A 57,168-nucleotide genomic window follows, 5' to 3' on the forward strand; every position below is an offset into this window, starting at 1 on the left:
GCCGCTTCGGGGTCGAGGTCGATCCCGAGACCGAGGTCGTCGTCACCATGGGCTCGAAGGAGGGGCTCGCCAGCCTCGCCACCGCGATCACCGCGCCCGGCGACGTGATCCTCGCGCCCAATCCGAGCTACCCGATCCACACCTTCGGCTTCATCCTCGCGGGCGCCACGATCCGCGCGGTGCCGACCACCCCCGACGACCGCTATTTCGAGAGCCTCGAGCGCGCGATCGCCTTCACCGTGCCCAGGCCGAGCGTGCTCGTCGTCAACTATCCGTCGAACCCCACCGCTGAGACCGTCGACCTCGCCTTCTACGAACGCCTCGTCGCCTGGGCGAAGGAGAACCAGGTCTGGATCATCTCCGATCTCGCCTATTCCGAGCTCTATTATGACGGCAATCCGACCCCCTCGATCCTCCAGGTCAAGGGCGCCAAGGATGTCGCGGTCGAGTTCACCTCGCTGTCGAAGACCTATTCGATGGCGGGCTGGCGGATCGGCTTCGCGGTCGGCAACAAGAAGCTGATCGCAGCGATGACGCGGGTGAAATCGTACCTCGATTACGGCGCCTTCACCCCGATCCAGGCCGCCGCCTGCGCCGCGCTCAACGGCCCGCAGGACATCGTCGAGAAGAACCGCCAGCTCTACCACAAGCGCCGCGATGTGCTAGTCGAGAGCTTTGGCCGCGCCGGCTGGGAAATCCCCGCCCCCGCCGCATCGATGTTCGCCTGGGCCCCGCTCCCGCCCGCGCTCGCGCATCTGGGCAGCCTCGAATTCTCGAAGCAGCTGCTCACCCACGCCAAGGTCGCGGTCGCACCCGGCGTCGGCTACGGCGAGAATGGCGAGGGGTTCGTCCGCATCGCGATGGTCGAGAACGAGCAACGGCTTCGCCAGGCGGCACGCAACGTGCGGAAATACCTTCAGTCGATGGGGGTCAACACGCCGAGCGTCAAAGCAGGATAAGTCCTAACCCGCGGGGAAGCCGGTATTAACCAGGCTTCGCCTATTGGGTCGGCGTGAGTCGTTTGCGTGCCCGCCTGCTCGCGCCGCTGGCGTTGATGCTATGCTATTTCGCGCTGGCCGGCGCGGCGATCGCGCTGACGCGGCTTAGCGGCGGGGTCGCATTGCTCTGGGTAGCGACCGCGCCCTTGCTCGCCATGCTGGTCGGGCGCAAGCCGCGCCGCTGGGCGCCGCTGATCGCCGCGGCGGCGATCGGCAGCCTGCTCGCTTCCTTCTGTTTCTCGGCGATCTGGCAGATCGCTCCGATCCTCGGCGTCGCCAACATGGCCGAGGCGGTGATCGGCGCGCTGCTGATCCGCCGCTGGCACGGCACGGCGGCACCGCTCGCCAGCCCGCAGTCGATCATCGTTTTCATCGCTGCCGCCGGGCTGCTCGCCCCCGCGGTCAGCGGCCTTCCCGCCGCGGCGGCCGTCTCGCTCTGGCTCGATCTTCCCTTCGGCAAGGTCTGGTTCGACTGGCTGATCGGGCATGGCCTGGGCAGCCTGATCGTGACGCCGATCGTCCTGCTCGCGCTTCACCGCGAGCCGGAGCGGTCGATCCCCCGACACCGTCTGGTCGAGGGCGCCGGCCTGGCGCTGCTCGTCGGGATCGTCACCGCCGCGGTGTTCGCGCAGCACACTTTTCCCCTGCTCTTCGTCACCGCGCTGCCGGTGATGATCGCGACGATGCATCTCGGCCGCGCGGGCGCGTCACTGGGAATCGTGATCGTCGCGCTGGTTGGCGGTGCCTTCACGCTGATGGGCTCGGGCCCGATGATGCTGATCGCCCAAAGCGCGGCGGTGCGGCTGCAATTCTTCCAGCTCTTCCTCGGGGTCGAGTTCCTGCTCGCGCTTCCGGTCGCCGCCGTGCTGTCGCAGCGTTCCGCGCTGATGCGCGCTCTCAGCGAGAGCGAGGCGCGCTATCGCCTGTTCGCCGACACCGCCACCGACGCCATGTTCACGCTCGATCCCGACGGCACGATCCGCTTCGCTTCCCCCGCGGTGCGCGAATTGGCCATGTACGAGCCCGAGGCGCTGGTCGGCACCAACGCGCTGACCCTCGTCATCGCGGACGACCGCGCCCGCGTGCAGGAGGCCCATCGCCAGGCGCTCGCCCATCCCGACCGCAGCTTCCGGGTCGAGTATCGCTCCCGCCGCGCCGACGGCGAGGAGGCCTGGTTCGAGACCAACACCCGCGCCGTCGCCGATCCCGACGGCGTCATCGTCTCGGTGGTCAGCGTCGTGCGCGACCTGAGCGACCGCAAGCAGCGCGAGCACGAGCTGGAGCGCGCTGCGACCACCGACCCGCTCACCGGCCTGCTCAACCGCCGCGCCTTTCAGCGTGCCGGCGCGGACATGATGGCGCTCGCAAGGCGGGGCACGCCCTCGACGCTCGCCATCCTCGATCTCGATCATTTCAAGCGCGTCAATGACGAGCATGGCCATGCCGCGGGCGATGCCGCCTTGCTGATGCTCGCCGACCTGCTCCGCGACAGCTTGCGCCCCTATGACGCGATCGGGCGGCTCGGCGGGGAGGAGTTCGCGATCCTGCTCCACGGCCTCGATCTCGCCGCCGCTCGCCCGGTGTGCGAGCGGTTGTGCCGCGCGCTGGCCGCGCGCAGCTTCGCGGTGCCCGGCGGCGAACGATCGGTGACGATGAGCATCGGGCTGGCCGAACTCTGCTCGGGCGTCACGCTCGACGTCGTGTTCGACGGCGCCGACCAGGCGCTCTACCGCGCCAAGCGCGCCGGCCGGAACCGCGTCGAGGAAACCGCCGACTTCATCTCCTGACGGGGTTGCGCCGCCCCGCGCCATCGGCCAGTCCGCGCGCCATGACCGGCTTCCCCTTCTCTACCCGCTTCCGCGTCCGCTATTCCGAGATCGACGGACAGAAGATCGTCTTCAACTCGCGCTATCTCGAATATGCCGATGTCGCGATCACCGAATTCTGGCGCTGGGCGGATCTGAGCGAGATCGGCCCGGACTGGCTCGACGCCGAGTTCAACGTCGTCCGCTCGACCATCGAGTACAAGAAACCGCTCCGGCTCGACGACATGATCGAGGCGTTCGTACGCATCGACCGGGTCGGCACTTCGAGCATGACCCACCGCATCCATCTCTGCCACGCCGATACGGGCGAGCTTCACGCGAGCGTCGAGATCGTCAGCGTCCATGTCGATCTGGCGGCGCGAAAGTCGGTGCCGATTCCGGCGAGCGTCAAGGCGAGGCTCGAAGCGCTCGGCGGCTAGAGGCGCTTCAGGATCGCGAACGGCGCCCTGCGTCCCGCCTTGATCTTCGCAGCGTAGGCATCCAGCCCGGGACGGAGTGCATCCAGCGAGATCGCCGAGCAGGGCGGCCCAAAGGTCCCGCCATAGGGATGATAGGGCCGCGTACCCTTGGGGAAATCGTCGCAACCCAGCGCGTAGATCTCGATCCCGATGCCGCTCATGCGTGCGATCCAAAGGTGAAAACGGCTGCCCTCGTAGAACTGCGCCAGATACATGCCTTCCCCGAGCCCCAGAAAGCGAAGCTCCTTGTCGTCGCCGGCAAGGCTCGCACGATCGGGGTCACGGATCGCAAATGCCTTTCCGTTCGGCGCAATGTCCAGGAAACGCGGGGTGCCGCCACGGTCTTCCTCCGCCGGGAACGCACAGTAACGAACCCCCTCCGCAGGAACGGGCACATTGGCCGGATCGAGGCAGACCATCTTGGTCTCCCACGCCGCAGGCACCTCCACCGGCCCTTCGGTATAGAGTTCGTAATGCCCGGCCATCTGTGCCGGCATATCCGACACGACGATCAGTGAGTCATCCGAGCCCAGCGTGCACCCGCTCAGCAGCAGCAGCGCCGCGAGAAGCCAGCCCGGCCGCACCTACTCCGCCGCCTTGACCTCGGGCTCGTCCTCGCGGGCGACGTCCTCGGGCAGCGCCCAGTGGAGGTCGCCCTTGGTCAGCACCCGCCCGTCATGGCTGAGCACCTCGACCGGGCGGATCGGCCGGCCGTCGCGGACATCGACCAGGATCGGGGTGGCGGGCACGCCGGTCTCCCAGCGCTCGCCCCATTGGCGCAGCGCGATCATCGTCGGCAGCAGCGCATAGCCCTTGTCGGTCAGCCGGTATTCGATCTTGCGGCGATCGTCGGGGCATGGCGCCCGCACGAGGATGCCATGGCCCACCAGCCGCGCGAGCCGGTTCGCGAGGATATTCCGCGCGATCCCCAGCTCGGACTGGAACTCCTCGAAATGATGCAGCCCGTTGAACGAACCGCGCAGGATCAGGAACGACCAGCGCTCGCCCATCGCCTCCAGCGCGGCCGGCAGGCTGCACAAGGCCTGGAGATCTTCACGGAGCATACCACCCATAACCACACACCTTATCGCATTTCACGTTGCAACGGAACGAGATAGATTTTTGCAGCGCAGCACCAGTTTCTGCTTGCAACCTATCTCTATGTCAATTAGGTAGTGATTCGCAACCTAGTTGCAATCGAGACTACCCCAGGAGGAAGACATGAACCGTATGATTGCCGTCGCGGCAGCTGCCGCGGCAACGCTGGCGCTCGTCCCCGCAACTGGCTTTGCCCAGACGACGCGCGGCTATTATTCCGCGACCCCGGTGACGGCTCCGGCCAAGACGAGCGTCGTCACGCGCAGCACCGTGTGGCATTGCGGCGAGGGCACCTGCACCGCGTCCAAGTCCACCTCGCGCGATGCGATCATGTGCGAGCTGGTCGTCCGCGAAGTCGGCACGCTCCAGTCGTTCAGCGCCAACGGCACCGCGTTCGACGCCGATGCGCTTGCGAAGTGCAACGCCCGCGCGCGCTGAGCCCGTCGCTCAACATCAAAAAGGGGCGCTTCGGGCAACCGGAGCGCCCCTTTTTGCTGGAATTTGTTGCAAGGCAGCACCCGACATGCCCATCTAGGCCCCATGCTGCGCCAATATCAGCTGGTCGATCGGGTGCTGAGCTACGATCCCGAGGCCGACGAGGCCTTGCTGAACCGCGCCTATGTCTTCTCGGTCAACGCCCATGGCAGCCAGAAGCGCGCCTCGGGCGACCCCTATTTCAGCCACCCGATCGAGGTGGCGGGCATCCTCACCGATCTCCATCTCGACGACGAGACGATCGCGACGGCGATCCTCCACGATACGATCGAGGATACCGTCGCCACCCCCGAGGAGATCGAACGTCTCTTCGGCCCCAACGTCGCCCGCATGGTCGATGGCGTCACCAAGCTCAGCCGGATCGAGGCGCAGAGCGAGAATGAGCGCGCCGCGGAAAATCTGCGCAAATTCCTGCTGGCGATGTCCGACGATATCCGCGTGCTGCTCGTCAAGCTGGCGGACCGGCTGCACAATATGCGCACGCTCCACTTCATCCCGAGCCCGGAGAAGCGCCGCCGCATCGCCCGCGAGACGATGGACATCTATGCCCCGCTCGCCGAGCGGATCGGCATGTACGAATTCATGAAGGAGATGCAGAGCCTCGCCTTCAAGGAGCTCGAGCCCGAGGCCTATGAGTCGATCACCAAACGGCTCGACGCGCTCAAGGTCGAGGGCGAGGACCGCATCCTCAAGATCGCCTCGGGCCTCAAGCTGCTGCTCGGCCGCAACGGGATCGAGGCCGAGGTCACTGGCCGCGAGAAACATCCCTATTCGATCTGGAAGAAGATGTCCGAGCGCCACGTCTCGCTCGAGCAGCTCAGCGACATCATGGCCTTCCGCGCCACCGTCGCGACCGAGGAGGAATGCTATCGCGCGCTCGGGGTCATCCACCGCCGCTGGCCGATGGTCCCCGGGCGCTTCAAGGATTATATCTCCACCCCCAAGCGCAACGGCTATCGCTCGCTCCACACCAGCATCATCCATGCGGAGAATATGCGGGTCGAGATCCAGATCCGCACCGCGGACATGCACGCCCAGGCCGAATATGGCCTCGCCGCGCACTGGGCGTACAAGCAGGATAGCGTCCGCCCCGATACCCAGGTCAGCTGGATCCGCGACCTGATCGAGATCCTCGATCATGCCGAGAGCCCCGAGGAACTGCTCGAACATACCCGCATGGCGATGTATCAGGACCGGATCTTCGCCTTCTCCCCCAAGGGCGAGCTCATCCAGCTCCCCAAGGGCGCGACCCCGATCGACTTCGCCTATGCGGTCCATTCGAACATCGGCGATCAGGCGGTGGGCGCCAAGATCAACGGCCGCGTCGTGCCACTCAGAACCGAGATCGAGCAGGGCGATCAGGTCGCGATCCTGCGCTCCAAGGCGCAGGAGCCCCAGGCCAATTGGCTCAACTTCGCGATCACCGGCAAGGCGCGCGCCGCGATCCGCCGCCATATCCGCCACAAGGAGCGGCTCGAAATGGTCGCGCTCGGGCGCAAGATGTACGACGAGATCGTCCACCGCCTGCCCACCCCTGCGGGCGACTCCGCGCTCAAGGACGCGATCAAGCGCCTCAAGCTCGCCGACGAAGGCGCGCTGATGGATGCGATCGCGCGCCGCAAGCTCACCGACGCGCAGGTGATGGAGGCGGTGATGCCCGGCTCCGCGACCGGCGCCGAAGCCGCCCCGCCCCCGCAAGCCCATGCGATCGACATCAAGGGCCTCACGCCGGGGGTGGCCTTCACCCTCTCCGAGGACTGCCGCCCCGTCCCCGGCGACCGCATCGTCGGCGTCCGCCATCCGGGCAAGCCGATCGAGGTCCACGCGATCACCTGCGCCCACCTCTCCGACGACGACGAGGACTGGGTCGATCTCACCTGGGGCGACAAGGCCGAAGGCGGCGTCGCCCGCATCGCGGTGACGCTCAAGAACGAACCCGGCGCGCTGGGCGCGGTCGCCACGCTGATGGGCCAGCACAAGGCCAACATCCTGGGGCTGCGGCTGGATAACCGCGATACGACCTTTCACCTCAACACGATCGACGTCGAGGTGCGGAACGCGGCGCATCTGATGAAGCTGCTCGCCGCGCTCAGGGCGGCGGACGCGGTGAGTTCGGCGGAGCGGGTTTAGGGGCGCACCAATTCGGAGCTTCGTACTCCAGGCAGCTTTGCGCCCCTCAGAGGCTATTCCGACCAGACAAAGCGCGCGCCGTCGCTGTTGTCCGGCATGGGCCCGGGACTGTCGGCCCGGATATCCCCGGTCTGCGGATCGATGTGCAGGAAGCGGTTGGTGGCCAATGACATCAGCGCCAGTTCGCCCGTCGGCGTTTCAATCCATTGGAAGTTTTGCGCAGTGCCGGACTGGCCGGCCCCAAGCGTCACCCCGCCATCCTCACCGACCGTGACATAGCGCCGGCCCGATCGCAGCGCGACGCGGCCCAACCGGCGGTCAACGATCTCGAACCGGGTCGGGACACCCGAAGCCAGGCGACCATGGCTGGTCGCCAGTCCGGTCGTCGCGTGAAACGACGCCAGCCGGATCGATCGGCCATAAGGAATGGGCCGCATCAGCCCATGGGTATACCGCTGATAGACATGGATACTGTCGAAATCGGCAAAACCGCCCTCGGCACCGGTCGTGCTGTAGTTGAACAATCCATAACGGACACCCTGGAAGGTGAAGGTCTGGTAGATCAGCACGACCTCGTCGCCGATAGGCGTAAAGGCGACGCCGTCGAACGAATAGCTGAAGCGCGCCCGCTCGGTGAGAAAATCGCAGTCGGCCCGAAGCCAGATACGCGTCCCGGCCATCTTCACCCGCACCGCTTGGTCGCGGCGCTGGTCATAAAAGACGAGGTTGAGCCCGTCGGTGCGTTTTTCGACGCCCAAGGTCGCATAAGGGAGATTGAGCAGGCCCAGTCCCGCCGTGTCGCCCGGCTTCAGGTTCGATACGTCGAGCAGGACGCTCGGCGCCGACATCGGCCCGATCGCCCGTTGCGTCAGGGTATTGCGCGCATCGTAGAACGAGGTCGCCGGCAGGGCGTGAAGCCGCAGGAAACCCGGCCGTTCCGACAAGGACCATTTGCCGGCGACCGGGACATGGTTCCACTGCCATATCGGCTTGAGCTGCTGCGCCGAAAAATCATCGCTACGCTGAAAGGGCACACGCACACGCTGTGGCGTAGCGGTCTTCGGCTTCACCCAGGTCCGCGGCGTGCGCATCAGATTGCCCGGCAGGCCGAACCAGGGCCAGCCGTCCTTCCAGGTGATCGGCGACAAGGCCGTCAGCCGGCCGACTGAATTGAAATCCATCATCGAAAAGCCCCACCATTCGCCCTCAGGCGTCTGGATGATGCCCCCCTGGTGCATCGCAAGGCTATGATTGGCGGCAGGGCTAGGTGGCCAGAATTCGAAAGGCGGCTTGGGCTGACGCAGACGGGCGCCTGCCGCCATGCCGAAGTCCTCGTGTAGGCTGATCGCGCGATTGACCTCGTAAGGGCCCAGCACATGATCCGCCCGCGCGGCCGGCATCCGAAAGCCGCCGGCATATTCGGCGCTGATGATATAGTATCTGCCGCCGATCTTGTAGAAATGCGCGCCCTCGCCCATCCCGGCGTCGGCGGTGAACAGGGTGCGCTCGGTGCCTGGAACCACGTCGGTCAGGTCATTCGTAAGCTGGGCCAGGTGCAGCGCCTGGTGACCCCAGACGACATAGACCTTGCCGTCGTCGTCGAACAGGACAGACAGGTCGTGAAGGCTGCGCTTCATCGGCGTGCGCGTCCATGGCCCCTTCGGATCGGTGGCCATGAACATCTGGGTCGTCTGGCCGTTGACGTTCGCGAAAATGTAGAATTTGCCGTTGTGGTAGCGAAAGGACGGCGCCCAGATGCCCTGGCCGTAGATATTCTGGCCATCCTCCAGCCGGAAGGCCGGGCCGAGGTCGAGCTTGTCGAGGGCGTAGGCGACGAATTCCCAGTTGACCAGGTCCTTCGAGCGCAGGATCGGCAGGCCCGGCATGGCGTGCATGGTGGTGCCGGTCAGATAGAACCAGTCGCCGGCGCGGATCACGTCCGGATCTGAAAATTCGTCATAAAACAAGGGATTGGTGAAGGTGCCGTCGCCATTATCCGGCGTCCAGGTCGCGGTCGGCATGCCCTTGGGCGCGCTCGCCACCGGACCGTCCCGATTCTGCGCAGATGCCGGCGCTGCACAGGCTACCAGCGCCAAGGCCATGCACGACACCAGCCCCGATATGACAATTCCAAACGATTTCGACCCATGTCGGATGATGCTTCCCCTTTTTGCGCCTTGATGCCGCATCTGCGTCTGGGGAGCCGCGGCGAAGGGGTGAGGACGGTGGCAAGCGCCGGCGTGAGCGCGATGTCCGCCTTCCGGGACAACATGGTGCTTCATCAGTGATCTCTCCCCGTGTTTAACCGAAAACCCGATTTTGGTTGGCTGGTTATCGGGAAAGGATGTCGGATCACTCCCGGGCGCTCCGACTAGTCGAGGCCTAGCACCGTCACCGATGCCGGCGCGACGGTGATGGTCAGCTTACCGCCCACGACCCTGGCCGATACGGCCCTGGGGGCGACGGTGTTAGGTGCGCCGAAGGTGTTGACGCTATCGACCTTCGGCGCCGAAAGGGTCTGGCCCGAAGCCTTTGTGGCGTTAACGCCGCCAAGTGAGAAGCTGAATGTCGCGGGCGATTTCGGGTCGATGTTGGTCAGGGCAATCCATATTTTGCCGGCCTTGTCCCTGGCCGCGACGGCATCGACGCGCGGCAAAGTGATGCCGTTCGTCGTATAGGTGCCGGCGTCGAAGGTCAGCGGTACGAAGGTCGCGTCCTGGAACGGCACGTACATGTGGAAGACGTGATAGGTCGGCGTCAGCAGCATCCTGCCCTTGTCGGTCAGGATCATGGCCTGCAGGACGTTGATCATCTGGGCGATATTGGCCATGCGGACGCGATCGGCGTGGCGCGCGAAGATGTTGATGTTGAGCGCGGCCAGCACGGCGTCGCGCTGAGTATTCTGTTGCATCAGGCCGTCCGGGTTCGACCCCGGCGTCGGCGCCAGCCACGAGCCCCATTCGTCGACCACCAGGGCGACCTTCTTTTCGGGATCATATCTGTCCATGATCGCCGACTGCAGCCTGAGCGTGCCATCCATGCCGATCGAGTCTTTCAGCAGGACGGCATAGTCCTCTTCGTCAAAGCCGGTGTCCTTCATGTGCGGCGGCCAGCCGCCCACGCTGTAGGAGTGCAGCGACAGGCCCTCGATGTCCCAGGCCCAGGAACGGCTCTTCCAGGCCTTCATGACGGCCTCGGTCCAGGTCGGGTCGGCGCCGCTGGGTCCGACGGCCACGCGCTTCATCGGCTGGGCCGCATTGTAATTGCGCACGAAATGCGAAAAGCGCATCATTTCGCTGATGTAAAAGTCCGGCGACATCGGGCCGCCGCAGTCCCAGGATTCATTGCCGAGGCCGAGGATGGCGACCTTGTACGGCTGAGGGTGCCCGTTTCTGGCGCGCTCGGCACCGAAGGCAGAGTCGGTCGGCGCGGTCATGTACTCGAGCCATTCGGCCGCTTCCTGCACGGTGCTGGAGCCGAGATTGACCGAGATATAGGCCTCGGTTCCGATCTGCTCGGCGAAGTCCATGAATTCGTCGGTGCCGAACGTGTTGGGCTCGCCGACGGCCGCCTTGCGCTCAGGGCCGACGCCGCGGCGCCAGTTATACTGGTCGGCGAAGCAGCCGCCCGGCCAGCGGACGTTAGGAACCCTGAGCGCCTTCAAGGCTGCTACGACATCCTTGCGGATACCGCGCGTGTTCGGGATCGTGGAATCCTTGCCGACCCAGATGCCGCCATAGATACCGCTACCCAAATGCTCGGCGAACTGGCCGAAGATGTTGCGGTCGATCACGGCGCCGGGCTTGGACGCTTCGAGTGTTATCTGAACCGGGTCGTCGGCAGCATGCGCCGCGACCGGCAGGATCAGTGCAGCGGCGATCGCGGCTGCGGAGGTCAGAAGGCGCATTGATACTGTCCCATAACCGAAGGCGTGGCGCATGAAGCGAGTGCTACCGAGCAGGCGCCTGCTTTCTCACGACAATTGGGACCCGTACGGCGGTTGCAGCGCGCTGCCGACGCGGGTGACCGCCCGCTTCCCAGACGATCAATGCGCCGCATGACAGGCTCAGCGCGCATCAATCGAGCCGGACCACAGATGTCGTCTATTGAGTATAGTGTCCCCAAAACTATCAAACTCCCTGTGGTTTCGTGGGGCCGGTCAGGAGCAGCATCAGCACGCTGTGCGGCGCCAGCCGCGCTTGCAGGTTGACGCTGGTGTCTCCGGTCTTCGTGCTCCACAGATCGGACCAGCGGTAGACAGTCCGCTTGAAATCGACCGACCGGTTGCTCAGGCCATCGGTCAGGACTTCCGCTTTCCAGTCATGGCGAACGTCGACAGGCTGGTTGGAGCGGTTCAGGAACATCAGTGCCCATTGGCCGCCGTCGAGCGGCTTGGCATAGATCTCCAGCGGACCGTCGGCCATGACGCGCAGCGCCTGCACACCCAGTCTGTCCTGGTTCACCGCGATCACGCCGGGGTTGGTCAGGATGCGGCGGGTCGACTCGGACATGGTACGCAAGTCGTTGCCCAGGATGAGGGGCGAGGCCATCATGGCCCAGATCGACAGATGGGCGCGGTCCTCATCCTCGCTCATGCCGTTGCCCACTTCGAGCATGTCCATATCGTTCCAGTGGCCGGGCCCTGCGAACTTGCGCAGACCTGCCTGCCTGTCGAGGATGCGCAGCACGCCCAGACCAGTCGAGAGGCCCGGACTGAATTCGCAGTCGAAGCAATTATAGATATCGGGCGTGGTGCGCCACGAATGGGCAACCTGGCCCGCCCACTCCCAAGGCTTGCTGATGCCCCATTCGCACGCGCTGAACAGCATCGGACGGCCCGCCTTGGCGATCGCGTCGCGCATCGTGGTGTAGGCCCCTTCGGCGTTCAGGCCCTGGGTGTTGCACCAGTCGTACTTGAGGTAATCGATGCCCCAGCGCGCATAGGTCCGCGCATCCTGATACTCGTGGCCGCGGCTACCGGGACGGCCGCCGCAGGTGGTCGCGCCGCCGTCCGAGTAGATGCCCAGCTTGAGTCCCTTGCCATGCACATAGTCCGCCAGCGCCTTCATCCCGGATGGGAAGCGCTTGGGGTCGGGCTGGATGTTGCCGTCGGCGTCGCGCTCGCCCTGCCAGCAATCGTCAATGTTGACGTACTGATAGCCGGCGTCCTTCATGCCCGTCTTGACCATGGCATCGGCGGTCTCGCGGATCAGGCGCTCATCGATATCGCAGGCAAACTTGTTCCAGCTGTTCCAGCCCATTTGCGGGGTGCTGGCCAGGCCTTCAAACTTTTGAGCCCAGCTATTGCCGCAGGCGGCGACACCCAGAAAAATGCCCAACACGAGCTGCGCCATGCGTTTGGTGTACATCTCGAATCCCTTCATCATGTGGATGCTGGCGCTCCACGATTTGGAAGATTCCGCTCACGTCGCGGATCTTGCCCGAAATCATCGGCTGACGATTTCCGGCCCGTACCACCGTGCCCGGACCCCTAGGGCGCGGCGAAGACCGCGGCGATCGTCGTCGGGTTGAAGTCGGCACCGGTGGTGCGGTTGAACAGCCCGCAGGTGTGATTGGGGAAGGAGCCGGTGTCCCAGTAATAGGGTGCGAAACCATGTCGGATCGCGGATCCGGTGACGTACTTGGTCCAATAGTCCCGGTACTTCAGCGACGGATCATACTCGGTCTTCGACATGGCGCAGTATTCGCCGATGATCACGGGAATGCCCTTGTCGGTATAGGCGGCCTTCGCCTTGTCGAATTGGGCGTCGACATGCGCCTCGTTGTCCCACGCTTCCGTTGCTGCGGGATCGGTCGCGATCGAACCCCACTGCCAGATGGCGCTCTTGTCGTTCAGCGTGAAGTTGTACGAATCGTAATAATGGAACTCCATCATCAGCCTGCTGCTGGCCGTGTCGGTGGGGACGGGAGCTCCACACGCTCCAATCGTATTGTTGATGTCGGTATTATACCCTTGGAAGACGAGCGTCCGCGACGCGTTATTGCCGCCGGTCGCGCGCACCGCGTCGATGAACGCCTGATTGAAGCCCGACTGGACGGTGCAATTTTCCGCCGACGGCACGCCATAATCGACGTGGATTTCGTTGGTTCCGGCGAACAGCAAATGGTTGTCGTAATCCTTGAAATGGTTCGCGATTTGCGTCCACAATTTCGTATATGCCGCGTTGCCGGCAACCCGCTCCGCAGCCGTCGGGTTGTACCAGTCGCTCTTGTGCTGGTTGATGATGACGTACAGCCCGGCATTCCGGGCCATGTCGACCACTTCCTTGACCCTGGCGAGCCAGAACGGAGCGACGTTCCCGCTTCCGTCCATATATTGGGCCCACTCGACGGGAATACGCACGCTCTTGAAGCCGGCGGCGGCGACTGCGTTCAGCAATTGCTGATTTACCGCGGGATTGCCGAACGCGGTCTCTTGCGAGGTCGTATGGGGCTTGCCGAAATCATTTAGCGACTCAAGCGTATTGCCGATGTTCCAGCCCTTGCCGAGCTGGGCCGTGGTGACGGCCGCCAGGGTGGCAGAGGGGGTAGGGGTAGGAGTAGGAGTAGGAGTAGGAGTAGGAGTAGGAGTAGGCGTGGGTGCAGGCACCGAAATGGGCGCAGGCGTTGGAGTGGCCGCGCCGCCCGAGCAGCCCGCCACAAGGATCGCCATCGTTGAAGCAAGGATTTGCCGTCTCGCAACTCTCACGCGTACTCTCCCGTTCCTCTATTTCTCGGCCCGAGCCCTGCCACCGCCCCGGATGACGGCGCCCTCATCATGCATGACAACGTTGTCTGTATGTCGAAAGAGGCGGAACGCGGCGAGTTTTGTATTTAAAAATGTAGATTATTTATGAAAATGAAGCTGCCGATGATCGCTTGTTTTACGGGCGGATCACGATTGCCAAATAAGCATATTATTCGGCGGGCCGCAATGGAAATATGTCGGCAGATCGCTGAGCGTGATCACTAAACCGTTGAGAGTATAGGGAGTTTTTAGAGCAGGTTCGAGCTTGAATACCGGCGCGTCTAACGCACGGGCCGGATTACAAAGGCAGAATCCGGCTCGCAATATTTTCGTGGGGTTGCGCCGGCTTGGCCACCCTGACCAGTCGGCTCCTTCGTCAGAATCCATCGATCCGGCGCGGTCAGATCGAACTGCGTCCTTCAGTGGATGAGCCGATCGTCCCTTTCCGCCATCTCCCCCTCAAAAGGAGGCTGGCAACAAACGGCCCAACAGCGGAAGCCCACCCCCCCCCTTGCAATGTAGGATTCCCCTGCTTCCCTCGCCTCGCCGCACACTGCATCCGGCCGATCTTTGACATCGCGAATCGTCAGAACAGCAACAACCGTCACAGGCGCCCTCGCCCGGATTTCGCCCGTGCGAAACAGGCGCGGCAGTGTGAAGCCAGTGTCAACTTTCGAATGCCGGACCCGCTACAAACAGTGCTTTCGCCTAACCTTTTGTAACCTTCCGCATTGTGGGACGGCGCCGCGCGCGCGGGAGGAAGCGCGCCCGCGGCGCTCGCGCCGGTCAGCGCACACAACGAAAGACTTGACTTACTCTGCCTCGCAGAGTTATCTGCTCTGCGAGGCAGAGTGAATGGAGGTCGAGATGAAACGCGCGCTTCTTCTGGCACTCGGCGCGGGGCTGCTCGCCCTGCCCGGCCAGCTTGTCCCGGCCGCCGCGACCCAGGCGCAGACCGTTGCCACCCCCGCCGGCATCCCCGTGCGCGAACAGGGCCTCGTCGCCACCTGGTACCCGCCCGCGAGCGGCAAGCGTGGCCCGACCCTGCTCGTGCTCGGCGGGTCCGAAGGCGGGGAGGAAGGGGGCAAGCGGCTCGGCGAGGCGTTCGCCCGCCAGGGCTATGGCGTGCTCGCGCTCGCCTATTTCAAGGCCGATGGGCTGCCCCAGCAGCTCCAGGAAATCCCGCTCGAATATTTCGACACCGCGGTCGCCTGGCTGGTCAGGCAGCCGCTCGCCGATCCGAAGCGCATCGCCATCTACGGCATCTCCAAGGGCGGAGAGACCGCCCTGCTGGTCGCCTCGCGCCGCCCCGAGATCAAGGCGGTGATCGCGGTCGTGCCGAGCTCGGTGGTGTGGCAGGGGATCAACTTTGCCGATTATACCAGCGTCAAATCCTCGTTCAGCCTGAACGGCCAGCCCGTGCCGTACATCCCCTACGATACCAGCGCCCCCTTCACCGGGGTTTACGATCTCTATCTGCGCAGCCTGAAATTCGCCGGCGAGCATCCCGACGCGGCGATCCCGGTCGAGCGGATCGGCGGGCCGGTGCTGCTGCTTTCCGGCCGGGCCGACACGCTGTGGCCATCGAGCGCGATGGCCGATCAGGTGATGGCGCGGCTCGACGCCAGGGGCTTCCGCTACCCGCATCGTCACATCGCCTATCCGGACGCAGGCCATGCCGGCGCGATCCCGCCTGACGATGGCCATGGACGGCCCGCAACCGCCTTCAACGCGCTGGGCGGCACCACCGAAGGCAATGCGGCGGCGCGCGCCGACAGCTGGAAGCAGGCGCTGGCCTTCCTCGCCGCCTCGATCGGAGAACCGGTCAAATGATCGGCGAGGAGGATGCCGCCAGCGCGCTCGACGCAGTCGACCGCACCCGCAGCCGCGCCGTCGAGTTCCGCGCCTATGCCCATGCCGGCGACATCGTCATCGGCTGGGGGCTGGTGTGGCTGATCGCCAATCTCGCCAGCTATGCGAGCCCCGGGGGCACGCTCGCCTGGCCGGTCGGCATCCTGCTCGCGACGCTCTGGTCGATCTGGCGCGGGCGCAGGCACGGCAAGGGCGATTGGCGCGGTGCCGCGACCGGGGTGACGATCGTCGCGCTGGTAGTGCTCGTGCTCCAGATCGCGGGGGTCGATGGCGCGGCAAGGAGCAATGCGCTGATCTCGATCTTCGTCGCCGCTATGTATGTCTTCCAGGGCATCTGGTGGGGCCGCCGTTTCGCCTGGATCGGGCTGGTGATCGCCGCCTGCGTGATCGGCGGCTGGTTCTTCGACCGCGCCCATCTCGAGCTGTGGCTCGGCGTCGGCGGCGGCGGGGCGCTGATCGTCTCGGGCCTGTGGCTGAAGCGCGCATGAGCCCAGGCATCAACGAAGCGCCCGACGAGATCGTCCACCAGTCGACCCGGCTGCGCATCCTGGCGGCGCTCGATGCCGAACCCGATGACGCTCCGCTCGATTTCGTGCGGCTCAAATCGGTGGTCGAGGCGACCGACGGCAATCTGGGTGCGCATCTGACCACGCTCGAGAAGGCCGGCTATGTCGCGGTCGACAAGCAGCCGGTGGGCAAGCGCACGCGGACGCTCGTGTCGATCACGAGCGCGGGCCGCAAGGCGTTCCTCGGCCACCTCGCCTTCCTCAAGGCGATCGTCGACCAGGCGAAGATCGGGGAGCGCTGACGCCGCTTGTGCCCATAGTGCGAATCGCTAGTCTCGCCCCATCACATCCAAAGGGGGCCTGACCGTGGATCGCCGTTCCTTCCTGTACACCGCTTCCGCCGCAAGCGTCTTCGCGCTGCTTCCCTATGCCGCCCGCGCCGCCGCGCCCGGCGCCAGGGATGCCGAACTGAACCGCGTCTTCGATGCCGCCTTCCACGCCTCGCTGCGCCAGTCGCCCGAGAGCGCGACCTCGCTCGGGCTCGACAAGGGCGCCGACGCCGACCTCAAGCACCAGCTCTCGCCGCGCACCGCCGCCGCGCGCCGGATCAACCTCGGGGCGCTGCTCGACACGATCGCCGCGATCGAGGCGATCGGACCCAAGGGCCTCTCGCCCCAGTCGCAGCTCGACCGCGAGGTCGTCCTCTATTCGCTCCGCGCCCGCGCGGTCGGGCCCGAGAAGTTCAACCTCGATTCGGCCGTCCGCCCCTTCACCATCTTCCAGCAGGGCGGCGCCTATTTCTCGACGCCCGACTTCCTCAACTCGGCCCACACCATCGCCAATGCCGACGATGCCGAGGCCTATCTCGACCGGCTCGACGCCTTTGCCACGGTCCTCGACCAGGAGACCCACGAGCAGGCGGTCGAGGCGCACCGCGGCGTGGTCGCCCCCGATTTCTCGCTCGACCTCACGCTCGGCCAGATGGCGGCGCTGCGCAGCCCCGCGCCGGAGGCCAACACCCTCACCACCTCGCTCGTCCGCCGCACCGGTCAGATCCCCGGCGACTGGGGCAAGCGCGCCGCGTCGATCGTCTCGACCCGGGTCTATCCCGCGCTCGACCGCCAGATCGCGCTGATCCGCAAGCTCCGCGCCAGGGCGCGCACCAGCGCCGGCGTGTGGGACATCCCCCAGGGCGAGGCGATCTACGCCGCGGCGCTCGAAGCCTCGACCACCACCAAATTCACCCCCGCCGAAGTCCACCAGATGGGCCTCGACCAGGTCGCCCAGATCAGCGCCGAGCTCGACGCGATCCTGAGGGCCCAGGGCTTCACCGCCGGCACCGTCGCCGAACGGCTGACCGCGCTCAACACCCGCCCCGAGCAGCTCTATGCCGACACCGCGGCGGGCCGCGCCGAACTGATCGCCTCGCTCAACGAGGGCGTGAAGCTGATCAGCGCCAGGCTGCCCCAGGCCTTCCTCAACCCCAGCCAGGCCCCGCTCGAGATCCGCGCGGTGCCGGTCGAGATCCAGGACGGCGCCTCGAACGGCTATTACCGCCGCGCCGCGCTCGACGGGTCGCGCCCCGCCATCTACTTCATCAACCTCAAGAGCGTGGGCGACTGGCCCAAATATACCCTCCCCTCGCTGACCTTCCACGAGGGCCTGCCCGGCCACCACCTCCAGATCTCGACCGCGCAGGAGGCCGAGGGGCCGCTGATCCGCAAGACCAGTTTCTTCGGCGCCTATTCGGAGGGCTGGGCGCTTTATGCCGAGCAGCTCGCCGACGAACTGGGCGCCTATGCCTCGCCGCTCGAACGCGCCGGATATCTCCAGTCCTTCCTGTTCCGCGCGGCGCGGCTGGTGATCGATACCGGCATCCACACCAAGCGCTGGAGCCGCGAGCAGGCGACCGATTACATGGTCGCGACCGTCGGCTTCGCCCGCCCCCGCTCGCAGCGCGAGGTCGAGCGCTACTGCACCCAGCCGGGCCAGGCGTGCAGCTACAAGGTCGGCCATGCGAGCTGGGTGCGGGCGCGCAAGCGGGCGCAGGAGATTGCGGGGGCGAAGTTCGACCTCAAGCAATTCCACGAGGTCATCCGCGCGGGCGCGGTGCCGCTGACGATTTTGGAGCGGCTGGTGGAGGAGCGGGCGAAAGGCGCTGCCTGAGGGTGGCAAGCCACGCGATGGTCGCGCCAAACCGGCTGACCCGTCATCCCGGCGAAAGCCGGGACCCAGGGTTGGAGAGCGCATCGCCCGCGACTCTGGGTCCCGGCTTTCGCCGGGATGACGGAAGGGGGGCGTCCCGCCTTGTGGAAGGTTAGGCGAAGGTTAGGCCAAGGCGCGGTTTTTCGCGGCTTGCTTCGCGCGCTTGCGCGGGGGCGGGTGGCGCCAAAGTTGACACTAACTTGACACTGATCGGCGGTTGCCGTGGCCTTCGGAAAGGTCCCGCAAATCGCGGTCATTGGTGACCTTTGCCCGAGGGGAAATGCGCGGGTTGTTGGATTCCCGGGGCGCCGCGCGGGGGCGCGGAGGGGATGGGGGATCGACGGGTCAAAGAGCGGGCCGGAGGTGTCCGGCGCGCTTAGCTGAGCAGGGGAAATCCTACATTTCAAGGGGGAGTCCTTCACGCTGCGGCGGGGGCTGGCCCCTTGCGCGCAGCACGCTTTTCCCTTGCCTTAGCCTGTCGCTTCTTTGCCGCGAGGGAGGGGCTGCCAAGCGTCAACTGATTGAAGAACGCTTGATTTCGGATTTCCGCATCTCGGAGCATCTTCTTGAACGAGATGACGCGGATATGAGCAAGGTGCCGACTCGACCACCCATAATAACCCTCCCCGTCCGGCGTGCTATTCTGCGCCAATGACTTTTCGAACAATCCGCGCGCCTGCCCAGTGAGTTCACAGACGATTATACACTCGAACGGCGTCTTCGTGTCGATATCTGCAACCACTTCGCCATCGACGTCCCTAACCCGCGAGCCTTGTAGCTCTTCAATGTAGTCAAGCACTTGATTCACTGGGTCTTTAGTCGGAAGCACGTCACCTGGTCGCTTGAACTCAACGATCACGATCGGGTCATTCGTGCCCTCCCTCCTGAACCCCAGTGGATTGAAGAAAATCAGATCCGGCTCTTTCGTAGATGATGAACCCTCGGTGAGAGAGCTGATTGGCTTGTCCGACGCGAAGAGCTGATAGGCGGCGAGGGTGTCGTCGAGCATCCAGAGATTGTGATCCTCATAGTCACCAGACTTATACATCTCGCGCATCGGGCAAATTAGCTCATGAATCACGCGTTCGTAATGATAGCTACGCTGGCCATCGTCCTTCACCTTGAGCAGGATGTTGGCGAGCTGGAGCAACTGATGGCGCTTTACGACTAGTTCTGCCAATCGGTGCTTCGCTTGGTTCGAGATTTCGCTAAGCACCTCTTCAGCGCTTTTGCGGCTCTCCGCCTCCAGCGAAGCAAGCTGGTCGAGAGACTCAATTCGCTTCTTCAGATCGCGCTCGTCACGATACAAGAGGACGAACAGATTCTGCGCGATCTGCTCGTCATCCATTCCCGGCCCGAGCTGGGCTACATATTCGTCGATGTCCTCAAACTGCGTCTGGAGCTGGGGATGCTCAGCGATCAATCCTTCGACGGTCGTCTTCTGGCGCGATCTCATTCTAGCGATATGCGCGTGCAAGAACTCCTCTGCGGCTTCGAGAATCGCTGACTGAAGTATCTCTCCTTGCTCGGCAGTCAACTTGAAGCCCAGTCGCTCCTGATCGACGCGTTCATCTAGGAACACACTGCTGATCACTGCCACGTAAGCTTTGCCGTCAGGCAATTCCTTCAACGCATATTTGCGTTCGATCGACACCGGGTCGCCAACGAGGCGGCCATGCGCAGTCAACAGATAGGAGTTCCGCAAGCCGGTCGAGATCGACGCATCCACGAACAGGTGATTTACCTTCACCTCAATCGGGCCATCGCCAAAATCTACCAGAAGCGAGCGTTCCTCCGGAACGTCAATCTGCTCTGCAATGAACTCGTTAAGGCTGGAGGCTTCCCCTCGGTAGGTGATCGTAACTTCAGGCAAGGTACCGGAGATGAACTGTGGGAAGAAGTGGAGTGCCAGGTCCTTCAGATAGGATGAGGGCTTGATTCGCCCACGTTGGTCGGACCGCATGTCCGATAACGTGATCGAGGTACGTATCTCCTCCCCTGGCGCCGACGTGACTCGCTTGTCGGCGATGGAGTCCTCTTCCTCCGGCACGAAGGTAAAACGGACTCGCTTCCGCCCTTCAGCCTTGGCAACCACGCTATCGACCTTGATGGTTTCGAACATCTTTATCCAGATGAACCGACCGACGCCCTTACCGCCACGCTGATATTTGAATCTGCTGTCACTCGTCTCGAACGAGTCTAGGTTTGCGTCGGTGAACCCGATCCCGTTGTCGGTAATGGTGATGGTGTCGATCTCAAAGGCGTCGTCCACCGCGATATCGACATCGACCCTACCCTTCTTCGCGGCTTCATCCTCGCCAAAACGATCGTTGATCGCATGGATAGAGTTGCTAACCGCTTCGTAGACGGAATAGAGGACCGCGGTCTTGCCGTCAGGCAATCGCATGTTGTTAATGCGTCCGATGACGTCGAATTTCACGCGAAAGCTCCATTTGATACGCTTGTTTGATCAGCAGCAGTAGCTGCTCGATGGATTTGACTGTCAATCGTCACGTCAGCCACAAATTTGATATGCGCGCCAATCGGTCAGCACCCCACCAATCCCCCATGACGAACCCACCAAAACCCGCTAACGCCCCCCACCATGCAACGTCCCAAGCTCTCCGTCGTCATCCCCTGCTACAATGAAGAGGCGTGCCTCGAGATGCTCCATGGGCGCGTCTCGGCGGCGGCGCGGGCGGCGGTGGGGGACAGTTACGAGGTGGTGCTGATCAACGACGGCTCGCGCGACAAGAGCTGGGCGATCATGCAGCAGCTCTCGGCGGGCGATCCGCGCCTCGTCGCGATCAACCTGTCGCGCAACCATGGCCATCAGTTGGCGCTCACCGCCGGGCTCGACCTGTGCGCGGGCGAGGAAATATTGATCATCGACGCGGACCTGCAGGACCCGCCCGAGCTGCTGACCGACATGCGCGCGACGATGGCCGCGGAAGGTGCGGATGTCGTCTATGCGGTGCGGCGCAAGCGCGACGGCGAGAGCATCTTCAAGCTCGCCACCGCCGCCGCCTTTTACCGCGTGCTCGACAGGGTGACCGACACGCCGATCCCGCTCGATACCGGCGATTTCCGGCTGATGACGCGGCGGGCGCTCGACGCCTTCCTGGCGCTCCCCGAACAGGCGCGCTTCATCCGCGGGATGGTCGCCTGGGTCGGCTTCCGCCAGGTCGCCTTCCCCTATGACCGGCAGGAGCGCCATGCCGGCGAGAGCAAATATCCGCTCTCCAAGATGATCCGCTTCGCGCTCGACGCGGTGACGGGCTTCTCGACCGCGCCGCTGCGCTTCGCCAGCCATGCCGGCCTCGCGCTCACGGGGGCGGCGGCGCTGCTGGTGCTCTATGTCGGTTTCGCCTGGCTCACCGGCCGCGCGATCCAGCCGGGCTGGACCTCGCTGATGCTCGTCGTGCTCGTGCTCGGCGCGGTGCAGATGTTCGTGCTCGGGATGATCGGCGAATATCTGGGGCGGCTCTATGTCGAGTCCAAGCGGCGGCCTTTGTACCTGGTCGCGGATATCGCCGGCCCGGTGAAGGGCCATGCCCGGCTGGGCTATCGCTTCGAGGATGCGCCCGAGGCGCAGGATTACGAGCCGAGCGAAGCGCCTGCGGCGATCGCGCCGCCGCCGCTGCCGGCGCCGCGGAGGCGGGCGCGGACGAAGGCCTGAATCCCTCTCCTTCCAGGAGAGGGAGGGCGCCGACGAAGTCGGCGGAAGGGTGAGGACGATCCGTCACCCTCATCCCTCCCACCGCTTCGCGGCGGGCCCCTTCCTTCTCCCAATGGGAGAAGGAGTTTATTTCGGCGCGGCCAGAACGATGATCGAGAGGCCGGGGGGCATCGGCACCCGGCCGAGGAGGTGGCGCTCGATCCGGAACACCGTCTCGAAGATCGCATTGAGCGGCCCGGGCGGCGGCGAATCGTCGCTGTCGTCCTTGCCGGTGAGCTTGCCCGCCATCCGCGCCGCGACCGCCGCGGGGAAGAGCAAGGAGTTGAACCAGCGCAGCTTGCGCCAGCTCAAGCCCGCCTTTTGCAGCGCCGCGGTGAGCGTCGCCTTCGAATAGCGGCGCTTGTGGTGGTTCACCACGTCGTGCGCGCTCCACATCCATTGGTGCGCGGGGACGGTGATCAGGATCTTGCCGCCGGGCTTGAGCAGGCTGGCGATCGCCCTGAGCGCGCCGACGTCGTCCTCGACATGCTCGACCACGTCGAGCACCGCGACGAGATCGTACTGGCCGCGCTCGACCCCGCTCAGCTCGGGCAGCGGCGAGGTGCCGATCGGCTTGCCCAGCCGCTCGGCGGCGAAGGCGCCCGCGGCCTCGTCGATCTCGATCGCGTCGACCTCGCCGAAGCTCGCGAGCATCGGCAGATTGTGCCCGGTGCCGCAGCCGATCTCGAGGATGCGCGCGTCCCTGGGCAGATCGCCGTAGCGCGTCAGATAGTCGGACAGGATGTCGCGCCGGGCGCGGTACCACCAATGCGTGGTGTCGTGCGCAGCCATGCGCTCGTAAACGATACGGTCCATCTCAGCCGGCCTTTTCCGCGGCGAACACCCATTGCCGGTTGAGCGCGAAGGTGAGCGCGGGGGTGAGGAACACCGTCGGCACCAGCGGCCACCAGGTCGGGCCGTGGAACAGGGGACCGGTGAGCACCCAGATATAGAGTTCGTTGAGCAGGAAGCCGAAGCCTTGGACGGCGAGGAAGCGGGCATGCTGGCGGCCGCTGTTATCGCGCACGCCGTGCCCCTTGAAGCTCCACGCGCTGTGCATGAAGAAGCCCGCGGTCGCCGCGGCGATGAAGCCGATCACGCCGGCGAGCAGGGGCGGGATGACATAGGTCGCCAGCGGCCAATAGACCGCGGCATAGATCAGCGTGGACATCACCCCCGCGATCCCGAAGCGGATGATCTGCCCCAGCACCCCGCTCGCCCACAAACTCTCGACTCGTCGAAGGATCACCGTCATGCCTTGCCCTTGAACCGCGGGCCGCACTAATGCGCGGGCGCGAGTGAGGGAAGCGAATTTGAAGCCTGGGCCGGATGGCGGTGTTTCCCGCCTGGAAACTGAACTCGACCGTCACTGGCTGAACTGGACGCTCGTCGCCTGGCTGGCGGTGTGCACCTTCTTCATCTGGCAGAAGCAGGGCGTGATCCTGTCGCTGGGGCTGGGCGACACCGACGACAATATGCGGCTGATGCAGGTCCGCGCGCTGCTCGCGGGGCAGGGCTGGTACGATCTCACCAACTATCGCCTCGATCCGGCGCTGGGCGGGCTCAACATCCATTGGTCGCGGCTGTGCGACCTGCCGATCGCCGGGCTGATCCTGCTGTTCAAGCCGTTCATCGGCGTGGCCGCGGCGGAGAAATGGGCGTGCGGGATCGCGCCGATGCTGCCGCTCGGCGTGACGCTGACGGGGCTGTCGCTGACGGTCCGGCGGCTGATCGATCCCAGGGCATGGCCGGTCGCAGTGGTGGTGCTGCTCACGAGCTGCACGCTGACGATGAGCATGTACATGCCGATGCGCATCGATCACCATGGGTGGCAGATCGCCGCGCTGGCGATGACGGTGGCGGGGCTCGCCGATCCGGGGCGCGCGCGCGGCGGGGCGGTGGTGGGGATTTCGAGCGCGTTCTCGCTCACCATCGGGCTCGAGATGCTGCCCTATTGCGCGATGGCGGGGGCGATCATCGGGCTGCGCTGGGTGTGGGACCGCGGCGAGGCGCGGCGGATGCAGATCTATGCGGTCACGCTTGCCGGGGTGAGCGCGCTCGGCTTCGCGCTGTTCACCTCGAACGCCAATATGGCGATGCGCTGCGACGCGCTGACCCCGGTCTGGCTCTCGACCGTCACCGTTGCGGGGGCGCTGCTCTTCATCCTGTCGCTGGTCAACCCGCAGGAGCGCTGGATGCGGCTGGCGATGGGCGCGGCCGCGGGCGCGGCGATCGCGGCGGGCTTCGCCCTGCTCTTCCCGCAATGCCTGGGCCGCCCCGAGGGCGTCTCGCCCGAGCTGGCGCGGATCTGGCTCAACAATGTCCGCGAGGCGCGGCCCATCTATCGGCTCAGCTGGGACAATCAGCTCACCACGGCGGCGATGCCGGTGATCGGGCTGATCGGCTCGGCAGTTGCCGCATGGCGCGCGCGCGGGACCGACCGGGCGGTGGGCTGGGCGACGATCGCGCTGTTCACCGCCTTTTCGGGCGCCACCCTGCTCTGGCAGGTCCGCACCGGGCCCGCGGCGCAGATGCTCGGCGTTCCCGGCTCGACCGCGCTGATCTGGCTGATCGTGCCCTGGTGCCTGAGCAGCCGCCAGATGCTGATGCGGGTGGTCGGATCGGTCGCGGCCTTCCTGGTCGTATCGGGCCTGTTCGCCGGCTTCGTCGTCAAATGGATGCCGCGCGCGCCGGCGGCGTCGGGCGGCGGCACCAGCAGCAACCGCGCCTATGGCGCCTGCACCAGCCTCGCCGCGCTCCGCCAGCTCGACGCGATCCCCGCGGCGACGATGTTCACCCATGTCGATATGGGGCCGCGGCTGGTGACGCTGACGCACCATGATGGCGTCGCCGGCCCCTATCACCGCAACGAGCGCGCGATCCTCGACGTGCACCATGCCTTTATGGGCAGCGCGGCGCAGTTCCGCCCGATCGCGAAGGCGCATGGCGCGGCCTATCTGCTGACCTGCCCCAACATGGCCGAGACGACGCTCTATACCGCACGGTCGAAGAACGGCTTCTACGCCCAGCTGCGCGACGGCAGGATTCCGAAATGGCTGACCCCGGTGGCGCTGCCCGCGACCTCACCGTTCAAGCTGTGGCGGATCGATTACGCCGCACCGGACGAGGCTGTTCGTGCGCCTGCCGGCGAGCGGCACCAGCCCGCTCCCCCTCCCGGCCACCCATAGGATACTAAAGTAAGGGTGGCCGGGAGTCGGAGCGGGCTGGTGCCGCAACCCTTGCAGACGCAAGCTTCAGTGCACGCCCGCCGCGCGGGCAGCAACCAAAGCGGCCCTGATCCCGTCGATCACGAACTGGGTCGCAAGCGCCGCGAGCAGCACGCCGAGCAGCCGCGAGATCACCGCCTCGATCTTCGCGCCGACGATCCGCATGATCGGCCCCGCCGCGAGCAACGCGACCAGCGTGAGCACCAGGATCACCGCGAGCGCGCCGAACACGATCGCCTGATCCTGATAGGTGTCGCTGTGCGACATCAGCAGCATCACCGACGCGATCGATCCCGGCCCCGCGATCATCGGCATCGCCATCGGGAAGACCGAGACGTCCACCACCGGCTCGGCCTTGAGCTTCTCGGCCCGGTCCTCGCGCCGCTCGGTGCGCTTCTCGAACACCATGTCGAGCGCGATCAGGAACAGCATGATCCCGCCGGCGATGCGGAAGCTGTAGAGGCTGATCCCGAGCCCGTTCAGCAGCGCGCGCCCGAACAGCGCGAACAGCACCAGGATGATCGCCGCGACGAACACCGCGCGCAGCGCCATCGCGCGGCGATGCGCCTCGGTCGCACCCGCCGTCAGCCCCGCGAAGATCGGCGCGCAGCCGGGCGGATCGATGACGACGAACAGGGTCGCGAAGGCCGAGATGAAGGCTTCGATCATTTGGGGGCGGGTATGTCGTCGGTCAGCACGGTGTCGAAGCGCTTCCCGTTCCACAGATTGACGCGAAAGATGCGGTGGCCGTCCTTGAACACGGTCCACTCCCAGGTCAGCGTCCCGTCGGGCGAGCTGCCGCCGTCGTTCCTGACCTCGCTGTTGAGCGCCCAGGCGTGCGGCGGGGCCTTGCCCCGGCACGAGGCGCTGCGCACGCGCGGCCTCTCGGGCAGCGCGCGCGGCGTCTGGAGCGCATCGCCGCCGTCATAGACCCATTTGAAATGCCCGTCGCCCTGGCGGACCCAGACGGTGGTGAAATAGCCGAACGCCTTGGGCCGCACCCAGGGGCCGGTGTTCACCGCGACCTGGCCGTCGCACGAGACGAAGCTGTCGGCGGGCCACCACTGCACGGTGATCGGCGGATCCTTGAGCGGCAGGATCTCGTGCGCCTTGGCGGGCTGCGGGGTGAACATCAGCGCGTCCTCGGTCGAGAAGCGGCGAAAGGCGGTCCATTGGCCTTCGGTCTGCGCGGCGCGGTTGAAGGCGCGTTCGGCCTCGATCGCGGTTTCGGGATCGGGCACCGCAAGCAGCATCAGAAATGGCAGCATCTCATCCTCCCTCGTTCGGGACGCGAGCGTAACGGGCATTGCGCATGATTTTCCAGCCGTCCGCCTGCTCCGGGGACGAGCTGGTGCGACCGCATCAGATGCTGCGCTCGTCGAGCGGCACGCCCTCGCGCCGGTGCGCCGCGACCAGGGTATTGCGCAGCAGGCAGGCGATCGTCATCGGGCCGACCCCGCCGGGCACGGGGGTGATCGCCCCTGCGACGCTCGCCGCGCCGTCGAAATCGACATCGCCGGTCAGGCGGCCATCCTCGCGGTTCATGCCGACATCGATCACGGTGGCACCGGGCTTGAGCCAGTCGCCCTGGACGAAACGCGAGCGGCCGATGGCCGCGACGACGATATCGGCGTGGCGCAGATAATGGGGCAGGTTGCGCGTGCGCGAATGGCACAGCGTCACCGTCGCGTTGCGCGCGGTGAGCAGCGCCGCCATCGGCTTGCCGACGATGTTCGAGCGGCCGATCACCACCGCGTCGAGCCCGGAGAGATCGCCGAGCCGGTCCTCAAGCAGCATCACGCAGCCCCAGGGCGTGCAGGGCACGAAGCCGCTCACCCCGGTCGCGAGGCGGCCCGCGTTGATCGGGTGGAAGCCATCGACATCCTTGTCGGGATCGATCCGCAACAGCACTTCCTGCGCGTCGAGATGCGCGGGCAGCGGCAACTGGACGAGGATGCCGTCGACCGTCGGATCGTCGTTGAGCTGCTCGACCAAGGCGATCAGTTCGCCCTGGGTGGTGGTGTCGGGCAGGCGATGCTCGAGGCTCTCCATCCCGACCTCGCGCGTCGCCTTGCCTTTCGAGCGGACATAGACCGTCGAGGCCGGATCCTCGCCGACCAGCACCACCGCGAGCCCCGGCGTGCGCCCGGTCGCGGCGTGGAAGGCGGGCACGAGCGCGGCGACGCGGGCGCGAAGCCCCGCGGCAAAGGCTTTTCCGTCGATGATCTGGGCGGTCATGGAGCGACCCCATAAAGGCTCGCCGCGCGCTCCGCCAGCGCCTGCGGATCGCCCGATACCCGCAATCGCTTGAGCCGCGCCGTCTGGCCCGAAATCAGCGCCACATCGCGCTTCGCCACGCCGAACGCCTTGGCCACCAATACGACCAGCGCGCTATTGGCCGCGCCCGCCACGGGAGCGGCGGCGAGCCGGGCGGCGAAATGCCCGGCAGTACCGCCGCCGAACGCGTCGCGCCCGCCCCTGGGCGTGACGCGCACGGCGATCAGGATGCCGTCAGCCGAGGCGCTCCACGGCGTGGTGGCGTCAGGCAATCCCATTCGCGACGAGCAGCGACGCGATATAGGGCATGACCTGCGTCCGGATGATCAGCAACAGGATCAGCACCGCCATCGGCGCGAGATCGAGCGGGCGGGCATCGGGCAGGATGCGGCGCAACGGGCGATACATCGGATCGGTCAGCCGCTCGAGCCCCTGCCAGAGCGAGCGGACGAAATCATTATAGGTGTTGATGACGTTGAACGAGATCAGGATCGACAGGATCACCTGGACGACGATGATCCACCAGATCACGTTGAGCAGAATCTCGACGATATTGAAAATCAGCGCAGCCAAGACATCTCTCCACGGGCAACCTTGATCGCAGGCATAGCGTAAATCACGCTTGCCTCAAGTTAGGGTGGGTGGGGGATGGCCGCAACGGGCTCAGGCGTGGACCAGGGTACCCGCACCCCGGCGGGTGAAGATTTCGAGCAGCATCGCGTGCGGCACCCGCCCGTCGAGGATGACCGCGGCATCGACCCCGGCATTGACCGCGTTCACGCAGGTCTCGACCTTGGGGATCATGCCGCCCGAGATGGTGCCGTCGGCCTGGAGCGCGGCGATGCCCGCCGGATCGAGATCGGTGAGCAGCGCGCCCGACTTGTCGAGCACCCCCGCGACATCGGTCAGCAGGAAGAAGCGCGACGCCTTGCACGCCGCGGCGATCGCCCCCGCCATCGTGTCGGCGTTGATATTGTAGGTCGCGCCGTCCTTGCCGAGCGCCACCGGCGCGACGACGGGGATGAAGCCCTGCGCCGCGAGCGTGTGCAGGATCGTCGGATCGACCGCGACCGGATCGCCGACAAAGCCGAGATCGACGTGCCGTTCGATCCCCGAATTGGGATCGGGCTCGGTGCGCTTGACCTTTTCGGCGAGCACCAGCCGCGCATCCTTGCCCGAAATGCCGACCGCGCTGCCGCCGGCATCGGCGATCCAGGAAACGATCTCCTTGTTGATCTTGCCCGCCAGGACCATCTCGGCGACCTCCGCGGTGGCGGCGTCGGTGACGCGCAGGCCGCCCACGAATTTCGATTCGACCCCCAGCCGCTTGAGCATCGCCCCGATCTGGGGCCCGCCGCCATGGACGACGATCGGGTTGATCCCCACCGCTTTCAGCAGCACCACATCCTCGGCGAAGTCGCGCGCCAGCTCGGGATCGCCCATCGCGTGGCCGCCATATTTCACGACGAAGGTCGCACCGGCATAGCGCTGCAGATAGGGCAGCGCCTCGGTGAGCGTCTCGGCCTTGGCGAGCAGCGCCGGATCGGGAGCGTTATTGGTCAATTCAAATATCCGTTCGTCCTGAGTAGCCATTGAGTAGCCCCCGCAGGGGCGTACCGAAATGGCGTATCGAAGGCCCCCTTCGATACGGGTCTTCGACAAGCTCAGCCCCTACTCAGGGCGAACGGCTTAGGAAAGAGCCGCGATTCTCACGCGGGGGACGACTTCCCGTCCAGCGACCGTGCGAGCCCCACGAAGATGTAGATCAGCACCGGTACCAGCACGATCGACAGCACGATCTTGGTCGCCATCTGGCCCACCATCAGCCCGCCGATCGGAAAGACGCCGTAGAAGGAGATGCTGATGAACAGCACCGTATCGACGACCTGGCTGAGCACGCTCGCGATCGCCGCGCGCAGCCAGAGCAGCTTCGATCCTTCCCTGCCCTTGAGCGCCGAGAAGATCGTGACGTTGAGCGTCTGCGAGGTGCCGTAGGAGATCAGCCCGGCGAGCATCATGCGGAAGCTCTGGCCGAGGATCGTCTCGAACGCATCGAGCCGGCCCGGATCCATCCCGCCGCCCGCAGGCAGATGCAGCACCAGCTCGATCAGCGCCATCGACACCAGCAGCGGGAGGAAGCCCCAGCGCACCAGCCGGTTCGCGGTCGCCGGGCCATGGACCTCGGCCACCGCGCTCGAAATCGCGACGAGCAGCAGGAAGGCGAAAATGCCCGCCTCCACCGCCAGCGGCGCCAGTCCGATCATCGGCCCGATCGCCGAGATCGGTCCCAGCGAGACCAGCTTGTTGCCGAGCACCCCGGCGATGCAGACCATTCCGCCATAGAAAAGCGAGAAGATGAAGAGCGAGCGCGAGATCGCGGGCTGGGGCGTGGTTTCCATGGGGCGAGGCTAGCGCGAAATGCGCGATGGTAAACCCCCTGTGACGAATGCGTGACGGTCGTGGCGGGACGCGGCGATCCGGGTTATGCTCGGCCGCGAGGGAGAGATGCCATGATGATGCTCCTGCCGCTGGTCGCGCTCGCCTTGCAGGCCGGCGATCCCCATGACTGCCGCATCGTGCGGCAGGGCCCTGGCGGCGGCGTGCTCATCGCCAATCGCGTCCTTCCACACAACCCCGACGGCGATGACGGAGTCGTGCAATCCTGGACCTACCGGCGAGGGCGGATCGAGGCGTCGATCTATTGGCAAAGCCCCGATCTGTCGCCGCCGGCCGACACGGCCGGGTTCAACATCACCCTGCACCAGATACCGAAGGGCGTCGACGGCGCGCAACTCGAACTCTGGCGCGGCGGCAAGCGCGTTTCCAATCTTCGCGGCGGCTGGCAGAGCCTGAGGAGTCTGGGCTACCGCCAGCTCAATTTCTCGGTCCCCATCGGCGCGTTGCGTGCGGTGACAGCACAGGGTCCGGTGATGATCGCGGCGGTCGATAGCGATGGCGACCTCGTCACGCAGACGCCGCTGCCCGACGGTCTGTTCGAGCAGGCCGGTGCGCTGGTCGAAGCAGCACGCGGCGAGTTCGCGGCGATGACCGCGGACTATGCCACGCGCTGCCCCATCTATCAGCCGCCCGAGATCGTCGTGACCTGAGCCGGGCTTGCCATCCCCCTCCGCCCGCGCCAAGCTCCGTCCTTTGTGCCCCGCGGGGCTTGGGGGGGTGTAACATGTTGCGATTGGCCGGTGCCGCGATCCTGCTGGCGGTCTCCACTCCTGCGTCTGCCGCCGACTGGTATTTCGTCGCGGCGGCCAAGGATGGTTCGAACATCTCGTTCATCGACCGGGACAGCATCCGCGATGGCGAGTCGGGCTATGTGCGCGCGTCGATGTTCTCGCTATGGGCGGAGCCCACCGACGGCATGCTGGCCTATCGCTTCGAGATCGAGATCGATTGCGCGGGCAAGCGGGGGCGCATGATCGCCTTCGAACCCTTCGACACAAGCTACAAGTCGCTCGGCGAAAAGACCTTGCCGAACGAGTGGATCGACAGCGGCACCCAGGGCGCCGCGATCTCCACCTTCATCTGCGATCACGGCAAGCTCGGTCCCGACAATGTCGCGGCCGGGCATCAGCTGCCATTCGACACCGGCAAGGCGATGCTTGCCGATCGCGCACGGAGGAACGGCCAGTGAGCGGATTCCCGATCGGTATCTTCGGCATCGCCGCGATCCTGGCGATCGCCTTCCTCTTCTCCGCCAACAAGCGCGCGATCCGCCTTCGCGTGGTCGGCGCGGCATTCCTGCTCCAGGCGGGCATGGCGGTGCTGGTGCTGCGTGCGCCGTGGGGCATCGCCGCGATCCAGGGGCTTTCGGAGGGCGTCTCGGCGCTGCTCGGCTATGCCCAGGCGGGCACCAACCTGATCTTCGGCGATCTCGCGACCGACCCCAAATTCGGCCACGCCTTCGCGATATCGGCGCTGCCGATCATCATCTTCTTCGCGGCCCTGGTCGCGGTGCTCTACCATCTCGGCATCATGCAGTTCATCATCAAATGGGTGGGCGGCGCGATCGAGGTGGTCACCGGCGTGACCAAGGTCGAGAGTCTGTGCGCGGCAGCGAACATCTTCGTGGGACAGAGCGAATCGCCTCTGGTGATCCGCCCCTATCTGGCGCGGCTGAGCGAGCCGCAGATCTTCGCGGTCATGACCATCGGCATGGCCGGCGTCGCGGGGACGATCCTCGCCGCCTATGCCAGCCTGCTCGGGCCGGGCTATCTCCCCTATCTCCTCGCCGCCTCGTTCATGGCGGCGCCGGGCGGACTGCTGATGGCCAAGATCATCATGCCCGATGCCGCCGCGCCCAAGGACGGCGAACTGCCGCTCGAGGGCGTGGCCGGCGAGGAAGAGCAGGTGATCCGCGCCGCCGACCATGACCTGGAGGAGGAAAAGGCCGCCAACATCATCATGGCCGCCTCCAACGGCGCGCTGACCGGCGTCAAGATCGCGGTCGCGGTGGGCGCGATGGTGCTCGCCTTCGTCAGCCTCGTCGCGCTCGCCAATGGCTTGCTCGGCGGGTTCGGGCACTGGCTGGTCTGGCTCGCGCAGTTGATCAACCCGTCGCTCGGCGCCTGGGCGCAGACCTGGCTGGGCGATCTCAGCTTCCAGAAGATCGTCGGATCCTTGTTCGCGCCGGTCATGTACCTGATGGGGGTGCCGTGGAGCGATGCGAGCGCGGCCGGCGGGCTGTTCGGCACCAAGGTGGTGCTCAACGAGTTCGTCGCCTTTATCGATCTGGGCGGAATGGCCGAACTGGCGCCGCGTACCAAGGCGATCGTCACCTTCGCGCTGTGCGGCTTCGCCAACTTCAGCTCGATCGCGATCCAGATGGCCTCGACCGGCAGCCTCGCGCCCAACCAGCGCCCGACCATCGCCAAGCTCGGCCTGCGCGCGCTGCTCGCGGGCAGCCTCGCCAATTTGATGAGCGCGGCGCTTGCCGGGCTTTTGCTCCCGCCGATGTGAGATGCGCCTGATCTTCACAAAGGGCGCGGGCAAGATGGACCGGCTGGAGATGATCCATGCCGATGGCCGCAGCGAGGGGCTCGATTGCCCCAAGCAGCGGATCATCCCGCACGACATGGTCCATTATGCGGTCGAGAGCGTGCTGGGCGCGCGGGGGTTCATCGCCCGGGTGGCGGCGGGCGAGGTTGCGGCCCTCACCATGGAAGGCGGGCGCGAGAGCGACGGGGTCGAGCGGCTGGTCGAGGCGCTGCAGGGCGATGGCTGGTCGGGCGGCACCGCGCCGGCGGAGGAAGTGCGCGATCTCTACCGCGTCACCTGCGAGGCGCGGGGGTGCCCGATGCTGCCGGTCGATGCCGCGGCGATCGATGCGATCCGGGCGCGGATCGCCGAGCTGACGGCCGAATGGGAGGCTGTGCCGGTGGGCGGGGCGATGGAAGTGGAATTCTAGCGTCAGCCGTATGGGCTACCGCGTCGGCACCGGCTCCGCGCCCGAATAGTCGTAGAAACCCCGCCTGCTCTTGCGGCCGTACCAGCCGGCCTCGACATATTTGACCAGCAAGGGCGCCGGGCGGAACTTGGGATCGCCCGTGCCCTCGAACAGCACGCGGGTGATCTCCAGACACGTATCGAGCCCGATGAAATCGGCGAGCGTGAACGGGCCCATCGGATGGTTGAGCCCGAGCTGGCACGCCGCGTCGATATCCGAAATCGTCGCCACGCCTTCGCCGAGCGCGAAGCAGGCCTCGTTGAGCATCGGCATCAGCACGCGGTTGACGATGAAGCCCGGCGCGTCGTTGGCATGGACGATCCGCTTACCGAGCGACTGGCCGAACGCCTCGACCGCGGCGACGGTGGCGTCGGAGGTGGCAAGGCCGCGGATCAGCTCGATCAGCCCCATCACGGGCACCGGATTGAAGAAATGCACCCCCATGAAGCGCGACGGATCGGGCGAGGCCTGGGCCAGCCGCGTGATCGGAATCGACGAGGTATTGCTCGCGAGAATCGCGTCCGTACCCAGCACCTTGCCGACATTTTCGAAAATCATGCGCTTGATGGCTTCGCGCTCGGTCGCCGCCTCGATCACGAGATCGCAGGGGGCGAAGGCCGAAACATCGCCCACCGGCTCGATGCGGCCAAGCGCGGAATCGCGGGCATCGCCCGTGATCTTTTCCTTTTCGACCAGCCGGTTGAGCTGCTTCGCGATCCCCGCCTTGCCCGCCTCGGCGCGCGCCAGATCCATGTCCGAGAGCAGCACGCGATACCCCGCCTGCGCCGAGACCTGGGCGATTCCCGCGCCCATCTGGCCCGCGCCGATTACGCCTACCGTCTTCATGGCTTGTGCTCCGTCCGAATTTGCGGCTCTCCTACGCGCAACGATCGTCAAACGCCAAGGAGCCGGGATGCCTTTTCTGCCGCTGCTGCTCGTTCTCGCCGACCCCATGCCGGGCCCGCTCAAATCGTTCGGCGACTGGGCGGTCGCGTGCGACAACCAGCATCGCTGCGAGATGACCTCGCTCATCCCAGAGGATGGCGACAATGTGCCCGCAGACGGGCAGGGCTATGAGGATTTCAGCTTCTCGATCGTGCGCGATCCCGGGCCGGCGGGCGCGCTGACGATAGTGGTCGAGCCCTATGGCGAGGTGACCGGCAAGGTGTCGCTGCGCATCGACGGCAAGGTGCTGGCGAGCGGGACCCTGCTCGCCAGCAAGGATCTGCGGATCAGCGGCGCGCCCGCCGCGGCGATCGTCGCGGCGATGGTGCAGGGGCGCGACATGACGATCAACGACGCCAAGGGCGACCGGATCGGCCGCGCCTCGCTCGCGGGCTCGTCGGCGGCGATGCGATTCATCGACGCCGACCAGGGCCGCGCGGGCACCGTCACCGCGCTTGTCGCGCGGGGAACCAAGCCCGCGAGCAGCGTGCCCGCCGCGATGACCGGGCCGGTGGTGCGCTATGTCCGCCCCGCCGGCACGCCGATGAAGATCACCCCGGCGCTGCGCAAGGCGATGGACGGCGCCACAGGATGCGACGACAATTATGAAGGCGGCGAGGGCGATCCCCCCGCGGTCGACGCGTTCGCGATCGGCGGGGGCAAGACGCTGGCGCTGCTGCCGTGCGGGAGCGGCGCCTATAATTATTCGAGCGTCCCCTTCATCCTCGCGCCCGGCGCCAAGCCGGTGATCGCCGGTTTCGATTTCCCGCCGGGCTTGACCTCGAGCGAGGATGGCGAACCCACCCTCGTCAATGCCAGCTTCGACGCCAAGACCGCGACGCTCTCCAGCTATTCCAAGGGCCGGGGCATCGGCGATTGCGGCGCGGCCGAGGATTATGTGTGGGACGGCACCAAGTTCCGGCTGATCGCGGCGCGCGCGATGGGTGAGTGCCGCGGCTCGATCAACTGGCTTACCATCTATCGCGCCGGCGCGCTGGCCAAATAGGATTTCGACTTGATGATGTTCTGGAGAATGCTGGCGCTTGCGGCGTCGCTCATGCTGACGGCCGCCGCCCCCGCGCCCGGACAGGAGAAGCTGTTCGGCAATTGGGCGGTGGTCTGCGACAATGTGAAGCGTTGCGAGGCGACCGCCTTGATGCCCGAAAGCTGGAGCGGCGACGAGGCGCCAGGACTCGACATTGCGCGCGACGCGGGGCCCGCGGGCGCGGTGACGGTCGCGATCAGTCCGATCCGGGAGGTGCCCGGGATCATCGACATATTGATCGACCGCCACATGGTCGGATCGGGCACAATGCGCGACGGCAGCATCCATCTGACCGGCGGCACCGCAGAGGGGATCGCCCGGGCGTTCGCCACCGCGCGCCAGCTGACGCTGCGCTCGCACGGCAAGATCATCGCGACGATCTCGCTCACCGGCTCGTCGGCCGCCTTGCGCTATATCGATGCCGAGCAGGGCCGCGCGGGCGGGGTGACGGCGTTGGTGGCACGCGGGCCCAAGAGCGCCGTGCTGGTGCCGGCCGCGGCAGCGTTGCCCAAGGTGCCGGCAATGCGGCCCGGGCGGGGCAAGGCGGCGACGCTTCCGGCGGCGCAACTCACCGCGCTCAGGACCCAGGCGGGGTGCGACGGGCCGATGCCCGAGGGATGGGAGCCCGAGTTCGACCGGCTCGACGGGCGTTCGACCTTGCTCCTCCTGCCCTGCGGCATGGGCGCCTATCAGGGCTGGGCGGCCATCTATGTGCTGACCGACGGCAAGGCCGTGGCCGCGCAGTTCGACTTCGGCATCGAGAGCGATCGGGATCCGGTGCCGACGCTGACCGAGGCCGAATGGGACGCGGGGAACGGCTCGCTGAACAGCCATGCCAAGGGCCGGGGCCTGGGCGATTGCGGCATCAGCCGGGAATGGGTCTGGGATGGCAGCCGCTTCCGCATGACCCTGTTCAACGGGCTCGATGCCTGCCGCCTTTCGGGCAACTGGATGACCCGCTACCGCGCCCAGCCGGTGTACAAATAGCTCAGGGCGCCGTTCGAATCGGCTGGGCTTCGCACAGGATCAGCGCAAACCAGTCCCGGGGATCGGTCCACTCCGCGATCGGGGTCCAGCCGCCGGCGCGGAGCAGCTGACGGGCGCCGTTGGGACCGTATTTATGGCTGTTCTCAGTGTGGATCGTCTCGCCGGCGTGCATCCCGAAGGGGCGGCCATCGACGTCGAAGCTGACGTCGCGAAGTGCCTCGAGATGCATTTCGATGCGCGCGGCGTCAGGGTTCCAGATCGCGCGATGGGCGAAGGCGTCGAGGGGGATGGTGCCGTCGAGCTCGCGGTTGATGCGTTCGAGCAGGTTGAGGTTGAACGCGGCGGTAACGCCCTGCGCGTCGTCATAGGCCGGGATCAGGATCTCGGGCGACTTGATCCGGTCCATCCCGATCAGCAGCCGTGCGCCCTCGCCGAGCCAGCTCCGCATCGCGCGGAGCAGGCCGACCGCGTGCCAGGCGTTCATGTTGCCGATGGTCGAGCCGGGGAAGAAGCCGAGCTTGGGCAGCCCCTCGACCTGTAGCGGCAGCGGCACGGGGCGGAGAAAATCGGCCTCGACCGGATAGACCGGGAGGCCGGGGAACGCCTGCCCCAGATCGCGCGCCGACTGGCGGAGGAAATCGCCCGAAATGTCGATCGGCACATAGGCGGAGGGATTGATCGCGCGCAGCAGGATCGGGGTCTTGGTGGAGGAGCCCGAACCGAACTCGACCACCGCGGCATTGTCCGCGGCGAGCGCGCCGAGTTCGGGGCTGACGCGCTCGAGCAACGCGGTTTCGGTGCGGGTGGGATAATATTCGGGCAAGTCGGTGATCGCCTCGAACAGCTCCGAGCCGCGGCGATCGTAGAACCAGCGCGCGGGAATGGCGCGCGGACGCGCCGCCAGCCCGTTCAGGACATCGGCGCGGAAGGCGGGATCGGCGAGCGAGGACTGGCCGTCTTCGAGTTCCTGCTTGAGCATCACAGATCCTTCGCCAGCCGCACGCCGGTGAATTGCCAGCGCTGGTGCGGGTAGAAGAAGTTACGGTAGCTGGGGCGCAAATGGTTTCGCGGGGTGGCGCAGCTGCCGCCGCGCAGTACGAACTGCCCGCTCATGAACTTGCCATTATACTCGCCGACCGCGCCCTTAGCCGTCTTGAAACCCGGATAAGGGCGGTAGGCGCTGCCGGTCCATTCCCAGACATCGCCGAAAAAGGCCGGGCCCTCCGCCGCGGGGCGCGGCTCGACCGGGCCGGGGCCATCGAGCTGGTTGCCGCCGAGCGAGTCATGGCCCGCCGCGGCGGCTTCCCATTCGGCCTCGGTCGGCAGGCGCGCGCCGGCCCAGGCGGCATAGGCATCGGCCTCGAAGAAGCTGACATGCGTCACCGGCGCTGCGGGATCGATCGGGCGGCGGCCGTCGAGCCCGAAGCGGGTCCATATTCCCCCCAGCCGCTCCCAATAGAGCGGGGCATGGATGCCGTTCGCCTTGACCCAGGCCCAGCCGTCGCTGAGCCAGTGGCTTGGGGTCGCATAGCCGCCATCGGCGATGAAGGCCGCCCATTCGCCATTGGTGACGGTGCGGTCGGCGATGGCGTGCGGGGTGAGCAGCGTCCGGTGGCGAGGGCCTTCGCAGTCGAAGACGAAACTTGACGCGGAAACTGGCGAAGTTGGGGCGGAACAGCCGATTTCCACGAGTCCGATATGGCCTTCCAGCCAGCCGATCGGGCCCGGCATCGCGACCGGGACCTTCGGGTCGCCGGGCCAAAGCGCTGGCTGCAAAGGATTTTGTGCGAAGAGGTGGAGGATGTCGGTGAGCAGCAGCTCCTGATGCTGCTCTTCATGGTGACAGCCGAGCTGCACCAAAGTTTGCGCCTCACCCGGGAGATCGGCGAGAACATCCAGCAAGGTGATGTCGATCGCCTCGCGATAGCGCAGGATTTCGGCGAGCGACGGACGCGTCAGCATCCCGCGCATCGGGCGCGCATGGCGCTCGCCCTCGGCCTCGTAATAGCTGTTGAACAGGAACGGCCAACGCGTGTCGAACAGGGCATAGCCGGGGACGAAATCGCGCAGCACGAAGGTTTCGAAGAACCAGCTCGTGTGCGCGAGATGCCATTTCGCGGGCGAGGCGTCGTCCATCGACTGGACGCTGGCATCGGCATCCGAAAGCGGGCGCACGAGCTCGCGGCTCAGCGCGCGCACCCGGGCGAAGCGCTCGGCGAGCGCGGAGACAGCGGGGGCCGACTCTGTTCTCATTATGTTCTCCATATCGGCTGCGAAACCCTGTTCGTCAACCGCCGGAAGATTCAAATATAGGTCAGCGCGAGCCGCCGGGAACCCATAGAACCTCGCCTGCTCCGTTTTGGTTCACCGCGCGCGCCGCGACGAACAGGAAATCCGACAGGCGATTCAAATAGATGAGCACATCGCCGCGCGCTTCCGCGACGACCGCCGACCGTTCGGCGCGCCGCGCGATCGCGCGGGCGAGATGGAGCGCGGCGGCGCCGGGCTCGCCCGCGGGGAGGACGAAGCTCTTGAGCGGCGCGAGCGCGCCGTTCATCCGGTCGATCGACGCCTCGAGCCATTCGGCCTGGCCCGGGGTGACGCGCAGCGCATAGCTCTGGTCGCCGTCAAGGGGGGTGGCCAGATCGGCGCCGAGATCGAACAGGTCGTTCTGGATGCGGGCAAGCATTTCATCGAAACTGTCCGACCCGGCGAAATGGATGCGCGCGACCCCGATCGCCGAATTGCATTCGTCGACATCGCCGATCGCCGCCATCAGCGGATCGGCCTTCGACACGCGCGATCCGTCGACGAGCCCGGTGGTGCCGTCGTCGCCGGTGCGGGTGTATATCTTGTTGAGCTTGACCACCGCCTAGCGATTGGCGCCGGCGGCGAAGAGCAGCAGCGCAATCACCAGCACCGCGCCGAGCTGGAAATAGATGCGGTACCACATCAGCTTGTTCGACCTGAGCGCGCGCTCGCTGGGGCCCTCGCCTTCGCTCTCGGCCTCGCCCCTGACCGACTTGGTCATGTTGATGAGGCCCATGATCAGGGTCACGAAGGTCGCGATCATCAGCGCGACGATGAGCAGGACGGCGAACAGGGTCATGAAGGACATCTAGTCCTTTGCGAGGGCGATTCCAACGGGGAGCTGGCCGGCGCGCAGGCGATCGGCGAGCGCGCGGCCATCCTCGCCCGCGAGGCGCATCGCCTCGAGCGTGGGCGCGCCGTGGCGCTTGGCGAGGCGGCTGCCGTCGGCGGCGGCGAGCAGGGCGTGGTGGCGGTATTCGGGGGTGGCGAGATCGAGGAGATGCTGGAGGAGGCGATGGACATGCGTCGCCTCGAACAGGTCCCTGCCACGGACGACATGGGTGACGTGCTGCGCGGCGTCGTCGAGGGTGACGGCGAGGTGATAGGAGGCGGGAGCGTCCTTGCGGGCGAGGACGACATCGTCGTGGAGGTGGGGGGTGGCGGATTGCCAGCCGGCAAAGGCGTCGTGCCACCAAAGTCCCTCTCCCCCTGGGGGAGAGGGAGGGAGCGGCGGAGCCGCGGAAGGGTGAGGGCTTGTGGGACTCAGGCCCTCACCCTTCCCACTCGCTTCGCGAGCGGGCCCCTTCCCTCTTCCCTTCAGGGAGAGGGAGTTTAGGGCGCCTGCCACATCCAGCCGCCAGCAATGCGGCTTGCTCAGGTCCGGCGCTTCCAGCCCCCGGCACGTCCCCGGATAGGCCGCCCCTTCCGCCCCATGCGGCGCGCTCAGGCTCGCCGCGATGTCGGCCCTCGTGCAGAAGCAGGGGTAGAGCAGGCCCATCGCCTTCAGCCCGCCGAGGGCGGCGTCGTAAAGCGCGAGGCGTTCGGACTGGAAGACGACGTCGCCGTCCCACGCCAGCCCCAGCCATTCGAGGTCCGCCAGGATCGCCGCCACATGCTCGGGCCGCGAGCGCGTGCCGTCGATATCCTCGATCCGCAGCAGGAAGGCGCCGCCATGCGCGCGGGCGAAGTCGTGCGCCTGGATCGCCGACCAGGCATGACCCAGGTGCAGCCGCCCCGTCGGACTTGGCGCGAATCGCGTAGTGACTCTCATGAAACTGGCCCTTGACCGCGAGTCGCGCGCTGTGCTGTCATGACAGCGTCACGCTTCCTGGCGAAAGGCGGACACACGCAAATGGGGCGAGGGAGCGCATGTATCATCCCGATCTGATCCGCCATCCGGACAGCTGTCCCGCGCTCGTTCTCAATGCCGACTATACTCCGCTGAGCTATTATCCGTTGAGCGTCTGGCCCTGGCAGACCGCGGTCAAGGCCTTGTTCCTCGAGCGCGTCGATGTAGTGAACTTCTACGAACGCGAAATCCGAAGTCCCAGCGCGAGGCTGAAGCTTCCTTCGGTCATCGCGCTCAAACAATATGTGAAGCCCTCTCAATTCCCTGCCTTTACCCGGTTCAACCTCTTCCTCCGCGACAAATTTTGCTGCCAATATTGCGGCTCTCCCAAGGACCTGACCTTCGATCATGTCATCCCGCGGGCGCAAGGCGGGCGCACCACCTGGGAAAATGTCGCCACTGCCTGCGCGCCGTGCAACCTGAAGAAGGGCGGGCGCACGCCCCGGCAAGCCGCGATGCCGCTCCACGTCGAGCCGATCCGCCCGACCAGCTGGCAGCTCCAGGACCATGGCCGCCGCTTCCCGCCGAACCATCTCCACGAGACCTGGCGCGACTGGCTCTATTGGGACGTCGAACTGGAGGCCTAGCCCGCGCGAAGCGCGATCTCCTCTTCCTTTGCGTCTTCGTGCCTTTGCGGAATCAAATTTCTTTTCCGCGAAGACGCAAAGACGCGAAGAGGAAGAAAGATTCTTGCGCCTTCGGCGCGGGTTGGGGCTAAGTTCGCCCGAAATTCCGGGAGCGGAGCATGAGCGGATTCCAGGTCGATCGTAGGAGGGCGCTGGCGCTGTCGCTGGGGAGCGCGGCGGCGCTTGCGGTGCCCGGCTGGGCGTGGGCGGCCGATCTCGGCGAGGCGGAGATCGACGCGATCGTGCAGCCCTTCATGGACGCGTTCGAGACGCCGGGGATCGCGGTGGCGATCGTGCGGCCGGGCAGACCAGCCTTCGTCAAGGGCTATGGCGTGCGGACGCTCGGCAAGCCGGCGCCGGTCGATGTCCATACGCGGTTCGGCATCGCCTCGCACAGCAAGGCCTTCACCGCCGCCGCGCTGGCGCTGCTGGTCGACGAGGGGAAGCTCGGCTGGGAAGATCCGGTGGTGAAGCATCTGCCCGAATTCCGGATGTACGACCCCGCGGTCACCGCGATGATGACGGTGCGCGACCTGCTGGTGCATCGCAGCGGACTGCCGCTCGGCGCGGGGGACCTGATGTTCTTCCCGACGAGCAGCCATGTCGCCGGGGACGTGCTCAAGGCACTGCCCTATCTCAAGCCGGTGCGCGGATTCCGTGCGGGCTATGATTACGACAATATCCTGTATCTCGTCGCGGGCGTGCTGACCGAGCGCGTCGCGGGGATGAGCTGGCAGCAGTTCGTCGCGGCGCGGCTGATGGCGCCGCTCGGGATGGACGATGCAGTGCCCTCGCGTTCGTGGCTCAAGACCGACAATGTCGCGGGGCGCCACGCGCGGCTCGGGCCGCCGGTGCGCGGGATCGGCAAGCTCGAGCTGGTCCAGCCCGACGAGGGGCCGATGGTCGACGCGGCGGGCGGGATCAACGCCAGCGTGACCGACATGGCGAAATGGCTGCAGGTCCAGCTCGCGGGGGGCAAGCTGCCCGACGGCAAGCCGCTCTGGTCGCCGGCGCAGGCCAAGGAGATGTGGGCGCCGCAGACGATCACCGCGTCGAGCGACGGGCCGACCGCTGACAATCCGACCCGGGCGATCCTCCAGGCCTATGCTTTGGGCTGGTTCGTGCAGGACTATCGCGGCCTCAGGATGATCCAGCATAGCGGCGGGCTTTCGGGGCAGGTGACCTATTCGGGGTTGTTGCCGTCGCGGGGCATCGGCGTGTCGGTGTTCAGCAATGTCGAGGAGGGCGTCTCCTCGGCGATCCGCAACGCGATCCTCGACCGGCTGATCGACGCGCCCGCATTCGACTGGGTCGCGGCGTACCGGACGCGCGTGCAGAATGCGCAGAAGGAGGCGCTGGCCTCGGTGAGCGGGGGCGTGGACACCGCACCCGCGGGCGGCCCCACGCTGCCGCTCGCAGCCTATACGGGGCGCTATCGCGATCCCTGGTATGGCGATGTCGTGGTGAGCGCGAAATCGGGCAAGCTCTGGATCGACTTCACCCCGACCCCGGTGTTCAAGAGCGTGCTCGATCCCTGGGGGCCCGACACGTTCCGCACCCGCTTCGCCAAGGATGCGGGGGAAGATGCCGTGGTGACCTTCAAGGTGGCGAACGGGGCGGTCACGGGGATCACGATGAAGGCGCTCTCGCCGCTCGCCGACTTCAGCTATGACTATCAGCATCTCGATTTCGTGCCGGTGCGCTGACGCCCCTACGCCGAACGCCCGAATTGGCGCGACCAGCGGAGCAGGCTAGGATTGCGGGAACGGGGCCGGTGTGTATTATTCACACAACACAGTAGTTTGAGCGCGGATGGCGAACGACGACGATTTTGAACGGCGCTTTCCGCTGCGGAGACCCCCTCCGGAGGCGGAGCCCGCGCCGCGTCCGGCGGCGTCGCAGGGCTGGACCGCGAAGAGCCAGTCGCGGATCAAGGATCTGCTCGATACGCTCGAGCTGAGCGGCGGCCTTCCGCCGCCCAATGCACGCACCGAAGCGCCGCGCCAGCGCGCCGCGTCGCCGCCCCCACCCCCGCCGCCGCTCGAATTGGCCGAGCCAGTGGCGGCGGGGCCCTATACCAGCAACCTGCCCGTCCTCTATCGCCCGAGCCTGTGGAAATGGGTGGGGCGCGGGCTGGGGGCGTTCACCTTCCTCTTCATCCTCGCGGTCGGCTGGCTGGCGCTCACCGCGCCGCTGTCCAAGTCGCTCCAGCCGCCCGCGCCGCCCTCGATCGAGCTGCGATCTGCCGAAGGGACGCCGATCGCGCGGCGGGGCGCGGTGATCGGCGAACCGATCAAGCCGGACGAGCTGCGCAAGCTGCCCGACTATGTCCGCAACGCCTTTGTCGCGATCGAGGACCGGCGCTTCTACAGCCATTGGGGGGTCGATCCGCGCGGGATCACGCGCGCGCTGGTCAACAATGTCAGCGGCGGCGGGCGCTCGCAGGGCGGCAGCACGATCACCCAGCAGCTCGCCAAGAACGCCTTTCTCAACGCCGACCGCACCGCGACACGCAAGTTTCAGGAGGTGCTGATCGCCTTCTGGCTCGAGGCGTGGCTGACCAAGGACGATATTCTCTCGCGCTATCTCAGCTACGTCTATTTCGGCGACAATGTGTATGGGCTGCGCGCCGCCGCGCAGCATTATTTCAGCTGCACGCCCGACAAGTTGACGATCAGCCAGGCGACGATGCTCGCGGGGCTGGTGCAGGCGCCGAGCCGGCTCGCGCCCACCGGCAATCTGAGAGGGGCGCAGGCGCGGCAGAAGCTGGTGATCGCGGCGATGGTCGATAGCGGGCTGCTCGGCAAGGCGGAGGCGAGCGAAATCCGGCTCGCGACGCTGAAGCTCGACCGCGTCAAGCAGCTGCCCAACGGAGGCTATTTCGCCGATTGGGTGCTGCCCCAGGCGCGCGACCGCGCGGGCGAGATCGCGACCCAGCAGGTCGTCGAGACCACGCTCGAGATCAAGGCGCAGCGCGCGGCCGAGCGCGCGGTGCGCAATGCCGGGCTGCGCAGGTCGCAGATCGCGCTCGTCGCGATGCATCCCGACGGGCGCGTGGTCGCGATGGTGGGCGGGACCAACTATGCCGCCAGCCCCTTCAACCGCGCTACCCAAGCGCGGCGCCAGCCGGGATCGACCTTCAAGCTGTTCGTCTATCTCGCGGCGCTGCGCGACGGGATGACGCCGGACACGATCGTCCAGGATACGCCCGTCAGCTTCGGCGGCTGGTCGCCCGAGAACCATAATGGCAAATATTCGGGGCCGATCACGCTGCGCCAGGCCTTTGCCAAATCGAGCAACGTGGTCGCGGCGCGGCTGACGCGCGAGCTGGGCGTCGCGGCGGTCACGCGCGAGGCGCGCAACCTCGGCATCTCGACGCCGATCGGCAACGATGCGGCGATCGCGCTGGGCACCTCGACCGGCTCGCTGCTCGAGATCACCGCCGCCTATGCCTCGATCGCTGCGGGCACATATCCGGTGCGGCCGCGCGGCCTGTTCGACACGGACGATCAGGGCTGGTTCGGCGCGCCGAGCAAATTCGACCGGCGGACGCTGACGGCGATGCAATCGATGCTCCAGTCGGTGGTCGAATCGGGGACGGGCACGGGGGCCCGGCTCTCGATCGACGTCTTCGGCAAGACCGGGACGACGCAGGACAATCGCGACGCCTTGTTCATCGGCTATGCCGGCGATCTGGTGGTCGGCGTGTGGGTGGGCAATGACGACAATTCACCCAGCCCGGGGCTTGCGGGAAGCGGGCTGCCGGTGCGGGTGTGGCGCGACTTCATGACGAGCGCGCTCAACGTGCCCGTCGCGCGCGAACCCGCGCCGGTGGAGAATCTGATCGACGATAATGGCTCGGTCGGGCTCGACGATGTGCCCGAGCTGATCTCCAAGGCGCTGGGCGACGGCAAGGTGGAGACCGAGGTCGAGACCGACGGGCCGCCGGACGCGCCCAGCCCCGACGCGCCGCGCCGCCGCGAGGACGCGACCGTGCCGCAGGGGCCGCGGATCGAGACCCGGGTCGAGCGGCCACCGTCTCGTCCCAAGACCAACGAGGGCAATTAGGCGCGGTTGACCTTGGCGCGCGAGCGCCGCAAGGGCTCCGCATGCGCTTCTTCTCGGACAATGCGGCTGCGGTCTGCCCCCAGGTGCTCGACGCGCTGGCGCGGGCGAACCATGTCGATACCGCCTATGACGGCGATGCGCTGAGCCAGTCGCTCGACGCGGCTTTCTCGGACGTGTTCGAAACGAACGTGCGCGCGCTCTGGCTGCCCACCGGCACCTCGGCGAACAGCCTTGCGCTCGCCGCGCTCTGCCCGCCCTATGGCGGTGTGGTGTGCCACCGTCATGCGCACATCCAGGTCGACGAATGCGGGGCGCCGGTCTTCTATACCGGGGGCGCGACCCTGCTGCTCGGCGAGGGGCCGGGGGCGAAGCTGACCCCGCAAGCGATCGGCGATGCGGTTTCGGGAATCCGGCCCGATGTCCACCAGGTCCAGCCGCACGCCGTCTCGATCACCAACGCCACCGAATATGGGCTGGCCTATACGCCCGCCGAGGTCGGCGCGATCGGCGAGCTGTGCCGCGAGCGTGGCTGGGGGCTGCACATGGACGGCGCGCGCTTCGCCAATGCGGTGGCGCATCTGGGCGCCTCGCCCGCCGAGGTGACGTGGCGCGCGGGGGTCGATGCGCTGAGCTTCGGCTTCGTCAAGAACGGGGGCATGAGCGCCGAGGCGCTGGTGTTCTTCAAGCCCGAGCTTGCCGCCGCCACGCTGATCCGCCGCAAGCGCGCGGGGCTGCTCTTCTCCAAGGGCCGCTATCTCGCGGCGCAGCTGCTGGCGATGCTGAAGGACGATCTGTGGCTCGCCAATGCGCGCGCAGCCAATGCTGGCGCGGCGCTGCTGGCGCGCGCGGCGGGGGACCGGCTGGTCTTCCCGGTCGAGGCGAACGAGGTGTTCCTGAGGCTCAGCGCCGGCGAGGCCGCGAGCCTGCGCACGCTCGGTTTCGATTTCTACGACTGGGGCGTCGGCGAGGCGCGGCTGGTGATCAGCTGGGACCAGAGCGAGGACGCGATCCGGCCGCTGGCCGAAGCGATCGCGGCGTTGTGAGTTTCAACACCGCCCCCCGCTCCACGCGCCTTTCGGTCCTGATCCCCTTCGCGATCGTGACGTTGATCTGGGGATCGACCTGGCTCGTCATCAAGGACCAGCTCCACACCGTGCCACCGAGCTGGTCGGTGACCTATCGCTTCATCGTCGCGGGCATCGCGATGCTGGTCTGGGCAGCGATGCGCAAGGAGCGGCTGGGGCTCGACGCGCGCGGGATGCTGTTCGCGGCGGCGCTGGGGGTCACCCAGTTCGTGCTCAACTACAACCTCGTCTATGTCTCCGAGCAGTACATCACCTCGGGGGTGGTGGCAGTCGTCTATGCGCTGCTGCTGGTGCCCAATGCGATCCTCGCGCGCATCTTCCTGGGGCAGAGGATGGGCGCTCAGCTGACGGTCGGATCGGCGATCGCGATCGCGGGCGTCGCGCTGCTGTTCGTGCACGAGGCGCGGCTCGACGGGGCGGAGACGCATGACGTGGTGCTGGGCATTGCGATCGCGTTCGGCGGCGTGCTCTTCGCCTCGATCGCGAACGTGATGCAGGCGACACGGACCTCCAAGGCCTATCCGATGGCGACGATGCTCGGCTGGGCGATGCTGCTGGGGGCGGCGCTCGACGGGGCCTGGTCGCTCGCGACGGTGGGGGCGCCGGTGATCGAGTGGCGCCTCGGCTATTGGGCCGGCATCCTCTATCTGGGGGTGCTTGGATCGGCGGTCGCGTTCAACCTCTATTTCAAGCTGATCCAGGCGATCGGGCCCGCCAAGGCGGCTTATACCGGCGTGGCGATCCCGGTGATCGCGATGATCCTGTCGACCCTGTTCGAGGGCTATCGCTGGTCGTGGATCGCCGCGGGCGGGACCGTGCTGGTGGTAGCGGGGCTGGTCGTCGCGCTGAGGGCGCGCAGGCCCAACCGGTAATTGGCGTAGCGCGGCCGCCAGCCGAGCAGCCGCTTCGCCTTGAGGTTCGAGACGCGGCGGTTCTCGCCATAGAAGGCGCGGGCCTTGGCAGAGAGTTGCGCCTCGTCCAGTGCGACGAGCGGCGGCGGTACGCGACCGAGCAGGCGGCAGGCATGGGCGATGACCTCGGCCTGCGGCGCGGGTTCGTCGTCGGCGAGGTTATAGGCGCCCGGAGGGCCGTCCAGGCCGGCGATCACGCCCGCGACGATATCATCGACATGGATGCGGCTGAAGACCTGGCCCGGCGCGTGGACGCGGAATTCGGGGATGCGGTCGAGCGCCGAGCGGCCGGGGCCGTAGATTCCGGGCAAGCGGAAAACGCGCGCGCCGAGCGCGAGCCACCCGGCATCGGCTTGCGCGCGCGCGGCGCGGCGCCCCGTGCCGATGGGGGCGGTTTCGTCGACCCATGCGCCTTCCGTGTCGCCATAGACGCCCGTCGAGGAGAGATAGCCGAGCCATGCCCCGGTGCGGGCGAGGGCGGCGCCATAGGCTTCGAGGACGGGATCGGTGTCGCCATCGGGCGGGATCGAGGAGAGGATATGGGTCGCGGCGGCGAGATCGGGCTCACGGCCCGTGAAGCTTTCGCGCGTGGTGCCCGAGACGATCCAGCCCCGCGCCTCCAGCGCGGTGGCGAGGCGGGTGGCGGTGTAGCCGAGGCCGAAGACGAAGAGACGCATCCCCGGCTCCTTACGTCATCCCGGCGAAAGCCGGGACCCAGCTTCTTCTTGGTGCCCTGATGGCTTTGTGTGAGCAAAAATGACTCACACAAAGACGCAAAGCCACGAAGAGAAGAAGGCTTAGCTGGGTCCCGGCTTTCGCCGGGATGACGGATATGGAAAAGGCCGAGGTCACCCCCGGCCTTCTCGATTTGATCGTCGGATCGGAGTCTATTTCGCTCCGTAGCCGTCGAACAGCACGCCGAAGAAATCGCCCTTGTTCCAGCTCGGGCGCTGGTCGGCATCGGCGATGATGCGCGCCACGCCGTAATTGATCCGCACGAACTTGGCGGCCGAATCCCAATTGAAGGGCAGGTCGATCTGGTCCGACGGCTTGTGGTAATTATTGTCGAGGAAATATTTCTGCGCCGCGGCCCCGGGGCCGCCCGGGCCGGTATCGATCGACACCGAAGGGATACCCGACTGGACGAAGCTGTAATGGTCCGAGCGGACGAAGAAATTCTCCTCCGGGGTCGGATCGGGGACGACCTTCAGCCCCTCGCCCGCCGCGACCTGCGCGACCACCGGGCCGATGCTCGACCGCTCGCCGCCCTGCACCACCAGATCCTCGACCGCATAGGTGAGGATCGGCATGTCGAGATTGACGTCCGCGACGATCTTCTCCTTCGGCACGGTCGGGTTGTGCGCGTAATAGGAGGAGCCGATCAGCCCCTTCTCCTCGGCGGTGAGCGACAGGAAGATGATCGTGCGGCGCGGGCGCTTGCCCGAGCGCTGGAACATGCGCGCGACCTGGAGGATCGAGGCCGATCCCACCGCATTGTCCATCGCGCCGTTATAGATGCTGTCGCCACCCACCGCCTCGCCGACGCCGACATGATCGAGGTGCGCCGAGAGGATGACATATTGGTCCTTGAGCACGGGATCCGACCCCTCGAGCACGGCGACGACATTGTGGCTCTTGGTGAAGCGGTTGCGGGTCTTGCTGACCGCGTCCATCGTCACCCCGAGCGCGCCGGTGGGGATCTTCGCGCCCTTCTTGTCGGCGGCGAGGACATCGGCCCATTTGATCTTCGAGCCCGCGAACAGCTTCTCCGCGCCCGCCCAGCTGACATAGGCAAAGACCGGGGCGGCCGGCGACACGTCGAACGCCTTGCCGTCGGGGCTGGCCCAGGTGGTGCGCTCATAGGCCCAATAGGGAACGATCCGGTCGAAGGCGTAATCCTCGTGGGTCTGGTTCGATTCGATCGTGACCACGCCGACCGCGCCGCGGGCCGCGGCGAAGCGCGCCTTCTGGTCGTCGTCCCCCAGATGCGCCGCGACCTCGGTCGGGAAGCCCTTGGGCACGCCCGGCAGGAAGGCGACGACCTTGCCGCGCACGTCGAGCCCCTTGTAATCGTCGCGCTTGCCTTCGGGATAGACGATCCCATAGCCGACAAACACGACCTGGCCCGAGGCCTTGAACTCGGGGCTGCTCGGCACCGGGCTCGACAGGAAATCCTTGCCATAGGCCATCGGGATCAGCGTCTTGCCGCGGGTCAGCGCCATCGTGCCGTCGCGCGTCGGGCGATAGGAGACGAGGCTGACCGGCTGGAACCAGCTGCCGTTCGCGCCGCCGGGCTTGAGCCCTGCGGCCATATATTGGCTGGCCATGAAATCCGCCGCGACATCGAAATCGCGCGTCCCCGCCTCGCGCCCGCGCATCGAATCCGCCGAGAGGAACTGGACGGTCGATTTGAGCTCGGTCTGCTCGGGGGTGAGGGGGGCGACCTGTGCCTGCGCGGCGAAAGGCGCCAACAGCAGCAGGGGAAGAAGCAACAATCTACGCAGCATCAGGCGCCTCTCGTAAAGAACACGCGGGCGGCGATGGCCGCCCGCGCGGGAAGAAGAAGGACATCGGGAGCTTATTTCGCCCCCGGCCCTCCATAGAGCGTACCGAAGAAGTCACCCTTGTTCCAGAGCGGCCGCACGTCCGCATCGGCGATCTCGCGCGCGATCCGATAATTGACCTCGATGAAGCGCACGCCCGATTCCCAATCGATCGGCGGAGTCTGGACGAGCTCGTCCGAGGGCCTGTGGTAGTTGTTGGCGAGGAAGGCCTCCACCGCCGCCTTGCCCGGCCCGCCCTCGCCCGGCCACAGGAAGACCGAGGGGATGCCCTGCTGGACGAAGCGGTAATGGTCCGAGCGGACGAACAGCCCCTCATCCGGAAGCGGATCGGGCGAGATCGTCACCCCGATCCCCTTCGCCGCGCGCTCGACGATCGGGCCGAGGGTGGTGCGCGGCGCGCCGAACACGATGATGTCGGTGAATTTGTAGGTGATGATCGGCATGTCGAGATTGACGTTGGCGACCAGATTCGCCTTGGGCACCGTCGGGTTGTGCGCGAAATAATCGGCGCCGACGAGGCCCTTCTCCTCGGCGGTGACCGCGAGGAACAGGATCGAGCGGCGCGGCGCCTTGCCCGAGGCCTTGAAGCGCTTGGCCTCCTCGATCAGCGTGGCGATGCCGACGGCATTGTCCATCGCGCCATTGTTGATCGTGTCGCCCTTCGCATTGGGACGGCCGACGCCGATATGATCGAGATGCGCCGAGAGCACGACGACTTCCTTCGCGAGCGTGGGATCGCTGCCCGGGATCATGCCGGCGACATTGTAGCTGGTGACCGGCGTCGTCTCGGTCTTGAGGCTGACGCTGAGTGTGGCCGGAAGGACTTCGGCCTTGAACTTGGCGGCGTCATCCTCGGCAAGCTTGGCGACGGTCGCCCAGGGGGTCCTGGAGCCCGCGAACAGCTTCTCGGCGGCGACCATCGAGATGCTGCCGAGCGCCGGCGTGCCCTCGGCGGCGAAGAAGCCGGTGCCGTCGGCATGCGCCCAGGTCATGCGGACCCGGTCCCAGCCTTGGGGACTGAAGGGGCGGGCCTTGGCCGCGGCCGGGGTTTCGATCGTGATGAAGCCGATCGCCCCATGCGCCCTGGCGATCGACGCCTTGGTGGTCGGCGAACCGAAATGCGCGCGCTCCTCGCCCGGGAAGCTCTTGGGCGCGCCGCCGAAAAAGGCGACGATCTTGCCGCGGACATCGACGCCCTTGTAGTCGTCGCGGCCGAGCGTGGGGGCGGTGAGGCCATAGCCGACGAACACGACCTGCGCGCTGACATTGGTCTCGGCCCTGGTCGGATCGGCGCTGGGGAGATATTCGGTGCCGAAGGTCAGCGCGACCGGCGCCGCGTTCTTGCCCTTTGGGGTGAGCGTGAAGCTGCCCTGGCTGACCGGCTTATAGGCGAGCAGCGGCACCTTCTGGAGATAGGAGCCGTCATCGCCCGCCGGACGCAGCCCCGCGGCATAGAATTGCGACGCCACATATTGCGCGGCGATGTTGAACTCGGGCGACCCGGCGTCGCGGCCGCGCATCTCGTCCGAGGCGAGGAACATGACGTGCGCCTTCATCGCCGCCTGATCGGCGGGAAGCTCGGCATTGAGGATGCTGTTCTTCTGGACGGGCGAGAGGTCTGCGGTCTGCGCGAAGGCAGTGGAGGCGAGCGCCATCATGGCGAGCGGTGCGGCGATAAATCGAAGCATATGGAAGGCCCCTGGGGTTTTAGCGTGGCGCTTGGGTAGCACGCAGGTTCGCGACCGCAACCTTCGATTCGCAATGTCCGCTCAGGGGCCGGGGCGTTTTCCGGTAGCGATGTGCGGCGTTGGTTCTATATCGCCTTGATCATGGCAGATATTCAGACCGCGACCCAGGCTCCCACGGTCACACGGCGCGAGGATTATCGCGAACCCGATTGGCTGGTGAGCGAGATCGACCTCGATTTCGAACTCGATCCGGCCAGCACGCGGGTGAAGGCCACGCTGCGGGTCGCGCGCAACGGCGAACATGACCGGCCGCTGCGGCTCGACGGCGACGGGCTGGCCGCGCTTTCGGTCAGCGTCGATGGCGCCGCCGCCGACTGGTCGATGGACGGATCCGACCTGGTGATCCCGCTGGCCGGCGCCGCGCACAGCATCGAGACCGAGGTGGCGATCGCCCCCGAGCGCAACACCCAGCTCCAGGGGCTCTATGCCTCGGGCGGGATGCTGTGCACCCAGTGCGAGGCCGAGGGCTTCCGCCGCATCACCTTCTTCCCCGACCGGCCCGACGTGCTGACTAGGTACAAGGTGCGGATGACTGCGGACAAGGCGCGCTTCCCGGTGCTGCTCGCGAATGGCGATCCGGTCGGCCAGGGCGATCTGGGCGACGGCAGGCACTGGGCCGAGTGGCACGATCCCTTCCCCAAGCCGAGCTATCTCTTCGCACTGGTCGCGGGCGATCTCGTCGCCAATCGCGGGACCTTCACGACGATGGGCGGGCGCGAGGTGCAGCTCGGCATCTGGGTGCGCGCGCCCGATCTGGCCAAGACCGACCATGCGCTCGCCGCGCTCAAGCTTAGCATGGCGTGGGACGAAAAAGTCTATGGCCGCGAATATGATCTCGACGTGTTCAACATCGTCGCGGTCGATGATTTCAACTTCGGCGCGATGGAGAATAAGGGGCTGAACGTCTTCAACAGCCGCTACATCCTCGCTGACCCCGATACCGCCACCGATTTCGATTATGACGCGATCGCCGCGGTGGTGGCGCACGAATATTTCCATAACTGGTCGGGCAACCGGGTGACGTGCCGCGACTGGTTCCAGCTCTCGCTGAAAGAGGGTTTCACGGTCTTCCGCGACCAGAGCTTTTCGGGCGACCAGGGCAGCAAGGCGGTCAAAAGGATCGAGGACGTGCGGGCGCTGCGTGCCTCGCAATTCCCCGAGGATGCGGGGCCGCTGGCGCATCCGGTGCGCCCCGACGCCTATATCGAGATCTCCAACTTCTATACCGCGACGATCTACAACAAGGGCGCTGAGGTCATCCGGATGATGGCCACCATCCTGGGCCCCGAGAAATTCCGCGCAGCGACCGATCTGTATTTCGATCGCTTCGACGGCACCGCCGCGACCTGCGAGGACTTTGTCCGTTGCATGGAGGAAGCGGGCGGGGTGGACCTGACCCAGTTCCGGCGCTGGTACAGCCAGGCGGGCACGCCGCGCGTCACCGCGAATTTGAAGCACGACGCGGGGGCACAGCGCGCGACGCTGACGCTCAAGCAGAAGGTGCCGCCGACCCCCGGCCAGAGCGACAAGGCGCCGATGGTGCTGCCGCTCAAGCTGCGCCTGTTCGGCGAGGCGGGCGCGGTGACCGACGAGCAATTGGTGCTGTTGAGCGAGCCGGTGGCCGAGCTGCAGTTCGAGGGTGTGGCGGCCAGGCCGGTGCTCTCGATCAACCGCGGCTTCTCTTCCCCGATCATCGTCGAGACCGACCGGACCGCGGCCGATCTCGCCTTCCTCTCGGCGCATGACGACGACCCCTTCGCGCGCTACGAGGCGATGCAGCAGCTGATGCTCGATACGCTGGTGAAGGCGGTGAATGGCGGCGCCGCGGACCATGGCCCGGTGATCGAGGCGGTGCGCAACACGCTGACCGACGCCGCGCTCGACCGCAGCTTCATCGCCGAGGCCGTGCTGCTGCCGTCGGACAGTTTCATCGGCGACCAGATGGCGGTGGTCGATCCCGAGGCGATCTTCACCGCGCGCGAGGCGCTGCGCCACGCACTGGGCAAGAGCCTCGAGGCGGAGTGGCGCGCGGCCTATGCCGCGGTACGCGCAAACCGGTTCGAATATTCGCCCGCCGGCAAGGGCGCGCGGCGGATCAAGAATGTCGCGCTCGGCTATCTCGCCGCAAGCGGCGCGGCGGATGCGGCGGACATGGCCTTCGCCCAGTTCGAAGACGCCGACAACATGACCGACCGGCAGGGCGCGCTCGGCACGCTCGTCAACGGCAATTCGGAGAAGCGCTCGGCGGCGATCCAGGGCTTTTACCAGCGCTATGCCGACAATGCGCTGGTGCTCGACAAATGGTTCCAGACCCAGGCACTGTCGACCCGCGAGGATACGGCCGAGTCGGTCGAGGCGCTGGCGGGACACCGCGATTTCACGCTGGCCAACCCCAATCGGGCGCGCTCCCTGGTCGGCGCGTTCAGCGTCAACCAGCGGGCGTTCCATCACCCCTCGGGCCGCGGCTACCGCTTCCTCGCCGACCAGCTGATCGCGCTCGACAAGCTCAACCCGCAGACCGCGGCGAAGCTGGTCCCGCCGCTCGGCCGCTGGAAGCGCTTCGATGCCGAGCGGGCGGCGAAGATGCGCGCGGAACTGGAACGGATCGTCGCGACGCCGGGGCTGAGCAAGGATATGTTCGAACAGGCGACGAAGAGTTTGGACTGACGGACAGTGATGTTCGCATCTCCGACATGTCAGCGATACGTGTTATCATTTTCTACTTTTTTTAACATGTTATCGCTGATATGTATGCGCATTGTCGAAACGCAAACATGAACGCCCGATGCTCAAAGCAACCTACGCCATTCCCGATCTTCCCCCAAAGGGCGAATTGGAGACGGGCGCAGTGTTACGCGCGACAGTAAGGGCGCACCGGCATCTTGCGGAGCTGAAGGGGCGCGCGAGTAGCATCCCCAATCAGGGAATATTGATCGACACGTTATCGCTGCAGGAGGCGAAGGCCAGTTCAGAAATTGAGAACATCGTTACGACGCAGAGCGAGCTTTTCCAGACCAGCTTGTTTCCGGAAAATCCAGCTTCAGCGGCGGCGAAGGAGGTGGCATTATACCGCGACGCGTTGAAGCTTGGACTTGATCGAATGCGGGAGCAGCAGGGCCTCCTCACGAATAACACGATCGTCGCGATGTTTCAGATCCTAAAGCGCACCGACGGGGGCTTTCGCGAAACCCCGGGAACCGCACTCAAGAACGAAAGCAGCGGGGAGCTCGTTTATATTCCGCCGCAGGACGGTGCTGTGGTCCGCGATCTCATGGGGCGCCTCGAAGCGTTCATCAACAATGACGATGCGTGCGATCTCGATCCGCTGGTCAAGATGGCGATCATCCACCATCAGTTCGAGAGCATTCATCCCTTCCCCGACGGAAACGGACGAATCGGCCGGATCGTCAACGTCCTCTATTTGACGCGACAACACCTGCTCGACATCCCGATCCTCTATCTCAGCCGCTTCATCACCGCGAAAAAGAGCGAATATTACAGGCTGCTGCAAATCGTGCGCGATCGGGGCGATTGGGAAGCGTGGCTGATCTACATGCTCTCCGCGGTAGCGGACACATCGATCGAGACGCTAAGACTGGTGGAGAACATCCGGATCCTGATGGCGGACTACAAGAACCGGATACGCACCGAGCATCGCCGGGTTTATTCGCAGGACCTACTCAACAGCCTGTTCCGGCACCCATATACACGCATCGAATATATCCAGCGCGAGCTTGGTGTGACGCGCCAGACGGCGGCGAGCTATCTCGACGAACTCGCGCAGGCCGGCCTGCTCTCCAAGCATCGGCTGGGTAAGCATAACTATTATATCAACGACCCGCTCGCGGCGCTGTTTCTGGACCCCACCTAGGCCATCACGTTCCGCCCCCGCGTCACCGTCGCGGTGTGGCCCACGCTCGCGCCCGGGTCGCTCTTCGTCACCGTGTCCACGAACACCCAGTCGTTGCTCGCCTTTTCGGGGGTGAGCGTCAGCGCCATGTAGCCCCGGCGCGAGGTGTCGCACCATTTGAGTTCGGGGTTCCTCGCGACCAAAGCTGCGGCAATCACCTTGGGGTCCGCCGCGAACGTCGCCTCGAAGCCGGCCGAGGTCACGCCCTGCCCCGCGAACTCGACACCCGCGGGCTTGCCGTCCTGGCCCAGGTCGAACGCCCAGCCATTGTGGCTGTCGCCGCAGACCACGACGAGGTTCGCCGCCGCCGCCTGCGCCGATTTGAGGAAGCGCGCGCGGGCGGCGGGGTAACCGCCCCAATTGTCCATGTTGAAGGGCAAGCCGGCCTTGGCGAGCGCCTCGCCGGCGACAACGCGGTCGCGCGCATATTTGGGCGCGTCGGGGCTGAGCCAGGCGAGCGCGCCATTGGGGCTCAGCGTGGTGCCCATGATCGTGCCGAAGCCGGTCACCTGCCAGTGCGTGCCTGCGCGGACCGAGGCGGCGAGCGCAGCCGAAAGCCACGCCTCCTGCGCCGATCCGAGCATCGTGCGGGAAGAATCGCGCCATTCACCGTCGCGGAAGGCGATCATCGCGGCGGCGGGGTTGGCGGCCTTGAAGAAATCGCCGGGGTCGGTCGGGCGCGAGCGGGCGAGCGCGCGGCTTTCGGTGCGGAAGAAGGTGGCGAGGCCGCCGATCTGATAGGCCTTCCACGGCTCGTCCGAGACCGGCATCCATTCGTGCCACGCCTGCTCGGCGGCGAGGCGGCGGGTCATCCAGTCGCCTTCGTCGGCCTGATGGTTCTGCGCGCCGCCCTCCCAGGTGTCGTTGGCATATTCGTGGTCGTCGGTCTGGACGAGCATCGGAAGTGCTGCATGGAGCGCCTGGCAATCGGGGTCCGAGCGGTAGCTGGCGTAGCGCAGGCGGTAATCGGCGAGGTGGAGACATTCGGCGAGCGGCTGGGGCAGGCGCGCGGCGATACTGGCCGTTTCGTTGGGGTACACGTTGGGGGCGTATTCGTAGATGTAATCGCCGAGATGCACCGCGAGATCGAGATCGGTGCGGCGCGCGGCGTGGCCATAGGCGTTGAACCAGCCGAAGGCGAGGTTCGAACAGGAGAAGATCGCCATTTTGTACGAGGCCGCGCGGCTGCCGGGCAGCGTTTTGGTGCGCCCGACCGGCGAAAAGCTGCCATCGGGGGCGACGAAGCGGTAGAAATAGCGCGTGCCGGGCTTGAGGCCGGCGACGGTGATCTTGGCGGTGTGGTCGCGCCACGGGCCGGTGACGGTCTCGCCCCCCAAGGCTTTTGTGAAATCGCTGGTTTCGGAGACTTCGACGCGGACCTTCGCCTCGCCGCCGCCGGGCGGCACGTAGCGCGTCCAGAACAGCATCGAATCCTGCCCCGGCTCGCCGCTCGCGACGCCGTGGGTGAAGCCGCCCGCCGCATCGGCGAGCATCGCGCGTGCGAAGCCCGGGATCGTCAGCGCGCCGATGCCGAGCGTTCCGGTGAGGACGAAGGTGCGGCGATCGATGCGAAGCGTCATGACAGTCTCTCCCTGGCACCGCCCTGCCCGCATCTGATGGCGAGTTCGTGACAGCGGCCGGCACCATGGCTAAGCGCCGCTTGTTTCCATCACAACACCGGATTGCCGTGTTCGACCGTCTCGCCCGCCTGCCCCGCTGGATCCAGCTGCTGATCGCGGCGCTGATCGCCCGCGCGGTGACCTTCGGCAGCCCGCTGCTCCATGTCGACGAAGAATTCTATTTCGTCACCGCGCAGCGCATGGTCGCGGGGGCGATGCCCTATGTCGATATATGGGACCGCAAGCCGGTGGGGCTGTTCCTGCTCTACATGCCGGCCGCCGCTTTGGGCGTACCGCTGGGGATCTGGGCCTATCAGGCGATGGCGCTGGCATCCGTGACCGGGACCGCGACGCTGATCGCACGGATGGCGGACAAAGCGGGGTTCGGGCGCGGGGCGCTTGCCGGCGCGATCCTCTATATCCTCTGCCTCAATTTCGGCGACGGGCAGGGCGGGCAGGCGCCGGTCTTCTACAATCTCTTCGTG

51 protein-coding genes (2 of these 51 only partly in view) are annotated in these 57,168 nt (G+C 66.2%); 25 read left to right on the plus strand and 26 right to left on the minus strand.

What is annotated here, in order from left to right; all coding sequences use genetic code 11:
* The 3 genes in view from OF829_RS03675 to OF829_RS03685 are tightly spaced (at most 53 nt apart) and all read left to right on the plus strand, a layout consistent with a single transcriptional unit that may run on beyond the window.
* Window positions 1-959: the 3' portion of an LL-diaminopimelate aminotransferase gene (locus OF829_RS03675; RefSeq protein ID WP_264938591.1), read on the plus strand. The gene continues 250 nt to the left of window position 1, outside the view; only the last 959 of its 1,209 coding nucleotides appear in the window; its start codon lies beyond the left edge, outside the window; its stop codon occupies window positions 957-959.
* 53 nt (window positions 960-1,012) lie between these two features.
* Window positions 1,013-2,785, plus strand: coding sequence for a sensor domain-containing diguanylate cyclase (locus OF829_RS03680; RefSeq protein WP_264938592.1), 1,773 nt, complete (start codon window positions 1,013-1,015; stop codon window positions 2,783-2,785).
* Window positions 2,786-2,826: 41 nt separating this feature from the next.
* Window positions 2,827-3,243, plus strand: a complete 417-nt coding sequence (locus OF829_RS03685) for an acyl-CoA thioesterase (RefSeq protein ID WP_264938593.1) — start codon at window positions 2,827-2,829, stop codon at window positions 3,241-3,243.
* Here the strand turns inward: OF829_RS03685 and OF829_RS03690 are convergent.
* Window positions 3,240-3,866, minus strand: a complete 627-nt coding sequence (locus OF829_RS03690) for a hypothetical protein (RefSeq protein ID WP_264938594.1) — start codon at window positions 3,864-3,866, stop codon at window positions 3,240-3,242. The two genes, OF829_RS03685 and OF829_RS03690, sit on opposite strands and share 4 nt — an antisense overlap.
* Window positions 3,867-4,355, minus strand: coding sequence for a winged helix-turn-helix transcriptional regulator (locus tag OF829_RS03695; RefSeq protein ID WP_264938595.1), 489 nt, complete (start codon window positions 4,353-4,355; stop codon window positions 3,867-3,869). It lies immediately after the preceding gene.
* 148 nt (window positions 4,356-4,503) lie between these two features.
* Between OF829_RS03695 and OF829_RS03700 the strand changes: the two genes are divergently transcribed.
* Both OF829_RS03700 and OF829_RS03705 read left to right on the plus strand, forming a co-directional pair.
* Entirely contained in the window at window positions 4,504-4,818 is a 315-nt protein-coding gene (locus OF829_RS03700) for a CC_3452 family protein (RefSeq protein ID WP_264938596.1), read from the plus strand.
* Window positions 4,819-4,920: 102 nt separating this feature from the next.
* On the plus strand, window positions 4,921-7,005 hold the full coding sequence (locus OF829_RS03705) for a RelA/SpoT family protein (RefSeq protein WP_264938597.1): 2,085 nt from the start codon (window positions 4,921-4,923) through the stop codon (window positions 7,003-7,005).
* 53 nt (window positions 7,006-7,058) lie between these two features.
* On the opposite strand, the gene OF829_RS03710 is transcribed toward OF829_RS03705, so the two are convergent.
* The 4 genes from OF829_RS03710 to OF829_RS03725 all read right to left on the minus strand — a co-directional run bounded on the left by OF829_RS03710 (window position 7,059) and on the right by OF829_RS03725 (window position 13,678).
* Entirely contained in the window at window positions 7,059-9,107 is a 2,049-nt protein-coding gene (locus OF829_RS03710; RefSeq protein ID WP_264938598.1) for a glycoside hydrolase family 43 protein, read from the minus strand.
* A 269-nt stretch (window positions 9,108-9,376) separates the two neighbouring features.
* The gene (locus tag OF829_RS03715) at window positions 9,377-10,912 is read right to left on the minus strand and encodes an alpha-N-arabinofuranosidase (protein WP_264938599.1); all 1,536 of its coding nucleotides are present in this window, start codon (window positions 10,910-10,912) and stop codon (window positions 9,377-9,379) included.
* A gap of 223 nt (window positions 10,913-11,135) precedes the next feature.
* On the minus strand, window positions 11,136-12,392 hold the full coding sequence (locus OF829_RS03720; RefSeq protein WP_264938600.1) for a glycoside hydrolase family 27 protein: 1,257 nt from the start codon (window positions 12,390-12,392) through the stop codon (window positions 11,136-11,138).
* A gap of 104 nt (window positions 12,393-12,496) precedes the next feature.
* Window positions 12,497-13,678 carry a glycoside hydrolase family 5 protein gene (locus OF829_RS03725; protein WP_264938601.1) on the minus strand — a complete coding sequence of 394 codons (1,182 nt, stop codon included), beginning with the start codon at window positions 13,676-13,678 and terminating at the stop codon, window positions 12,497-12,499.
* Between the two features lie 942 nt (window positions 13,679-14,620).
* Here OF829_RS03725 and OF829_RS03730 point away from each other — a divergent pair.
* From OF829_RS03730 to OF829_RS03745, 4 genes are all read left to right on the plus strand, one after another.
* Window positions 14,621-15,586, plus strand: a complete 966-nt coding sequence (locus OF829_RS03730; RefSeq protein WP_264938602.1) for an acyl-CoA thioester hydrolase/BAAT C-terminal domain-containing protein — start codon at window positions 14,621-14,623, stop codon at window positions 15,584-15,586.
* Entirely contained in the window at window positions 15,583-16,113 is a 531-nt protein-coding gene (locus tag OF829_RS03735) for a hypothetical protein (RefSeq protein WP_264938603.1), read from the plus strand. The genes OF829_RS03730 and OF829_RS03735 overlap by 4 nt, the downstream gene beginning before the upstream one ends.
* Entirely contained in the window at window positions 16,110-16,433 is a 324-nt protein-coding gene (locus OF829_RS03740) for a winged helix-turn-helix domain-containing protein (RefSeq protein WP_264938604.1), read from the plus strand. Before OF829_RS03735 ends, OF829_RS03740 begins: the two co-directional genes overlap by 4 nt.
* Before the next feature lie 64 nt (window positions 16,434-16,497).
* Entirely contained in the window at window positions 16,498-18,297 is a 1,800-nt protein-coding gene (locus tag OF829_RS03745; protein ID WP_264938605.1) for a DUF885 domain-containing protein, read from the plus strand.
* Between the two features lie 457 nt (window positions 18,298-18,754).
* Here the strand turns inward: OF829_RS03745 and OF829_RS03750 are convergent, their stop codons facing one another.
* Window positions 18,755-20,776 (minus strand): ATP-binding protein, encoded by a 2,022-nt coding sequence (locus tag OF829_RS03750; RefSeq protein ID WP_264938606.1) that lies wholly within the window; start codon window positions 20,774-20,776, stop codon window positions 18,755-18,757.
* Between the two features lie 165 nt (window positions 20,777-20,941).
* Here OF829_RS03750 and OF829_RS03755 point away from each other — a divergent pair, with 165 nt between their 5' ends.
* Complete coding sequence (locus tag OF829_RS03755; protein ID WP_264938607.1) at window positions 20,942-22,015, plus strand: glycosyltransferase family 2 protein; 1,074 nt, start codon at window positions 20,942-20,944, stop codon at window positions 22,013-22,015.
* Between the two features lie 126 nt (window positions 22,016-22,141).
* Here OF829_RS03755 and OF829_RS03760 read toward each other — a convergent pair whose 3' ends face one another.
* Both OF829_RS03760 and OF829_RS03765 read right to left on the minus strand, forming a co-directional pair.
* The gene (locus OF829_RS03760; RefSeq protein ID WP_264938608.1) at window positions 22,142-22,870 is read right to left on the minus strand and encodes a class I SAM-dependent methyltransferase; all 729 of its coding nucleotides are present in this window, start codon (window positions 22,868-22,870) and stop codon (window positions 22,142-22,144) included.
* Between the two features lies 1 nt (window position 22,871).
* A complete protein-coding gene (locus OF829_RS03765) occupies window positions 22,872-23,309 on the minus strand; it encodes a GtrA family protein (protein WP_264938609.1) in 438 nt (145 codons plus the stop codon).
* A 58-nt stretch (window positions 23,310-23,367) separates the two neighbouring features.
* Between OF829_RS03765 and OF829_RS03770 the strand changes: the two genes are divergently transcribed.
* Window positions 23,368-25,242: an AcrB/AcrD/AcrF family protein gene (locus OF829_RS03770; RefSeq protein ID WP_264938610.1), complete on the plus strand. Its 1,875-nt coding sequence runs from the start codon at window positions 23,368-23,370 to the stop codon at window positions 25,240-25,242.
* 66 nt (window positions 25,243-25,308) lie between these two features.
* Here the strand turns inward: OF829_RS03770 and OF829_RS03775 are convergent, their stop codons facing one another.
* From OF829_RS03775 to OF829_RS03805, 7 genes are all read right to left on the minus strand, one after another.
* Window positions 25,309-25,950 carry a MarC family protein gene (locus tag OF829_RS03775; RefSeq protein ID WP_264938611.1) on the minus strand — a complete coding sequence of 214 codons (642 nt, stop codon included), beginning with the start codon at window positions 25,948-25,950 and terminating at the stop codon, window positions 25,309-25,311.
* On the minus strand, window positions 25,947-26,549 hold the full coding sequence (locus tag OF829_RS03780; protein ID WP_264938612.1) for a Cif family virulence factor: 603 nt from the start codon (window positions 26,547-26,549) through the stop codon (window positions 25,947-25,949). Before OF829_RS03780 ends, OF829_RS03775 begins: the two co-directional genes overlap by 4 nt.
* A gap of 94 nt (window positions 26,550-26,643) precedes the next feature.
* Window positions 26,644-27,519 carry a bifunctional methylenetetrahydrofolate dehydrogenase/methenyltetrahydrofolate cyclohydrolase FolD gene (gene folD / locus OF829_RS03785; RefSeq protein ID WP_264938613.1) on the minus strand — a complete coding sequence of 292 codons (876 nt, stop codon included), beginning with the start codon at window positions 27,517-27,519 and terminating at the stop codon, window positions 26,644-26,646.
* Window positions 27,516-27,836, minus strand: coding sequence for a DUF167 family protein (locus OF829_RS03790; RefSeq protein ID WP_264938614.1), 321 nt, complete (start codon window positions 27,834-27,836; stop codon window positions 27,516-27,518). The genes folD and OF829_RS03790 overlap by 4 nt, the downstream gene beginning before the upstream one ends.
* On the minus strand, window positions 27,823-28,131 hold the full coding sequence (locus tag OF829_RS03795; RefSeq protein ID WP_264938615.1) for a YggT family protein: 309 nt from the start codon (window positions 28,129-28,131) through the stop codon (window positions 27,823-27,825). The genes OF829_RS03790 and OF829_RS03795 overlap by 14 nt, the downstream gene beginning before the upstream one ends.
* Before the next feature lie 90 nt (window positions 28,132-28,221).
* Complete coding sequence (argB, locus tag OF829_RS03800) at window positions 28,222-29,121, minus strand: acetylglutamate kinase (protein ID WP_264938616.1); 900 nt, start codon at window positions 29,119-29,121, stop codon at window positions 28,222-28,224.
* Window positions 29,122-29,267: 146 nt separating this feature from the next.
* The gene (locus OF829_RS03805; RefSeq protein WP_264938617.1) at window positions 29,268-29,957 is read right to left on the minus strand and encodes a queuosine precursor transporter; all 690 of its coding nucleotides are present in this window, start codon (window positions 29,955-29,957) and stop codon (window positions 29,268-29,270) included.
* Between the two features lie 111 nt (window positions 29,958-30,068).
* Between OF829_RS03805 and OF829_RS03810 the strand changes: the two genes are divergently transcribed.
* The 4 genes from OF829_RS03810 to OF829_RS03825 all read left to right on the plus strand — a co-directional run bounded on the left by OF829_RS03810 (window position 30,069) and on the right by OF829_RS03825 (window position 32,977).
* A complete protein-coding gene (locus tag OF829_RS03810) occupies window positions 30,069-30,665 on the plus strand; it encodes a hypothetical protein (RefSeq protein ID WP_264938618.1) in 597 nt (198 codons plus the stop codon).
* A gap of 74 nt (window positions 30,666-30,739) precedes the next feature.
* Window positions 30,740-31,204, plus strand: a complete 465-nt coding sequence (locus OF829_RS03815) for a surface-adhesin E family protein (RefSeq protein WP_264938619.1) — start codon at window positions 30,740-30,742, stop codon at window positions 31,202-31,204.
* Entirely contained in the window at window positions 31,201-32,529 is a 1,329-nt protein-coding gene (locus tag OF829_RS03820; RefSeq protein ID WP_264938620.1) for a NupC/NupG family nucleoside CNT transporter, read from the plus strand. Before OF829_RS03815 ends, OF829_RS03820 begins: the two co-directional genes overlap by 4 nt.
* A 1-nt stretch (window position 32,530) precedes the next feature.
* A complete protein-coding gene (locus tag OF829_RS03825; RefSeq protein ID WP_264938621.1) occupies window positions 32,531-32,977 on the plus strand; it encodes a hypothetical protein in 447 nt (148 codons plus the stop codon).
* Between the two features lie 15 nt (window positions 32,978-32,992).
* Here the strand turns inward: OF829_RS03825 and OF829_RS03830 are convergent, their stop codons facing one another.
* A complete protein-coding gene (locus OF829_RS03830) occupies window positions 32,993-33,862 on the minus strand; it encodes a 3-hydroxyacyl-CoA dehydrogenase NAD-binding domain-containing protein (RefSeq protein WP_264938622.1) in 870 nt (289 codons plus the stop codon).
* 67 nt (window positions 33,863-33,929) lie between these two features.
* Between OF829_RS03830 and OF829_RS03835 the strand changes: the two genes are divergently transcribed.
* Window positions 33,930-34,967: a DUF1176 domain-containing protein gene (locus OF829_RS03835; RefSeq protein WP_264938623.1), complete on the plus strand. Its 1,038-nt coding sequence runs from the start codon at window positions 33,930-33,932 to the stop codon at window positions 34,965-34,967.
* 12 nt (window positions 34,968-34,979) lie between these two features.
* Window positions 34,980-35,993, plus strand: coding sequence for a DUF1176 domain-containing protein (locus tag OF829_RS03840; protein ID WP_264938624.1), 1,014 nt, complete (start codon window positions 34,980-34,982; stop codon window positions 35,991-35,993).
* Window position 35,994: 1 nt separating this feature from the next.
* Here OF829_RS03840 and egtD read toward each other — a convergent pair whose 3' ends face one another.
* The 5 genes from egtD to OF829_RS03865 form a co-directional block, all read right to left on the minus strand.
* Window positions 35,995-36,972: an L-histidine N(alpha)-methyltransferase gene (gene egtD / locus OF829_RS03845; RefSeq protein WP_264938625.1), complete on the minus strand. Its 978-nt coding sequence runs from the start codon at window positions 36,970-36,972 to the stop codon at window positions 35,995-35,997.
* Complete coding sequence (egtB, locus tag OF829_RS03850; RefSeq protein ID WP_264938626.1) at window positions 36,972-38,246, minus strand: ergothioneine biosynthesis protein EgtB; 1,275 nt, start codon at window positions 38,244-38,246, stop codon at window positions 36,972-36,974. Before egtB ends, egtD begins: the two co-directional genes overlap by 1 nt.
* A gap of 61 nt (window positions 38,247-38,307) precedes the next feature.
* On the minus strand, window positions 38,308-38,862 hold the full coding sequence (locus OF829_RS03855) for a cob(I)yrinic acid a,c-diamide adenosyltransferase (RefSeq protein ID WP_264938627.1): 555 nt from the start codon (window positions 38,860-38,862) through the stop codon (window positions 38,308-38,310).
* 3 nt (window positions 38,863-38,865) lie between these two features.
* Entirely contained in the window at window positions 38,866-39,102 is a 237-nt protein-coding gene (locus OF829_RS03860) for a twin transmembrane helix small protein (RefSeq protein WP_264938628.1), read from the minus strand.
* A 9-nt stretch (window positions 39,103-39,111) separates the two neighbouring features.
* Entirely contained in the window at window positions 39,112-40,074 is a 963-nt protein-coding gene (locus tag OF829_RS03865) for a glutamyl-Q tRNA(Asp) synthetase (protein WP_264938629.1), read from the minus strand.
* 98 nt (window positions 40,075-40,172) lie between these two features.
* Here OF829_RS03865 and OF829_RS03870 point away from each other — a divergent pair, with 98 nt between their 5' ends.
* The 5 genes from OF829_RS03870 to OF829_RS03890 all read left to right on the plus strand — a co-directional run bounded on the left by OF829_RS03870 (window position 40,173) and on the right by OF829_RS03890 (window position 46,803).
* The gene (locus tag OF829_RS03870; RefSeq protein ID WP_264938630.1) at window positions 40,173-40,739 is read left to right on the plus strand and encodes an HNH endonuclease; all 567 of its coding nucleotides are present in this window, start codon (window positions 40,173-40,175) and stop codon (window positions 40,737-40,739) included.
* A 158-nt stretch (window positions 40,740-40,897) separates the two neighbouring features.
* A complete protein-coding gene (locus OF829_RS03875; RefSeq protein ID WP_264938631.1) occupies window positions 40,898-42,484 on the plus strand; it encodes a serine hydrolase in 1,587 nt (528 codons plus the stop codon).
* Between the two features lie 106 nt (window positions 42,485-42,590).
* Entirely contained in the window at window positions 42,591-44,846 is a 2,256-nt protein-coding gene (locus OF829_RS03880; RefSeq protein WP_264938632.1) for a transglycosylase domain-containing protein, read from the plus strand.
* 41 nt (window positions 44,847-44,887) lie between these two features.
* Complete coding sequence (locus OF829_RS03885; RefSeq protein ID WP_264938633.1) at window positions 44,888-45,889, plus strand: threonine aldolase family protein; 1,002 nt, start codon at window positions 44,888-44,890, stop codon at window positions 45,887-45,889.
* A gap of 56 nt (window positions 45,890-45,945) precedes the next feature.
* Entirely contained in the window at window positions 45,946-46,803 is an 858-nt protein-coding gene (locus OF829_RS03890) for a DMT family transporter (protein ID WP_406701394.1), read from the plus strand.
* On the opposite strand, the gene OF829_RS03895 is transcribed toward OF829_RS03890, so the two are convergent.
* The 3 genes from OF829_RS03895 to OF829_RS03905 form a co-directional block, all read right to left on the minus strand.
* Complete coding sequence (locus OF829_RS03895) at window positions 46,713-47,519, minus strand: Rossmann-fold NAD(P)-binding domain-containing protein (protein WP_264938634.1); 807 nt, start codon at window positions 47,517-47,519, stop codon at window positions 46,713-46,715. The two genes, OF829_RS03890 and OF829_RS03895, sit on opposite strands and share 91 nt — an antisense overlap.
* 210 nt (window positions 47,520-47,729) lie before the next feature.
* Complete coding sequence (locus OF829_RS03900; protein WP_264938635.1) at window positions 47,730-49,349, minus strand: M28 family metallopeptidase; 1,620 nt, start codon at window positions 49,347-49,349, stop codon at window positions 47,730-47,732.
* 71 nt (window positions 49,350-49,420) lie between these two features.
* Window positions 49,421-51,094 carry a M28 family metallopeptidase gene (locus OF829_RS03905; RefSeq protein ID WP_264938636.1) on the minus strand — a complete coding sequence of 558 codons (1,674 nt, stop codon included), beginning with the start codon at window positions 51,092-51,094 and terminating at the stop codon, window positions 49,421-49,423.
* 141 nt (window positions 51,095-51,235) lie between these two features.
* Here OF829_RS03905 and pepN point away from each other — a divergent pair, with 141 nt between their 5' ends.
* On the plus strand, window positions 51,236-53,821 hold the full coding sequence (gene pepN, locus OF829_RS03910) for an aminopeptidase N (protein ID WP_264938637.1): 2,586 nt from the start codon (window positions 51,236-51,238) through the stop codon (window positions 53,819-53,821).
* Between the two features lie 118 nt (window positions 53,822-53,939).
* Window positions 53,940-55,025, plus strand: a complete 1,086-nt coding sequence (locus tag OF829_RS03915; RefSeq protein WP_264938638.1) for a Fic family protein — start codon at window positions 53,940-53,942, stop codon at window positions 55,023-55,025.
* Here the strand turns inward: OF829_RS03915 and OF829_RS03920 are convergent.
* The gene (locus OF829_RS03920; protein WP_264938639.1) at window positions 55,022-56,644 is read right to left on the minus strand and encodes an alkaline phosphatase D family protein; all 1,623 of its coding nucleotides are present in this window, start codon (window positions 56,642-56,644) and stop codon (window positions 55,022-55,024) included. The genes OF829_RS03915 and OF829_RS03920 overlap by 4 nt on opposite strands.
* Window positions 56,645-56,751: 107 nt before the next feature.
* Here OF829_RS03920 and OF829_RS03925 point away from each other — a divergent pair, with 107 nt between their 5' ends.
* Window positions 56,752-57,168, plus strand: partial view of a hypothetical protein gene (locus tag OF829_RS03925; protein WP_264938640.1) — the 5' end (the start) only. It continues 1,074 nt past the right edge of the window; only the first 417 of its 1,491 coding nucleotides appear in the window; the start codon lies at window positions 56,752-56,754; its stop codon lies beyond the right edge, outside the window.

Source organism: Sphingomonas caeni (genome assembly GCF_026013415.1).
Lineage (GTDB): Bacteria > Pseudomonadota > Alphaproteobacteria > Sphingomonadales > Sphingomonadaceae > Sphingomonas > Sphingomonas caeni.

What these genes read in the sequence shown, in the direction of transcription:
- OF829_RS03755 (WP_264938607.1), top strand. Translation starts at nt 20,942, where the DNA reads ATGCAACGTCCCAAGCTCTCCGTCGTCATCCCCTGCTACAATGAAGAG.
- OF829_RS03895 (WP_264938634.1), bottom strand. Translation starts at nt 47,519, where the DNA reads ATGCGTCTCTTCGTCTTCGGCCTCGGCTACACCGCCACCCGCCTCGCC.
- OF829_RS03695 (WP_264938595.1), bottom strand. Translation starts at nt 4,355, where the DNA reads ATGGGTGGTATGCTCCGTGAAGATCTCCAGGCCTTGTGCAGCCTGCCG.
- OF829_RS03920 (WP_264938639.1), bottom strand. Translation starts at nt 56,644, where the DNA reads ATGACGCTTCGCATCGATCGCCGCACCTTCGTCCTCACCGGAACGCTC.
- OF829_RS03900 (WP_264938635.1), bottom strand. Translation starts at nt 49,349, where the DNA reads ATGCTGCGTAGATTGTTGCTTCTTCCCCTGCTGCTGTTGGCGCCTTTC.
- OF829_RS03725 (WP_264938601.1), bottom strand. Translation starts at nt 13,678, where the DNA reads ATGGCGATCCTTGTGGCGGGCTGCTCGGGCGGCGCGGCCACTCCAACG.
- OF829_RS03735 (WP_264938603.1), top strand. Translation starts at nt 15,583, where the DNA reads ATGATCGGCGAGGAGGATGCCGCCAGCGCGCTCGACGCAGTCGACCGC.
- OF829_RS03720 (WP_264938600.1), bottom strand. Translation starts at nt 12,392, where the DNA reads ATGATGAAGGGATTCGAGATGTACACCAAACGCATGGCGCAGCTCGTG.
- OF829_RS03875 (WP_264938631.1), top strand. Translation starts at nt 40,898, where the DNA reads ATGAGCGGATTCCAGGTCGATCGTAGGAGGGCGCTGGCGCTGTCGCTG.
- folD (WP_264938613.1), bottom strand. Translation starts at nt 27,519, where the DNA reads ATGACCGCCCAGATCATCGACGGAAAAGCCTTTGCCGCGGGGCTTCGC.
- OF829_RS03835 (WP_264938623.1), top strand. Translation starts at nt 33,930, where the DNA reads ATGCCTTTTCTGCCGCTGCTGCTCGTTCTCGCCGACCCCATGCCGGGC.
- OF829_RS03790 (WP_264938614.1), bottom strand. Translation starts at nt 27,836, where the DNA reads ATGGGATTGCCTGACGCCACCACGCCGTGGAGCGCCTCGGCTGACGGC.
- OF829_RS03685 (WP_264938593.1), top strand. Translation starts at nt 2,827, where the DNA reads ATGACCGGCTTCCCCTTCTCTACCCGCTTCCGCGTCCGCTATTCCGAG.
- OF829_RS03705 (WP_264938597.1), top strand. Translation starts at nt 4,921, where the DNA reads ATGCTGCGCCAATATCAGCTGGTCGATCGGGTGCTGAGCTACGATCCC.
- OF829_RS03905 (WP_264938636.1), bottom strand. Translation starts at nt 51,094, where the DNA reads ATGCTTCGATTTATCGCCGCACCGCTCGCCATGATGGCGCTCGCCTCC.
- pepN (WP_264938637.1), top strand. Translation starts at nt 51,236, where the DNA reads ATGGCAGATATTCAGACCGCGACCCAGGCTCCCACGGTCACACGGCGC.
- OF829_RS03810 (WP_264938618.1), top strand. Translation starts at nt 30,069, where the DNA reads ATGATGATGCTCCTGCCGCTGGTCGCGCTCGCCTTGCAGGCCGGCGAT.
- OF829_RS03885 (WP_264938633.1), top strand. Translation starts at nt 44,888, where the DNA reads ATGCGCTTCTTCTCGGACAATGCGGCTGCGGTCTGCCCCCAGGTGCTC.
- OF829_RS03860 (WP_264938628.1), bottom strand. Translation starts at nt 39,102, where the DNA reads ATGACCCTGTTCGCCGTCCTGCTCATCGTCGCGCTGATGATCGCGACC.
- egtB (WP_264938626.1), bottom strand. Translation starts at nt 38,246, where the DNA reads ATGAGAACAGAGTCGGCCCCCGCTGTCTCCGCGCTCGCCGAGCGCTTC.
- OF829_RS03765 (WP_264938609.1), bottom strand. Translation starts at nt 23,309, where the DNA reads ATGACGGTGATCCTTCGACGAGTCGAGAGTTTGTGGGCGAGCGGGGTG.
- OF829_RS03870 (WP_264938630.1), top strand. Translation starts at nt 40,173, where the DNA reads ATGTATCATCCCGATCTGATCCGCCATCCGGACAGCTGTCCCGCGCTC.
- OF829_RS03710 (WP_264938598.1), bottom strand. Translation starts at nt 9,107, where the DNA reads ATGGCCTTGGCGCTGGTAGCCTGTGCAGCGCCGGCATCTGCGCAGAAT.
- OF829_RS03730 (WP_264938602.1), top strand. Translation starts at nt 14,621, where the DNA reads ATGAAACGCGCGCTTCTTCTGGCACTCGGCGCGGGGCTGCTCGCCCTG.
- OF829_RS03815 (WP_264938619.1), top strand. Translation starts at nt 30,740, where the DNA reads ATGTTGCGATTGGCCGGTGCCGCGATCCTGCTGGCGGTCTCCACTCCT.
- OF829_RS03760 (WP_264938608.1), bottom strand. Translation starts at nt 22,870, where the DNA reads ATGGACCGTATCGTTTACGAGCGCATGGCTGCGCACGACACCACGCAT.
- OF829_RS03825 (WP_264938621.1), top strand. Translation starts at nt 32,531, where the DNA reads ATGCGCCTGATCTTCACAAAGGGCGCGGGCAAGATGGACCGGCTGGAG.
- OF829_RS03805 (WP_264938617.1), bottom strand. Translation starts at nt 29,957, where the DNA reads ATGGAAACCACGCCCCAGCCCGCGATCTCGCGCTCGCTCTTCATCTTC.
- OF829_RS03740 (WP_264938604.1), top strand. Translation starts at nt 16,110, where the DNA reads ATGAGCCCAGGCATCAACGAAGCGCCCGACGAGATCGTCCACCAGTCG.
- OF829_RS03865 (WP_264938629.1), bottom strand. Translation starts at nt 40,074, where the DNA reads ATGAGAGTCACTACGCGATTCGCGCCAAGTCCGACGGGGCGGCTGCAC.
- OF829_RS03880 (WP_264938632.1), top strand. Translation starts at nt 42,591, where the DNA reads ATGGCGAACGACGACGATTTTGAACGGCGCTTTCCGCTGCGGAGACCC.
- OF829_RS03830 (WP_264938622.1), bottom strand. Translation starts at nt 33,862, where the DNA reads ATGAAGACGGTAGGCGTAATCGGCGCGGGCCAGATGGGCGCGGGAATC.
- egtD (WP_264938625.1), bottom strand. Translation starts at nt 36,972, where the DNA reads ATGCTCAAGCAGGAACTCGAAGACGGCCAGTCCTCGCTCGCCGATCCC.
- OF829_RS03780 (WP_264938612.1), bottom strand. Translation starts at nt 26,549, where the DNA reads ATGCTGCCATTTCTGATGCTGCTTGCGGTGCCCGATCCCGAAACCGCG.
- OF829_RS03775 (WP_264938611.1), bottom strand. Translation starts at nt 25,950, where the DNA reads ATGATCGAAGCCTTCATCTCGGCCTTCGCGACCCTGTTCGTCGTCATC.
- OF829_RS03915 (WP_264938638.1), top strand. Translation starts at nt 53,940, where the DNA reads ATGCTCAAAGCAACCTACGCCATTCCCGATCTTCCCCCAAAGGGCGAA.
- OF829_RS03840 (WP_264938624.1), top strand. Translation starts at nt 34,980, where the DNA reads ATGATGTTCTGGAGAATGCTGGCGCTTGCGGCGTCGCTCATGCTGACG.
- OF829_RS03700 (WP_264938596.1), top strand. Translation starts at nt 4,504, where the DNA reads ATGAACCGTATGATTGCCGTCGCGGCAGCTGCCGCGGCAACGCTGGCG.
- OF829_RS03715 (WP_264938599.1), bottom strand. Translation starts at nt 10,912, where the DNA reads ATGCGCCTTCTGACCTCCGCAGCCGCGATCGCCGCTGCACTGATCCTG.